The 57,464-nt window shown below is 55.2% G+C and carries 53 protein-coding genes and 2 tRNA genes (1 of these 55 cut by a window edge); 32 read left to right on the top strand and 23 right to left on the bottom strand.

Annotated elements, in window-relative coordinates; translation table 11 throughout:
* Positions 1 to 98: the beginning of an NAD(P)H-quinone oxidoreductase gene (locus GVI59_RS01260; RefSeq protein ID WP_173572728.1), read on the bottom strand. Its footprint begins 907 nt before the window's first position; 98 of the gene's 1,005 nt are visible here — the first part of the coding sequence; the start codon lies at positions 96 to 98; its stop codon lies beyond the left edge, outside the window.
* Between the two features lie 383 nt (positions 99 to 481).
* Between GVI59_RS01260 and sucC the strand changes: the two genes are divergently transcribed.
* Both sucC and sucD read left to right on the top strand, forming a co-directional pair.
* Positions 482 to 1,681 carry an ADP-forming succinate--CoA ligase subunit beta gene (gene sucC / locus GVI59_RS01255; RefSeq protein ID WP_173572482.1) on the top strand — a complete coding sequence of 400 codons (1,200 nt, stop codon included), beginning with the start codon at positions 482 to 484 and terminating at the stop codon, positions 1,679 to 1,681.
* Positions 1,681 to 2,556 carry a succinate--CoA ligase subunit alpha gene (sucD, locus tag GVI59_RS01250; RefSeq protein WP_173572481.1) on the top strand — a complete coding sequence of 292 codons (876 nt, stop codon included), beginning with the start codon at positions 1,681 to 1,683 and terminating at the stop codon, positions 2,554 to 2,556. The genes sucC and sucD overlap by 1 nt, the downstream gene beginning before the upstream one ends.
* 37 nt (positions 2,557 to 2,593) lie before the next feature.
* Here the strand turns inward: sucD and GVI59_RS01245 are convergent, their stop codons facing one another.
* Both GVI59_RS01245 and GVI59_RS01240 read right to left on the bottom strand, forming a co-directional pair.
* Complete coding sequence (locus GVI59_RS01245; RefSeq protein WP_173572480.1) at positions 2,594 to 3,181, bottom strand: polysaccharide biosynthesis/export family protein; 588 nt, start codon at positions 3,179 to 3,181, stop codon at positions 2,594 to 2,596.
* Between the two features lie 79 nt (positions 3,182 to 3,260).
* A complete protein-coding gene (locus GVI59_RS01240) occupies positions 3,261 to 4,580 on the bottom strand; it encodes an outer membrane beta-barrel protein (protein ID WP_173572479.1) in 1,320 nt (439 codons plus the stop codon).
* 572 nt (positions 4,581 to 5,152) lie between these two features.
* Here GVI59_RS01240 and GVI59_RS01235 point away from each other — a divergent pair.
* From GVI59_RS01235 to GVI59_RS18925, 7 genes are all read left to right on the top strand, one after another.
* Positions 5,153 to 5,950 (top strand): sugar transferase, encoded by a 798-nt coding sequence (locus GVI59_RS01235; RefSeq protein ID WP_242012859.1) that lies wholly within the window; start codon positions 5,153 to 5,155, stop codon positions 5,948 to 5,950.
* A gap of 244 nt (positions 5,951 to 6,194) precedes the next feature.
* A complete protein-coding gene (locus GVI59_RS01230; RefSeq protein WP_242012858.1) occupies positions 6,195 to 8,237 on the top strand; it encodes a GumC family protein in 2,043 nt (680 codons plus the stop codon).
* The gene (locus GVI59_RS01225; RefSeq protein ID WP_173572726.1) at positions 8,237 to 9,325 is read left to right on the top strand and encodes a glycosyltransferase family 4 protein; all 1,089 of its coding nucleotides are present in this window, start codon (positions 8,237 to 8,239) and stop codon (positions 9,323 to 9,325) included. The genes GVI59_RS01230 and GVI59_RS01225 overlap by 1 nt, the downstream gene beginning before the upstream one ends.
* On the top strand, positions 9,322 to 9,732 hold the full coding sequence (locus GVI59_RS01220; protein WP_173572477.1) for a hypothetical protein: 411 nt from the start codon (positions 9,322 to 9,324) through the stop codon (positions 9,730 to 9,732). Before GVI59_RS01225 ends, GVI59_RS01220 begins: the two co-directional genes overlap by 4 nt.
* Positions 9,733 to 10,090: 358 nt before the next feature.
* Positions 10,091 to 11,248, top strand: coding sequence for a glycosyltransferase (locus tag GVI59_RS01215; protein ID WP_173572476.1), 1,158 nt, complete (start codon positions 10,091 to 10,093; stop codon positions 11,246 to 11,248).
* An 85-nt stretch (positions 11,249 to 11,333) separates the two neighbouring features.
* A complete protein-coding gene (locus GVI59_RS01210; protein WP_173572475.1) occupies positions 11,334 to 12,749 on the top strand; it encodes a hypothetical protein in 1,416 nt (471 codons plus the stop codon).
* On the top strand, positions 12,746 to 13,321 hold the full coding sequence (locus GVI59_RS18925; protein ID WP_173572474.1) for a phosphatase PAP2 family protein: 576 nt from the start codon (positions 12,746 to 12,748) through the stop codon (positions 13,319 to 13,321). Before GVI59_RS01210 ends, GVI59_RS18925 begins: the two co-directional genes overlap by 4 nt.
* A gap of 6 nt (positions 13,322 to 13,327) precedes the next feature.
* Here GVI59_RS18925 and GVI59_RS01200 read toward each other — a convergent pair whose 3' ends face one another.
* The 6 genes from GVI59_RS01200 to GVI59_RS01175 form a co-directional block, all read right to left on the bottom strand.
* Positions 13,328 to 13,822, bottom strand: a complete 495-nt coding sequence (locus tag GVI59_RS01200) for an RNA pyrophosphohydrolase (protein ID WP_173572473.1) — start codon at positions 13,820 to 13,822, stop codon at positions 13,328 to 13,330.
* 16 nt (positions 13,823 to 13,838) lie between these two features.
* A complete protein-coding gene (locus tag GVI59_RS01195) occupies positions 13,839 to 15,140 on the bottom strand; it encodes a divergent polysaccharide deacetylase family protein (protein WP_173572472.1) in 1,302 nt (433 codons plus the stop codon).
* Positions 15,141 to 15,168: 28 nt separating this feature from the next.
* Positions 15,169 to 16,647, bottom strand: coding sequence for a S41 family peptidase (locus GVI59_RS01190; protein ID WP_173572471.1), 1,479 nt, complete (start codon positions 16,645 to 16,647; stop codon positions 15,169 to 15,171).
* 184 nt (positions 16,648 to 16,831) lie between these two features.
* Positions 16,832 to 18,157, bottom strand: a complete 1,326-nt coding sequence (locus GVI59_RS01185) for a murein hydrolase activator EnvC family protein (RefSeq protein ID WP_173572470.1) — start codon at positions 18,155 to 18,157, stop codon at positions 16,832 to 16,834.
* 146 nt (positions 18,158 to 18,303) lie between these two features.
* The gene (gpmI, locus tag GVI59_RS01180) at positions 18,304 to 19,842 is read right to left on the bottom strand and encodes a 2,3-bisphosphoglycerate-independent phosphoglycerate mutase (protein ID WP_173572469.1); all 1,539 of its coding nucleotides are present in this window, start codon (positions 19,840 to 19,842) and stop codon (positions 18,304 to 18,306) included.
* A 100-nt stretch (positions 19,843 to 19,942) separates the two neighbouring features.
* Positions 19,943 to 20,146 carry a hypothetical protein gene (locus GVI59_RS01175; protein WP_173572468.1) on the bottom strand — a complete coding sequence of 68 codons (204 nt, stop codon included), beginning with the start codon at positions 20,144 to 20,146 and terminating at the stop codon, positions 19,943 to 19,945.
* Positions 20,147 to 20,349: 203 nt separating this feature from the next.
* Here GVI59_RS01175 and msrB point away from each other — a divergent pair, with 203 nt between their 5' ends.
* The 4 genes from msrB to GVI59_RS01155 all read left to right on the top strand — a co-directional run bounded on the left by msrB (position 20,350) and on the right by GVI59_RS01155 (position 23,984).
* On the top strand, positions 20,350 to 20,760 hold the full coding sequence (gene msrB, locus GVI59_RS01170; RefSeq protein WP_173572467.1) for a peptide-methionine (R)-S-oxide reductase MsrB: 411 nt from the start codon (positions 20,350 to 20,352) through the stop codon (positions 20,758 to 20,760).
* Position 20,761: 1 nt separating this feature from the next.
* Positions 20,762 to 21,421 (top strand): uracil phosphoribosyltransferase, encoded by a 660-nt coding sequence (upp, locus tag GVI59_RS01165; RefSeq protein WP_173572466.1) that lies wholly within the window; start codon positions 20,762 to 20,764, stop codon positions 21,419 to 21,421.
* 30 nt (positions 21,422 to 21,451) lie between these two features.
* Positions 21,452 to 21,907 (top strand): 23S rRNA (pseudouridine(1915)-N(3))-methyltransferase RlmH, encoded by a 456-nt coding sequence (locus tag GVI59_RS01160; protein ID WP_173572465.1) that lies wholly within the window; start codon positions 21,452 to 21,454, stop codon positions 21,905 to 21,907.
* Between the two features lie 328 nt (positions 21,908 to 22,235).
* A complete protein-coding gene (locus GVI59_RS01155) occupies positions 22,236 to 23,984 on the top strand; it encodes a hypothetical protein (RefSeq protein ID WP_173572464.1) in 1,749 nt (582 codons plus the stop codon).
* A 255-nt stretch (positions 23,985 to 24,239) separates the two neighbouring features.
* On the opposite strand, the gene gltX is transcribed toward GVI59_RS01155, so the two are convergent.
* The gene (gene gltX / locus GVI59_RS01150; protein WP_173572463.1) at positions 24,240 to 25,568 is read right to left on the bottom strand and encodes a glutamate--tRNA ligase; all 1,329 of its coding nucleotides are present in this window, start codon (positions 25,566 to 25,568) and stop codon (positions 24,240 to 24,242) included.
* Between the two features lie 191 nt (positions 25,569 to 25,759).
* Here gltX and GVI59_RS01145 point away from each other — a divergent pair, with 191 nt between their 5' ends.
* Both GVI59_RS01145 and GVI59_RS01140 read left to right on the top strand, forming a co-directional pair.
* The gene (locus GVI59_RS01145; protein WP_173572462.1) at positions 25,760 to 25,945 is read left to right on the top strand and encodes a hypothetical protein; all 186 of its coding nucleotides are present in this window, start codon (positions 25,760 to 25,762) and stop codon (positions 25,943 to 25,945) included.
* Entirely contained in the window at positions 25,923 to 29,426 is a 3,504-nt protein-coding gene (locus tag GVI59_RS01140) for a glycosyltransferase (RefSeq protein WP_173572461.1), read from the top strand. The genes GVI59_RS01145 and GVI59_RS01140 overlap by 23 nt, the downstream gene beginning before the upstream one ends.
* A gap of 153 nt (positions 29,427 to 29,579) precedes the next feature.
* Here the strand turns inward: GVI59_RS01140 and GVI59_RS01135 are convergent, their stop codons facing one another.
* Genes GVI59_RS01135 through GVI59_RS01120 form a run of 4 tightly spaced genes read right to left on the bottom strand, consistent with a single transcriptional unit; the run spans position 29,580 to position 33,208 of the window.
* Positions 29,580 to 30,176 (bottom strand): PqiC family protein, encoded by a 597-nt coding sequence (locus tag GVI59_RS01135; RefSeq protein WP_173572460.1) that lies wholly within the window; start codon positions 30,174 to 30,176, stop codon positions 29,580 to 29,582.
* 35 nt (positions 30,177 to 30,211) lie between these two features.
* A complete protein-coding gene (locus GVI59_RS01130) occupies positions 30,212 to 31,195 on the bottom strand; it encodes an MlaD family protein (protein WP_173572725.1) in 984 nt (327 codons plus the stop codon).
* Positions 31,185 to 32,033 (bottom strand): ABC transporter ATP-binding protein, encoded by an 849-nt coding sequence (locus GVI59_RS01125; protein WP_173572459.1) that lies wholly within the window; start codon positions 32,031 to 32,033, stop codon positions 31,185 to 31,187. The genes GVI59_RS01130 and GVI59_RS01125 overlap by 11 nt, the downstream gene beginning before the upstream one ends.
* Positions 32,034 to 32,035: 2 nt before the next feature.
* Positions 32,036 to 33,208 carry an ABC transporter permease gene (locus GVI59_RS01120; RefSeq protein WP_173572458.1) on the bottom strand — a complete coding sequence of 391 codons (1,173 nt, stop codon included), beginning with the start codon at positions 33,206 to 33,208 and terminating at the stop codon, positions 32,036 to 32,038.
* Positions 33,209 to 33,509: 301 nt separating this feature from the next.
* Between GVI59_RS01120 and argC the strand changes: the two genes are divergently transcribed.
* From argC to GVI59_RS01095, 5 genes are all read left to right on the top strand, one after another.
* Positions 33,510 to 34,439 (top strand): N-acetyl-gamma-glutamyl-phosphate reductase, encoded by a 930-nt coding sequence (gene argC / locus GVI59_RS01115; protein ID WP_173572457.1) that lies wholly within the window; start codon positions 33,510 to 33,512, stop codon positions 34,437 to 34,439.
* An 11-nt stretch (positions 34,440 to 34,450) separates the two neighbouring features.
* Complete coding sequence (gene grxB, locus GVI59_RS01110; RefSeq protein WP_173572456.1) at positions 34,451 to 35,098, top strand: glutaredoxin 2; 648 nt, start codon at positions 34,451 to 34,453, stop codon at positions 35,096 to 35,098.
* Between the two features lie 52 nt (positions 35,099 to 35,150).
* Positions 35,151 to 35,235: transfer RNA gene (locus GVI59_RS01105), tRNA-Leu, on the top strand.
* 17 nt (positions 35,236 to 35,252) lie between these two features.
* Positions 35,253 to 36,443, top strand: a complete 1,191-nt coding sequence (locus tag GVI59_RS01100; protein ID WP_173572455.1) for a phosphoserine transaminase — start codon at positions 35,253 to 35,255, stop codon at positions 36,441 to 36,443.
* 109 nt (positions 36,444 to 36,552) lie between these two features.
* A complete protein-coding gene (locus GVI59_RS01095) occupies positions 36,553 to 37,407 on the top strand; it encodes a DUF2167 domain-containing protein (protein ID WP_173572454.1) in 855 nt (284 codons plus the stop codon).
* A gap of 52 nt (positions 37,408 to 37,459) precedes the next feature.
* Here the strand turns inward: GVI59_RS01095 and GVI59_RS01090 are convergent, their stop codons facing one another.
* On the bottom strand, positions 37,460 to 38,500 hold the full coding sequence (locus GVI59_RS01090; RefSeq protein WP_173572453.1) for a cysteine synthase A: 1,041 nt from the start codon (positions 38,498 to 38,500) through the stop codon (positions 37,460 to 37,462).
* A gap of 136 nt (positions 38,501 to 38,636) precedes the next feature.
* Here GVI59_RS01090 and GVI59_RS01085 point away from each other — a divergent pair, with 136 nt between their 5' ends.
* Positions 38,637 to 39,044 carry a rhodanese-like domain-containing protein gene (locus GVI59_RS01085; protein ID WP_173572452.1) on the top strand — a complete coding sequence of 136 codons (408 nt, stop codon included), beginning with the start codon at positions 38,637 to 38,639 and terminating at the stop codon, positions 39,042 to 39,044.
* 25 nt (positions 39,045 to 39,069) lie between these two features.
* Here the strand turns inward: GVI59_RS01085 and GVI59_RS01080 are convergent, their stop codons facing one another.
* Complete coding sequence (locus GVI59_RS01080) at positions 39,070 to 39,978, bottom strand: DUF2272 domain-containing protein (RefSeq protein ID WP_173572451.1); 909 nt, start codon at positions 39,976 to 39,978, stop codon at positions 39,070 to 39,072.
* A 242-nt stretch (positions 39,979 to 40,220) separates the two neighbouring features.
* The gene (gene mtnA / locus GVI59_RS01075) at positions 40,221 to 41,324 is read right to left on the bottom strand and encodes an S-methyl-5-thioribose-1-phosphate isomerase (protein WP_173572450.1); all 1,104 of its coding nucleotides are present in this window, start codon (positions 41,322 to 41,324) and stop codon (positions 40,221 to 40,223) included.
* A 747-nt stretch (positions 41,325 to 42,071) separates the two neighbouring features.
* On the opposite strand from mtnA, the gene GVI59_RS01070 reads away from it, so the two are divergent.
* Entirely contained in the window at positions 42,072 to 42,317 is a 246-nt protein-coding gene (locus GVI59_RS01070; protein WP_173572449.1) for a hypothetical protein, read from the top strand.
* 80 nt (positions 42,318 to 42,397) lie between these two features.
* Here GVI59_RS01070 and GVI59_RS01065 read toward each other — a convergent pair whose 3' ends face one another.
* The 3 genes from GVI59_RS01065 to GVI59_RS01055 are packed head-to-tail and all read right to left on the bottom strand — an operon-like array spanning position 42,398 to position 44,261.
* Positions 42,398 to 42,802 (bottom strand): flagellar protein FlgN, encoded by a 405-nt coding sequence (locus tag GVI59_RS01065; protein ID WP_173572448.1) that lies wholly within the window; start codon positions 42,800 to 42,802, stop codon positions 42,398 to 42,400.
* Entirely contained in the window at positions 42,799 to 43,116 is a 318-nt protein-coding gene (locus GVI59_RS01060) for a rod-binding protein (RefSeq protein WP_173572447.1), read from the bottom strand. Before GVI59_RS01060 ends, GVI59_RS01065 begins: the two co-directional genes overlap by 4 nt.
* The gene (locus GVI59_RS01055) at positions 43,113 to 44,261 is read right to left on the bottom strand and encodes a flagellar basal body P-ring protein FlgI (RefSeq protein ID WP_173572446.1); all 1,149 of its coding nucleotides are present in this window, start codon (positions 44,259 to 44,261) and stop codon (positions 43,113 to 43,115) included. Before GVI59_RS01055 ends, GVI59_RS01060 begins: the two co-directional genes overlap by 4 nt.
* Positions 44,262 to 44,410: 149 nt before the next feature.
* Here GVI59_RS01055 and GVI59_RS01050 point away from each other — a divergent pair, with 149 nt between their 5' ends.
* From GVI59_RS01050 to GVI59_RS01005, 10 genes are all read left to right on the top strand, one after another.
* Complete coding sequence (locus tag GVI59_RS01050; RefSeq protein WP_173572445.1) at positions 44,411 to 44,848, top strand: flagellar assembly protein FliX; 438 nt, start codon at positions 44,411 to 44,413, stop codon at positions 44,846 to 44,848.
* 156 nt (positions 44,849 to 45,004) lie between these two features.
* Complete coding sequence (gene dksA / locus GVI59_RS01045; protein ID WP_010666119.1) at positions 45,005 to 45,418, top strand: RNA polymerase-binding protein DksA; 414 nt, start codon at positions 45,005 to 45,007, stop codon at positions 45,416 to 45,418.
* Between the two features lie 86 nt (positions 45,419 to 45,504).
* A tRNA-Thr gene (locus GVI59_RS01040) sits at positions 45,505 to 45,579 on the top strand.
* A 193-nt stretch (positions 45,580 to 45,772) separates the two neighbouring features.
* Positions 45,773 to 47,170, top strand: coding sequence for an MATE family efflux transporter (locus GVI59_RS01035; protein ID WP_173572444.1), 1,398 nt, complete (start codon positions 45,773 to 45,775; stop codon positions 47,168 to 47,170).
* Positions 47,171 to 47,273: 103 nt separating this feature from the next.
* Positions 47,274 to 49,592 (top strand): cache domain-containing protein, encoded by a 2,319-nt coding sequence (locus GVI59_RS01030; protein WP_173572443.1) that lies wholly within the window; start codon positions 47,274 to 47,276, stop codon positions 49,590 to 49,592.
* 80 nt (positions 49,593 to 49,672) lie between these two features.
* A complete protein-coding gene (locus GVI59_RS01025; RefSeq protein WP_408736592.1) occupies positions 49,673 to 50,536 on the top strand; it encodes an MlaE family ABC transporter permease in 864 nt (287 codons plus the stop codon).
* Positions 50,537 to 50,600: 64 nt separating this feature from the next.
* Positions 50,601 to 51,299 (top strand): ABC transporter ATP-binding protein, encoded by a 699-nt coding sequence (locus tag GVI59_RS01020; RefSeq protein ID WP_173572442.1) that lies wholly within the window; start codon positions 50,601 to 50,603, stop codon positions 51,297 to 51,299.
* On the top strand, positions 51,299 to 52,249 hold the full coding sequence (locus tag GVI59_RS01015) for an MlaD family protein (protein WP_173572441.1): 951 nt from the start codon (positions 51,299 to 51,301) through the stop codon (positions 52,247 to 52,249). The genes GVI59_RS01020 and GVI59_RS01015 overlap by 1 nt, the downstream gene beginning before the upstream one ends.
* Complete coding sequence (locus GVI59_RS01010) at positions 52,246 to 53,196, top strand: outer membrane protein assembly factor BamD (protein WP_173572440.1); 951 nt, start codon at positions 52,246 to 52,248, stop codon at positions 53,194 to 53,196. Before GVI59_RS01015 ends, GVI59_RS01010 begins: the two co-directional genes overlap by 4 nt.
* Positions 53,193 to 53,384, top strand: coding sequence for a hypothetical protein (locus tag GVI59_RS01005; protein ID WP_173572439.1), 192 nt, complete (start codon positions 53,193 to 53,195; stop codon positions 53,382 to 53,384). Before GVI59_RS01010 ends, GVI59_RS01005 begins: the two co-directional genes overlap by 4 nt.
* Before the next feature lie 179 nt (positions 53,385 to 53,563).
* On the opposite strand, the gene GVI59_RS01000 is transcribed toward GVI59_RS01005, so the two are convergent.
* The 3 genes from GVI59_RS01000 to GVI59_RS00990 are packed head-to-tail and all read right to left on the bottom strand — an operon-like array spanning position 53,564 to position 57,296.
* Positions 53,564 to 55,021: a SulP family inorganic anion transporter gene (locus tag GVI59_RS01000; protein WP_173572438.1), complete on the bottom strand. Its 1,458-nt coding sequence runs from the start codon at positions 55,019 to 55,021 to the stop codon at positions 53,564 to 53,566.
* A gap of 30 nt (positions 55,022 to 55,051) precedes the next feature.
* On the bottom strand, positions 55,052 to 56,686 hold the full coding sequence (locus GVI59_RS00995; RefSeq protein ID WP_338422044.1) for a tetratricopeptide repeat protein: 1,635 nt from the start codon (positions 56,684 to 56,686) through the stop codon (positions 55,052 to 55,054).
* A gap of 19 nt (positions 56,687 to 56,705) precedes the next feature.
* Positions 56,706 to 57,296: a CarD family transcriptional regulator gene (locus GVI59_RS00990; RefSeq protein WP_173572437.1), complete on the bottom strand. Its 591-nt coding sequence runs from the start codon at positions 57,294 to 57,296 to the stop codon at positions 56,706 to 56,708.
* Between the last annotated feature and the right edge of the window lie 168 nt (positions 57,297 to 57,464).

The raw sequence follows: 57,464 nt of genomic DNA, 5'->3' as shown, positions 1-57,464 counted from the left end.
CGAACCAGAATTTCGCCCGGTTTGGGTCTGGGGGTGGGCGCTCTGCCAAGATGCAGGACTTCCGGACCGCCGGGCTCATCCAGCACGATGGCGTTCATTTCGTCAGGAAGGGTGATGGCCATCGTTCTATCCTGTTTTCTGAGTGTTATGCTGAAGATCACGGTAAGCGCACGTAGCGTCGGTGAACAGTCACACGTCTTTGAGGTGGGAAATCATTTGACAGAAGGGCGATGTGTTGCTGGTTTCGACAGGGAAAAATAATAATAAAATATTTTATTATCAGTATGATATTTTTGTTTTCTTATAAAATGGTTCCCTTCATTTCAATACTATGAAAACGGGATTATTTTGAAAAGCACCAAAGTTTGAAGCTTGCTCCGTGGTGCTGACTCACCAAGCCCGCTTATAGGTGAAGCCGTTACAAATGCTCACCATACGAGGGACAACTGCTTGCAGGCCCTCCTTACGGCGGAGAAGGCTTATGAATATCCATGAATATCAGGCCAAGGAGTTGTTGCGCTCTTATGGCGTGCCGACGCCACGAGGAGTGCTCATCCATTCACCGGAGGAAGCCCGGCAGGCAGTGCGTTCCCTCGGCACACCCATCTGTGCCGTCAAGGCGCAGATTCACGCGGGCGGTCGAGGAGCCGGACATTTCAGGGATCATCCTGAAGTCCGCGGAGTGCGGATCGTCAAAAGTCCGGAAGAAGCGAAAGAAGCCGCTTATCAGATGCTCAATCAGACGCTGATCACGCGTCAGACGGGCGCTGCTGGTCGTGTCGTGCATAAACTCTATGTGGAAGCAGGCTGTGCGATCGAGCGGGAGCTATATCTCTCGATGCTCATCGACCGCAGCGCCCGGAAAATCATGATCGTCGCGTCGCAGGCCGGGGGCATGAGCATCGAGGACGTTGCGGAAAAGACGCCGGAGAAAATTCAGAAAGTCTGGATCGATCCTGAACTGGGTCTCGGGGATTATCAGGCTCGGGTTCTTGCGACCCGTCTCGCCCTGCAGGGACAGCAGATCAACGAGTTCGCGGCCATAATCAGGAGTGTCTATTCGGCTTTCACGACTCTTGATGCGTCGATGATCGAGATGAATCCACTGGTGGTCACGAAGGAAGGCGGCCTGATGGCTCTCGACGCCAAAATGGCGTTCGATGATAACGGCCTGTTTCGCCATCCACAGATTGCTGAACTCCGCGACCCTAATGAGGAAGACCCCCGTGAGCAGGAGGCGGCCCGTTTCGGACTGTCCTATGTCAGTCTGGATGGAACCATCGGCTGCATGGTCAACGGAGCCGGTCTCGCCATGGCGACCATGGATATCATCCATGAAGAAGGAGAGTCGCCTGCCAATTTTCTGGATGTCGGCGGTGGCGCCTCGAGAGAAAAGGTGGGGGCTGCCTTCCGTATCCTTCTGGGCGACCAGAAGATTGAAGGGGTTCTGGTCAATATTTTCGGCGGAATCATGCGTTGTGATCTGATTGCCGGCGCAGTGATCGACGCCTGCAGGGAAGAGGGATTGAAGGTGCCGCTGGTCATCAGGCTGGCGGGAACGCTGGTCGAGGAAGGACTGACCATGATCAGGCAATCAGGCCTCAACATCACCATTGCAACGGATCTGGGCGATGCTGCCCGAAAGATTGTCGCCGAAGTGCGCGCACGGAGGGCTGCCTGATGTCCATTCTTGTCGATAAAGGCACAAAGGTCCTCGTGCAGGGTTTCACAGGCGCTCAGGGCACCTTTCATTCAGAGCAATCCATTGCGTATGGAACATCCATTATTGGCGGCGTGACACCAGGGCGCGGCGGTCAAATGCATCTTGGTCTGCCGGTTTTCGACACAATGGAACAGGCTGTCAGCGCAGCCAAAGCCGACGCGAGCGTGATTTATGTGCCTCCGGCTGGCGCCGCCGACGCCATTCTCGAAGCGGTTTCTGTCGAGATCCCGCTGATCGTCTGTATTACTGAGGGGATTCCCGTTCAGGATATGCTGCGTGTGCGGGCAGCGCTGGATCGTTCCAAAAGTCTTCTGATCGGACCGAACTGTCCGGGCATTATCACGCCCGACGCTTGCAAGATCGGGATCATGCCGGGGCCGATTCATTGTCGAGGATCCGTCGGAATTGTTTCCCGTTCCGGGACGCTGACGTACGAGGCTGTCGCTCAGACGACAGAGATTGGCATGGGGCAGAGCACCAGTGTCGGTATTGGCGGCGATCCGATCAAAGGCCTCGACTTCATCGATATTCTTGAGCGTTTTCTCGCTGACCCGGAAACACAGTCGATCATCATGATTGGGGAAATCGGCGGCACGTCAGAGATTGAAGCGGCCCAGTTTCTGAAAGATAACAAGGTCAAGAAACCGGTGGTCGGGCTGGTGGCGGGCATCACCGCGCCGCCGGGACGTCGTATGGGTCATGCCGGAGCCGTGGTTTCGGGTGGAAACGATACAGCTCAGGCCAAGATCGAGGCGCTTCGGGCGGCCGGAGTGCATATCGCTCCTACACCGGCCGAACTGGGCAGCACACTCAAGAGCGTGCTGGCGGGCTGAGAAGATTGCGAATTTCTGGCCTCCAAAAGTAAGGAGGTCAGAAATGCCGCTCGTAGATCTTGATGACGTCACCGGGCTTTACATAATCCTGCGGCATGATCTTGCCGACCACGCTCTGTTCGCCTTCCTGACGGATGACGTATGCCCGGCTTTCAAGCGACCGGTAGGTAAAACCGCCTGCTGAAGCCACGGCTGTCAGCATGGTCATCCCGGGCTGATAGGGATACTGGCCGGGGCGTGCGACTTCACCGAGAACCGAGACCATCCGATAGGCAGTGATTTCGACCGAGACTTTCGGATCGCGGAGCATACGCGAGTGTTCAAGGGCTCCCCTGACTTCATCGGCGAACTGCGTGGTTGTCAGACCCGCAGCCTGCAGGCCATTGGTCAGCGGGAAAGCCACCTTGCCAGTGCTGTCCACCCGGAAATCGGACGTCAGCTGATCCTGTCCATAGGTAATGACCCGGATCTGGTCATCGACGCCGAGCGTATACGCGCCGGGATCGTAAGGAGGGACAGGCTTTAGGCCGCCACCTTCTGCACAGGCCGCCAGAGAAATGGCGATGCTTCCGACGGCAACGAAAGCACACGTGCGGCGGAAGAGAGAAGAACACCCTGATGTCATGTTCTGAAAAATCCTGTCATTCAGAAAAGTGGCGCGGTGAGACGCTCCGGGACATTCGGAGCTGAAATGGTTGCTGTTGTTACAGAGCAAAATGCACCCCCGCCATAACAATGTGAACCGGGAAAAGGGGGCCCATAAAGGCGCTCTGGCTGACGAAATCGTAGTTCAGTTCAAGACTGAGGTGACGATTGAGGTAAACATGCACATTCGCTCCGCCGCCATAGCTGCTCTGGTTGTTCGCAAGCTGCCCGATTGGAGAGGAAAGCAGTTCCGGGGAACTGGCCGGATAGTGCGCCTTTCGAAGCCCGGCATGCGCTTCGAAAACGATATTCCGTGAATAGGCATGGGTAATACTGAGGTTGGCGCTTGTATTGGTGTAGCCAACCACGCCTTCAAAGGCGGCATCCTCAATGCCGTGACTGACTGTGGCCGATATGGTTGTGAGACGTGTGGGCTCCCATTTTATGGAAGCCTCCGCGATTGGAGAGCTGATGGAGCCGTAAACGGAAGAGGCAAAAATTCGCCTCTGGTAACCGATCAGCGCCCGGAACTGGAATGGGCCCGCCTCATTCCAGCTATATCCTCCAAGAACAGAGAAACCATTGGAGCTTCGGGCTGGAAGGTCCAGATTTCCGGACTGATAATCGATCTGGGTTCCCTGAAGCAGCAGCAGCAGGTGGCTGTTCTCCATCATCTGGTACCGGGCGGTAAGATTCTCGTTGATGACGATACGGTCCCGGTAATGCTGATTCTGAAACTCGGAAGCCCCCAGAAGCTGTGGTTTGCCGAACTGGTAATGCTGGATGGAGAATTCCGGCAGGAAGCTCAGCCTGCCGTGCGTATTGAGGATGTAGCTGATTCTGCCGTCATCAAGAGTATAGGGAACGGGTCCAAGAATAAGCAGAGCACCAGATTCGGTCGGCATCTGGACCAGAGAAAGATGCGTAAAGGCGACGCCAAGTTCGTCCCGCCCGAAATGCTTTGTTCCACCGATATTGGCGGTCCAGGTTGTCCGGTTCTGCAGGGAACGGGTGGGGTAGCGCAGATCGGAAACGTTGATATCCGCATGGACCTGATCATTGCGATCCAGAAGATGCACCGCTCCGATATGACCTTCCGTATTGATGACGGAGCTTTTACGGCCATGTTGAATCAGGTCCGCATTGCTGTCATAGCCCACGCGCTCATCGCCATCGAGATGAACGGTCAACGGCCCCGAGTGATAACCAAGAGGCTGATAGGAACGCGTAGCCTTCACCTGCGCCGGTTCTTCGCTCAGTTCGCCCGCTCCTGCGCCCAGGGCCGGAAAATATTGCGTCACCACCTGAGCATGTGCCGTCACGGGGAGTGACAGCCCGATGACCGTGGCAGCCCGGAGCAGATGAAAGGGTTTATTCATTGACAGGGCTGTATACCTCCGTGGTCATACCTTATTAACATTAACTTTTGTGGGATGTCGTCAGTTAAGCATGTCTCCGGGTCAAGATTTTATTTCCCAAAACTCTGGAAATTTACGTTTTTCCTGATTTTAAGTCGATCAGAATGAAATGATTGCTCGCAGGAAAAAATCCCGTTCAACTGTTTTGAAATGAGGCGGAATCAGCTCCGGATGAACGCAAAAAACCGTTACGTAATGAAATCAATGGTTTCTGTTTTTACCAGATTCGATATATCTTTTTGTAGATATGTATAATTTTTTAGATAAAATATAAATATAAATAACAAATATATATTTTTATGATTTGTTTATATAATAAATTAAAAAATAATTCTTATTAGTTTTGTAATTCTAAAAAATATGCATATATTAGGAATGTTTTTTATATTGGTGGATTGATCTTTATTGATAGATTACTATTTAAAAAAATAAACAAGCGTTTAAATTTTTAACCAAGCTTTTCTTATGGCCATCACTATAAAGTCACAAACTCTCTGTAATAGAATGTATCCGTTCATGGTTGGTGGCAGATAATGCGTGCATCAGATTCTGAAATTGAAAGAAGTGGATCTGATGCTTCTAATGAAGCCTCTAATCCTTCCGACGAAAAGACTGCTGCAGGATGTGCTAATCGCCTGAGGCTATGGCATGCCCCTGTACGCAAATATCAGGCGCGTGTGAAAAAAACTGTAGCGCCTTCGGCGAATAAAGGTAATAATTCCATATTGAAAAAAATAAAGCTGCTGTTTGATGTGGTAATAGCATCCTGTATTCTTGTGGTAATTCTTCCTGTTTTCCTGATTATCTGGGGAATTGTATCGCTGGACGGTGGTCCGGCTTTGTATGGTCATGTGAGAATAGGCAGAAATGGTGTGCCATTCAGATGTCTGAAATTCCGTTCGATGGTCACCAACTCCGATTCCGTATTGCAACAGCTTCTGGAAACGAATGCGGAATGCCGGCATGAATGGGAAACTGCCCGTAAACTGACTCATGACCCCCGCGTTACGAGGATTGGTCGTTTTTTGCGCAAAACCAGTCTTGACGAAATTCCTCAGCTCCTGAACGTCATAAAAGGAGACATGAGCCTCGTCGGCCCCCGTCCGGTGGTGGAAGCCGAACTGAAGTATTATGGTCCGGATCTGCAGCATTATGAAGCAGTGCGTCCCGGCATTACCGGGTTGTGGCAGGTGAGTGGTCGAAGTGACACAACCTACGCAGAGCGGGTTAAGCTTGACACTTATTATGTGCAGAACTGGAGTCTGGCTCTTGATCTCAGTATCCTTTATCGGACCATCCCTGCCGTTATGATGCAGAAAGGGGCGCGCTGAGCCGTAATCCTTGCCTGACACGGTCTGTTTTGACGTCATCAGCTGATTTCAACCAGCTTTTCCCTTTCGCGCAGTGGAGCGTCCCATGAGTGTCGTTCAGCCTAATTTGTTTGACAGGATCTCTGAGCCTCCGCCTGATCAATCCCAGGTTTCTCCTCTGAAGATATTTGAGATCATCAGGGAACGCTGGAAGATCATAGGACTGGTTACAGCCCTTTTGGCCGTGCCTGCGCTCGCCTTCATTATGACGTTGCCAGCGTACTATGATGCGACGTCTTCCCTCATGATCGGCACGCGACAGGCGGAATTCCGGGATCTGCAGGCGACGCAGGGGGCGTTGGATGTTGATGCCGTGGCGATCAACACGGAAGTCGGCATCGTCAAAAGTCTTTCCATCGCCAAGGCCGTCGCAGAACGGCTGAAACTCGTTGATGATTCCTATTTCCGAGCCCAGATGGAAAAAAAGCCTTTCAAGGCGCGGATTGTCGAATGGCTCAGCAAGGTCACAGGAAACGCCACTCCCGAGAAACCTCTTACACCAGATGAAAAGCTCCAGGTTGTCAGAGATCTTCTCGGTCGAAACGTCACCATTCTGAATGATGGCCGGTCCTATCTCATTACAGTCAGCGTCAGAACCGGACGCCCGGATCTCAGCGCCAGTATCGCCAATGCGTTTGCCGATGTTTATCTGGATTTCAAACGTCATATGAAGATCGCCTCGACATGGCGGTCCAATTCGCTTCTGGACGAACAGATCGTTCCTCTGAGGGAGCGGCTGCGCAAGGCTGAGCAGGCTGTAGAATATTATCGCGAGAAGAATGGACTGATCTCAGCCGAAATCACCCATTCCGGCAGTCCGAATGCACCCGCTGGCGTAACGGTGACGGATCAGCAGCTCGTTGAAACGAATCGCGCTCTTGTAGCAGCGCAGGCGGATCTGACGGCCAAAAGAGCGCGCGCCAATCAGATGACGGGAAATACGGGAAGCACGACAGACGTGCTGTCTTCCCCGATCATCCAGCAGCTTCAGGCGCAGGAAGCCATGCTGAACGCCCGTGTCGCCAGTCTGGCCAGCACGGCGGGAGACGCCAATCCGGACCTGCAGGCTGCGCGTGCTGCCGCAGCGCATGTCAGAGCCCAGATCGGGCAGGTTACGTCGCAAATCACGACAAGCACCGACAAGGATCTGCGGAGCGCCGAGCGTCGGGTTGCCGCTCTGACGGATGAAGTGATGAAGCTGCAACAGCATGTCGGTCGGGAAAACGAGGCGAATGTCACCTTGCAGCAGCTGGAAAGTGAGGCTGCCGCGGCCCGCGCTGTCTATCAGGATTTCCTTGGTCGTTATGCCCAGACCTCGAGCGCCGCCGCATTGCAGGAGCCGGAAGCCGAACTGATCAGCCGCGCTGAAGTGCCTCTTGGTGTATCGGGACCGCCTCGCACACAATTCATTGCCATCGCCATTCTCTTTTCGGCGCTGGCCGGGGTCGGGGTCGCCATCGTGCAGGAGCGGATGCAGAAGGGCGTGAAACAGGGAACGGAAATCGATTCTGTTTCAGGATTGTTTACACTCGGAATGATTCCGTCCTTTTCTCGTCCACTTTCAGAGCTTTACAGGTCTCCTCAGCCTTCGGTGTATATCGAATCCATTGAGGCCATAAGAACGATCCTCTCATTTGGTCGCAGCCGTTTTCGCGCGAAAACAATCACCGTCACGTCGGCCGGACCGGAAGAAGGCAAGACAGTGTTTGCTCTGTCTCTGGCCGCCAATACTGGTCGCGCTGGCAAGAAGGCTCTGATCCTGGACTGTGACACGCGTGGCCCTTCCGCACTGGAAACCATTCAGGGGGCGGGTAAAGGGAAGGCAGAAAAAAACCAGCAGGTTACAACCCTGAGTCAGAACGGGTTGAGTCGTGATGTGCTTCCCGGTGTGGATGTCATGACCATGGGCGGCTGGAAATCTCCCGATGATCAGATGATTGCTCCGGAGGTCATTCAGGTTGTGCTGGCGGAACTCAGTCCTCACTACGACCTGATAATTCTGGATACGCCGCCTCTTCTGGCATTTCCCGATGCGGCCGTTCTGTCCCATGAAACGGACGGAGTGGTGCTCGTGGTCAAATGGGGTGTGACCACACAAGAGAATCTGAAGGGGGCGATGCGCCAGTTGGAAGCATACGATGCCCGCACTCTCGGCGCCGTGCTCACGCAGGTTCCGGCGGGGAGCGCCTCCGGCCTGTCGGGAGCGGCCTTGCAGGTTTACCGTCACTATGGGCTGCTGGCTTCGTGATGAAAGTATCTGACAAGATCAAAATCGCCATCAACGGACGTTATCTTTCGCAGCCTCAGAGCGGAGTGCAGAGATTTGCCGGGGAATTGACGCGTGCCATTGCGAAACTTGGCTGGCAGACAGGACAGGAACCCGTTCTGCTGGCGCCACGCACGAGATTGGCGCTGCCGCCAGAGGGATTGGGCGTGCCTGTCGCGCCATGCGGTCGTCTGAAAGGGCAGGCGTGGGAGCAGTTTGATCTTCCTCGTTTTCGCGAGGGTCGCTTTCTTATCAATCCCGGCAATACCGCTCCTGTTTTCGGGCGTCATCAACTGGTGGTGCTACATGATGCGGCCGTGTTTGCTCAGCCGGAGGGATATTCCTGGAAATTTCGCGTCTGGTACAGGATTTTGCAGACAGTTCTCTGCCATACGAAAACCAGGATTGTGACTGTTTCAGACTTTTCCCGGCAGGAACTGTCAAAATACTTGAAGGTTCGTCCTGAACGTATCGAGGTCATTCCGGAAGGTTGTGAGCATATCGCGCGCGTCATTCCTGATACTTCAATCCTTCAACGTCATGATCTTGTGGGACGTCCTTTCGTTCTGGCTGTCGGCAATCTGGCCCGACATAAAAATCTCGGTGCGCTCACTGCCTTATCTCGGGATCTGCAGCGTCGTGGCGTGCCGCTTGTCATCAGTGGTGGCGTCGATAAAAGCGTTTTTTCTGGGCGGGTGGATTTGCCGCAATCGGCTCTCTATGTCGGCAGGGTGACAGACGAAGAATTACACGCACTGTATGCTGCGGCTTCCTGTTTTGTGTTTCCATCGCTTTATGAAGGTTTTGGGCTGCCGGCGATCGAGGCGATGGCCTGCCATTGCCCAGTGGTCGCCGCCGATATTCCATCCTTGAGAGAAGTCTGTGGGGACGCGGCTCTCTACGTCGATCCGCGCAATCCTCAGGACATCAGTCAGGGAGTGTGCGGTTTGCTGGACGATCCGCAGCTTACGGCCAGCCTGAGAGATAAAGGGGATGAGCGGGCAAAGTATTTCACATGGGATAAAGCTGCCCGCATGCTGATCGCCATAGCGGAAGACGATATGAAATGAAGGAAAGGTGTGCCCTGATTCTGATTGGACTGAGCTTCATCTTTCCTGCTGGCGCGCCACTCATGGCGCAGGACAGTTTTGCTTCGATGGACGCAGAAGATGACCCACTCGCACCGCAGAATCCCCAGAAAAGTACTTTTGTGTGGTGCAGCGCGGAAAATGGAGAAAGGCAGGAATTTTACATAAGCGACGTAAGACGCCTGTCAGTCGCCAATAATATGACGGTCAGTTCTCTCAGTGGGCATTTCGCGCAGACGATGAACGCCCGGTTTGGCATTCATCTCGCTATGAACGCCCAGCATTGTCATATGTTTCGAAGCTCAGCTGCTGCGCAAAATGCTCGTTCAATTGTGACGGCAGAGGTTAAGAAAAAAAATCTGACGATAAGAAATGCTGGTATTTTTTAGGATTCTACAAAATCAGGATTACGGCGTGTCGCTGGAATTCAACGGATGGAACTGAGGGTAAAAGTGATAGCAAACGTCCACGCGACAATCCCTGCTGCCGCCGCAAGAAAAATGCCCTGTGCAGGCCCCAGCTTCTCTCGCCGTTGATGTGACGGAGAGGTAAGCAAAGGAGAGACATGATCGTAAGGCGCATGGGAGGAAACAGATGTCATTTCCGGACTTCCAATAAGGCTATTCGTCAGAGAATAGTGGCAGACACTTATGATCAAACCTTTAACAAGGGAGAGACGTGACAGTTCTGGTATCAAAAAATAGTTATCGTATATTTTTTTAATCTTTATTCAAAAAAGGAAAAGATGTGACAGCCGGAATTTCTACTCTGAAAGTTGCGATTGTTCACGAATGGCTGGAGCATTACGCCGGGTCAGAACGTGTGGTGGGTGAACTTCTGGCCGTCTTTCCTCAGGCGCAGGTTTTTTCCATCGTCGATTTTCTTCCCAAAAAGGAGAGAGCTTTTCTTGGTGGGCGCAAGGTGACCACGACCTTCATCCAGAAGCTGCCTTTTGCGAGGAAACATTTCCGGAACTACCTCGGGCTGATGCCGCTTGCTGTGGAGCAGTTCGATCTTGGCGGCTTTGATCTTGTCTTTTCGAGTAATCACGCAGTCGCGAAAGGGATCATCACAGGTCCGGATCAGTACCACATCAGTTATGTCCATTCCCCGATGCGCTATGCCTGGGACATGCAGGCAGCCTATCTCAGGCAGAGTGGTCTGGAACGCGGTCTGAAAGGACTGTTTGTCCGCTGGCTTCTCCATCGTATCCGAAACTGGGATGTGCGTTCGGCTACCGGTGTGGATGTTTTTGTCGCCAACTCACGCTATATCGCCCGGCGTATCAGGAAGGTCTATCGCCGGGAGGCGGATGTCATTCATCCGCCCGTTGATACGGACGCTTTCAGCCTGCCTGCTGCACCGGCTGACCGTAAGGCATATCTGGTGGCAGGGCGACAGGTTCCTTACAAGCGTGTTGATCTGGTGGTGGAGGCGTTCCGCCGTATGCCGCAAAGGCAACTGCTTGTGGTCGGTGACGGGCCTGAGAATGAGAAAATCCGCGCCATCGCCGCGGGCGCGCCGAATATCATTCTCAAAGGCAAGGTTCCTCACCCGGAACTGCTTTCCATGATGCAGAATGCGCGGGCATTCGTGTTTGCCGCCGAAGAGGATTTCGGCATCACGCTGGTGGAGGCACAGGCCTGCGGCACACCTGTTGTCAGCTTCGGGCGCGGGGGAGCGCTGGATATTGTTCAGGATGACACGGCCTCAGAAACTCCCACAGGTCTTCTGTTCAACGAACAGACTGCGGACGCAATCGTGGAAACGATCGACCGTTTTGAGACCATACGGGACAAGATCTCGGCTGAGGGATGCAGAGAGAATGCGCTCCGCTTTTCAAAAGCCGCGTTCCGTTCCCATATCACTGAACTCACCGAGCGTATTCTGACTGAGGGTGTTTAGCCACCTTTTCTGAAGCTTGCATTATGGCTTTTCAGGATAAGGGCAAGGCCGCGATGAGCATAAAAAACACAAGGAAACTCGCCTGATGCTTCCCCTCATGGGAGCAATTCTCATCCCGCTCAGCCTTGCTTTCTGGTCCAAACCCGAACGCCTGCTGAAACTGGTTATAATTGCCGGAATCTTTCCGGCCGCCGCTGTGCTGCAACTGGGGGGCTTCTGTCTGCAGCCGACGCTCGCGCCGGGACTGACGTTCATTTCCTATATCGTTCTGCAGAAATTGCTGGGTGTCCGTTATCCCGGTGAAGCCAGCGTGCGCACCCTATCAATGGGTATGCTTTTCAACCTTATCTGGGCCGTTCTGGGCTCACAGATCATGCCGCGCCTGTTTCGAAACGAGGTTCTGGTCTGGCCCCAGAAACAGGATGCAGCCGGCACATTGTCGCTGCTTGCACCGAATTTCGGAAACATCACGCAGGATGCCTATCTCATCATCAATGTTGTTCTGATGGTGCTGACAGCCCAGTATCTGACACGAAGAAATCTTGATATCGCTGAATTCTACAAGACTTACGTTTTCACGGGCTGGCTACTGGTGGGCATCTGTGTATGGCAGTTTGCCGCGAGGACCGTGCATGTGCCTTTCCCGCGTTCATTTTTCTATTCGAATACCGGCTGGTCCGTTCTTGATGCGCAGACTGCCGGACCTGTTCCCCGTATCAATGCATCGTTTACTGAACCGGCAGCCTGCGCGTCCTATCTGGCAGGCGTCGTCTTCTCTACTATCTGGCTAACCCTCAAAGGTTATCGCGTCCGGGGGATGCGCGCGCTGATCTGGGCTTCCAGCATCGCGCTCTGTCTGACAACCTCGACAACGGGTTTCGGCGCTATCGCGATCGGACTGATACTCCTGCCCGTACTGGTGGTACTGACGGGGCACAGCCGTCTTCTGGGACGTATTGGACAGCTGGCCATGATCGGTGCGCTGATTCTGGGAGTTGCCGGCGCAACGGTCGCAACATTCTCGCCCAAGGTGATTACTGCCGCGCAGAGTGTGGCCAGCGGCACGGCGGAGAAAAAACAAAGTGCATCCTATCAGGAACGCAGTCAGGTTGATCTGGACTCCATGGCTGCATTCCGCAACACCTATGGACTTGGAACAGGGTGGGGAAGCAACCGGTCGTCGAGTTTGATACCCGGCCTTCTGGCAACCATTGGCATTATCGGAGTTATCTGTCTGCTTGTCTTTGACTGGCAGTTGGCCAAAGCAGCCGGCTGGGCGATCCGTGTCGCGCCATTGTCCATGGAAGGCATGGCGATAGAAGGATTTCTGGCAGCGATTGTGGGACGACTGATCGCGGCCATTCTCTCTTCTCCAACCATCGGCATGCCCGATTTTTATGTAATGCTGGGTATCGTCATCGCCGCCATTTCACGCATCAAACTGGAGGCATGGAGCAGAGGGACCGTTACCCGCTCTCATGCCTTGGAGCGTCACGAGTGATCGGTGCGTTTAGTGATTTCGCCGATCAGGCCGTTGTAGGTCCCGTTGAGATTTCGGTTTTTCTGATTCTTCTGCTGGCCGGGCGAAGAAAGGACGCGCTGGCATGGGCCGGCGTCATGGTGACGGCCTCCACCTTCATTCTTCTTCTGAAGCTATGGTGTGAGCGGTGCGGTGTGCCTCACCAGCGCATCCTCTACAGTCCCAGCGGTCATACGATGGGTGGAACTCTGGCTTATGGGGGGCTGCTGGCATTGTTGTGCCGCAATAGATGGATTGTTCTTGCTGGAGCCTGCGCCCTGGCGATTGGGTTTGGTGTCACGCGTGTGTGGCTACAGGTTCACACTGTCCCGGAAGTCATTGTCGGCGGCGTGATCGGAGTGGGCTCCGTGATGATCCTGCATCGCCTGCTGGGGCGGCAGCGTAGCCCCTTATCACCGCAGGCAGCCTTTTTCAGTATAGCCGCAGCCCTGATCATAGGCTCTGCCTTGCATGGCTATCGTCTCAGCGCAGAAGCGTGGATTGAAAAAATCTCTCATATCCTTGGAGGATATCTGAGCTGCACGCGGGTATAGGAACGATCAGGAAAAACGTGAGAAAGAAACAGCCAGTTTCTCGTAAATAGGCTTTTTGAACCCCACATGGAGAGTGGGAAGCTGCGCCAGCGGAATCCATTTCCATGCGTCGAATTCCTGATGCGCATCAAGATCAAGTCTGATTTCGGTCTCCGGCCCAGTGAAACGCAGCGCGTACCATTTCTGCGTTTGTCCCCGGTAGCGTCCCCTGAGAGCTTTTCCGACAAGCTCCGCGGGGAGATCATAACTCAGCCAGTCCGGGTGCTCGCCCAGAAGCATGAGAGAGGTCATGCCGGTTTCTTCACTGACCTCCCGAAAGACGGCGTGATCTGTGGCTTCGTCATCATCAATCCCACCCTGCGGGCATTGCCAGACGCCTTCATCCGGACCACCGCCCGCACCAGGCATATCGGTACGTCTCGCAACGAAGATTTCCCCGGCTTCATTAAAGATGACGGCACCGACATTACGGCGGTAGGGCAGGGACGAAGGGTCAGTCATCGCAGTTTTCAACAGTTTATGGAGATGGGGGCGAAGGAGGCTGCGTAGGCGCCGGAGCAGGGGGATCAAGGGGAGCTTCCGTAACAGAGCGTTTTCCTGATGCTGTTCCGACTCTGGCTGGAGTGACGACAGGCGCAGGCGGCTGCGGAGACGCCGATCCTGTCGGGACTGCGACATGCAGGGCTCTGCTGTCCGACACGCTTGGTGAAAGGGTTGCGTTCCGGCTCAATGCGCTGATAGGAACCAGTGTTATGCCCTGACTGGAGAGGGTACGGGTCCATTCGGCCAGTCGCTGCAGGAACACCGGGCGCATAGGTCCTGCGACGGCAATGGCGGTTCCACGAGATTTCGCCATGGCGACAAGACGGGCGAGCTGGCCATCAACTCCGGCGGCGTCAGTGTTGGTATCCATCGTGAGAGAGGCGTCACCGCCCATCACGGGACCACTACGGGGAGCACCGGGAGTTGCATTCAGATAGAGCAGACCCCTATTTTCAAGGATGCGGCTCACCATCGTGAAGTCAGGAGACTGCGCGTAAGCGTCTCCATCCAGACCAGAAAAGGCGTTTGTTACACCGACATATCCATTGAAACGGGACAGGGCCCATTCCAGATTTTCTTTGTCCGCTTCCGTCGTATGATCATAGCCAAGCGCGCGTGGCCCTTCATCATCGAGTGGCGCGGTGGAGGGCTGCATCGGAAGAGAAAGAAAGACCTCGTGCCCACGTAGTCTCGCTGTTTCTGACAGGGGCAGCCGGGCCGGTGCATAGGCAGGCACGGCAAATGACACCACTGAAGGAAGATTGCGGGCCGCGTTCAGGCTCATTTCCTCAGACAGCCCGTATCCATCCAGTAGAATGGCTACACGCGCATTTCCTGCCGGAACGGGAGGAATGGCTGCTGCGTACACGTTTCGGGGCATTTCGCCATGAGGGCCAATCTTCGGCAGACTATGGCCCGAGTCTCCCGCCACAGGCTCCAACATGTCAGGCACCGGCTGAGAAATGGGTGTAACGCCCGGTGTGATCTCAGACGAAAAATCCATCTTCTGCTGATCTGGCGGTGTATTGGCCGCTACTGCATCCGGAGATTTTTCAGTCGTATCTTTTGCCTGCTGAGGCTGCGCGACTGGTGGAGCGGCGACAGGTTTGTTCTGCTCACCCGCAGTTGTGGCGGCTGAGTGATGTCTGGAAGCCAGTTCCTGCAGACCGATACCAGCCAGAAGCGCCAGTAACGATACACCACCCCAGAAACGGACGAAAAGTCGTCCGTTCGGTGGCAGACGCTGCCAAAGACTGGCGGCAGTTGCACCTTCCATTGCTTTGGCTGCCGGATGAATATCGTCGTTAGTGATGGGAGGCCTCATTCTTTGCTGGCGTTGTCTTGTCGGAAACCGGTGCTGGCGCGGGAGGGGCCGGCAGGGCGGCGACCGGGTCAGGCGCTGAAACACCCGCCATGGTGCGCACCAGACGGAGGCCTTCCTGCAACTGGAAGTCCGTGGTTGGCTTGGTCATATCGAAAGCGGGCCAGTTGGCTGGCGGCTCTTCCGGCAGCTTGGATGCAAGAGCCGGCAAGTCGGAACGCTGCGGGGGTTTGGTCTGGTTGCCCCCCTGATTTTTCAGGATATGGGAAAGGTCGGCTTCCCGGATGCTGAAGGCGGGTTCTTCGCGGCTTTCCTTCACCGTGACGTCAGGAACGATACCCAGTCCCTGAATGGAACGACCCGATGGCGTATAATAACGGGCCGTGGTCAGACGAACGGCGCCATTTCCCGGAATGGGCATGATCGTCTGCACGGACCCCTTGCCGAAGCTCTTGGTGCCGATGAGAACTGCCCGGTGATGATCCTGAAGCGCTCCGGACACGATTTCGCTCGCGGATGCCGAGCCGCCGTTGATCAGCACGACAATCGGCAGGCCGTCCGTCATGTCATGACCCTTGGCGTCCCAGCGCTGGCTGTCCTTGGGATGTCTGGCCCGCGTAGAAACGATTTCGCCATTGCTGATGAAGGCAGAGGCGACATCAATCGCCTGTGTCAGCAGACCGCCGGGATCGTTACGCAGATCCAGCACAAGACCACCGGTCAGCTTTCCGCCAGCCTTCCTGACCAGGTCATCATACGCCTTGTGCAGTTCTTCGGACGTATCTTCCGTGAACTGTGGGATGCGGATGTAACCCGTCTTGTCATAAAGGGCCGATTTGATGGCCTCGATATGGATGATTTCACGCGTGAGGGTCACGATGACGGGCTTGGGAGTCTTTGCCCGGATCAGCGTGAGGGTGATTTTCGTGTCGGGCTTGCCACGCATCTTCTCGACAGCGTCATTCAGGGGACTGCCGTCGATATTGTGCCCGTCAATGGCGACAATGTAGTCGCCCGGCTTGATCCCGGCGCGCCATGCGGGCGTTCCGTCGATCGGGGAGACCACGCGGACGTGACCGTCCTCTCCCTGAACTTCCAGTCCAAGACCGCCGAACTTGCCAGTCGTCTGGACCTGCATGTCGGCATACTGCTTTTCCGTCATGTAGGAGCTGTGGGGATCAAGGCCACTCAGCATACCGTTGAGAGCGTTGGTGATGAGCTCCCGGTCCGAGACTGGATCGACATAGTTGGCGCGCACGAGATCGAAGATGCTGCCGAACAGGGTCAGGAGCTTATAGGTTTCGGCGTGGCTGACTTTTGGGTCAGTAGAGGAGGCAGGCGCTGGCTCGGCGTGGGCCTCTGCAATGACGCCGTAATTTCCTCCAGCAACAGGAAACTCGGGCGCGAGCGTCAGTCCGGAAAGAACTGCAGCTCCGAACAGCAGGGCGGTGCGGAACGTCATAAAGTGAAGTCTCCTGTTGCCGGACTGCGCCGTTCGGCAGTCAGCTTTCTGTCTCTCTCGGCACGAATCGCCCCAATCGGGGCGTATCATCCAACAAGGTTCTTACCAAAACGAATACCGTCTCTCATCCGGGACGCCAACCCGCGTGTCATCCGACGTGCGGACAGAGGAGCGATAACACCCATCAAAGAAGCGATTTCGGGTTGACCGAGCGCGCTCCATTGCGAAGCTGGACGAGAAGCGCACCGCCAGAAGAGGGCATGGAACCAACGGACGCCCCCTTCGCCAGAGCCTGGCCTGTTGCGACATTCATGCTGCCGAGGCCAGCCAGCACGAAGCGGTAACCGCGCCCACAATTCAGGATCAGCATCTCACCATAACTCCGGAATGGAGAGGCAAATTCCACGGTTCCCGAACACGGAGCCCGCACGCTGCTGCCGGGGGCGGCAGAATAGGTATTGCCTGATGCCGCGCCGCCTTCCATTGGCTGCCCCCACGCGGTGAGAAGATGGCCGCTCACGATGCCATCACCCCCGTGGCCTGAAATCGCCGCCGGTGGCGGTTCCGCTTCTTTCACGACATGGCGGCCAGCCGCTCTGGCCGCCGCCGCAGCGGCAACAGCCTGCGCTCTGCGGCGAGCCTCCGCGGCTTCACGGGCTTTTCTTGCACGCTCCGCTGCTTCGGCCTCTCTCTGCAACTGGGCCATGGCTGCGGTTTCCGCGGCCAGCACACTGTTGAGTTCTGCCTGCAGCGCCTTCTGTCTGGCGGCTTCCTGTGAGGCATTGCTGGACGCCAGTCTGGCGGCGGTATTCGACTGGATCTGGGCATTGCGTGCGGCAGTCGCCTGCTTCGCCAGCTCAGCTCTCTGCTGTGTCTGGATGCTCTCGATCCGGCTGAGTTCCGCGACCTGTCCCGATAACCTGCTCTCGATCGCCTTCAGATCCTTCCGTCGGCTCTGAAGGGATTCCGCCCGTGTCTCCAGAAGATTACCCAGACCGCGCATGACCAGCAGTCCGCGCACCACGTTTTCTGTTGGACCGGCTCCTGTCAGCAGGGCATCCATGGGATAGAGCGAGAGTCGCTGTGCTACAGGCAGCAGCGGCTCCAGCGCCTTGGCATCCGATCGCAGCGCATCCTGCGTTGCCTGTTGATCAACGCGAAGATCCTCGACCTGCGCCTGCACGGTCTCAGTGCGAATTTCCGTTTTCTGAAGCTGTTCCGCAGCGGCGACTGTTGCCGAGGACAGGGCAACGGAACGGGCATGATCCTGCGCTGCCTGCGCGGCTGCGGCGATGTTCTGTCGGCGGGCCTGTTCCAGTCGGGCCGCTTCAGCTTTCGCCTGCGCTCTCAGAGCTGCTTCCCGGGACTGCGCGGCTTCAAGCGCCGCGCGCGTGGATGACGATGCCGCAGTGGGAACCTGTGTTTTCTTTCCTGTATGCTGGCTCGAATGGGAAGGGGACGTATGCCGGGTCTGCTTGCCGGACGCGGCATGAGACATCTGGGGCCACATCAGGAAAATCGTGCTTCCTGTTAAGACAAGGTGACCCCATTTCTTTCGGCTTCTGACGCAGCATGTTCTTGTTGCAGCGGGAGAAAGCGCTTGTGCAGGACTCACGCCTCCTCCCTTGTCGCCGTTGTCTCAGGACAGCAGGAAATTTAAACCTCCTGCGCAGAGATCAGGGATTTCCCGGTCATGGCGGCCGGCTGTTGCAGGCCCATCAGACCGAGAAGGGTCGGGGCAATATCGGCAAGCCGCCCGTGATGAAGTCTGACATTGCATGCTCCCATGAGAACGCACGGCACTTCATTCAGTGTATGTGAAGTGTGTGGGCCGCCGCTCTCCGGGTCTTTCATGGTTTCACAGTTTCCATGATCAGCAGTCACGAGCAGAGCGCCGCCCTGCTTGCGAATGGCGTCGGCGATACGGCCCAGACCGGTATCCACCGTTTCAACAGCCTTGATGGCGGCGGACAGAACGCCTGTATGTCCCACCATGTCCGGATTGGCGTAGTTGAGAACGATCAGATCATACTGGCCGCTTTCAATGGCCGCGACAGCCTTGTCCGTCAGTTCCGGAGCCGACATTTCCGGTTGCAGATCGTAGGTGGCGACCTTGGGCGAAGGCACAAGGATCCGATCCTCACCCTCAAATTTCTCTTCGCGGCCACCATTCAGGAAGTAGGTGACATGCGGATATTTCTCGGTCTCCGCCATGCGAAGCTGCTTTTTTCCGGCGCCAGCGACAACATCACCGAGAAGATCGCGCAGATCCTGCGGGGGGAACAGAACGGTCGTCAGTTTCGCAAGTTCGTCACTGTAACGCGTCATGCAGGTTGTCGCTGCGAAATGACGCACCACTTTCCGCTGGAAGCCGTTGAACTCCGGGTCCAGAAGCGCTGTCAGCAATTCCCTGATTCGGTCTGCACGGAAATTGAAGGAAAGAATTCCGTCACCATCCTTGGCGCCCTGAAAATCACCGAGCACGGTAGGCACCACGAACTCGTCCGTGACGTTCGCCTTATAGGAAGCCTGCAGCACCTCCAGCGGCGAAGCGGCACGCGGGCCTTCGGCGCTGGTGATGACGTCATAGACCCTGGACACACGCTCCCAGCGATTGTCCCGGTCCATGGCGTAATACCGTCCGGAAATCGACGCGATCCTGACCGTTGGAGGGAGCACTTTCGTGAGGCTCTCAACATAGCCCACTCCGGACTGAGGAGCTGTGTCACGGCCATCCGTGAAGATATGGAAAGCAACTTTCACACCCGCATCGGTCAGGATATGCGCGAGCGCGACGGCATGATCCTGATGGGCATGCACGCCTCCTGATGAGACGAGGCCGAGAAGATGGCAGGTTCCGCCGGTTTCCTTCATCCTGCTGATAAAGGTCGTCAGAACTTCATTTTTAGCGAGGCTGCCGTCTCGAATCGCTTTTCCGATCCGCGGCAGTTCCTGCATGACCACACGGCCAGCGCCGATATTCAGATGTCCGACTTCGGAGTTGCCCATCTGCCCGTCCGGCAGGCCGACATCCTCGCCGCTGGTGTCCAGAAAAGTGCTGGGGCATTTATCCCACAACCCATCGAAAACAGGCGTGGACGCCAGACGTACGGCATTGTCGGATTCGTCTTCGCGCCAGCCGAAGCCATCGAGAATGACGAGCATGACGGGGCGGGGTGGGGATGATGTGGTCATTATTGCGCAGGCCTTCTTCTGTGTGTGCCTTTATACGTGCTCCAGATATGGCACTACACGCCGCAGCTTCCAAGTCATCCCCATTGAAAACAGACAGGTTTCAGGGCTGCTTGTCGGCATCCTCATCCTTCTTTTTCTCAGCTTCATCTGAATCGTCATCGACGCAGTCGTTGGCCCCCGTGATTTGTCCGGACGACGGAGCATCACTCGCGGGGAAAGAGCCTTTGCCTTCGTCATCCAGAATTTCATTCGAGGACTTGCTGGAGGTTGATGTCCCGCATACGGGAGGCTTTTTCTCACTCATCTCACGCTCTCCTGTTGTTTTCATGGAAGTGCCTACGAAGACTCAACGCGGCCTGAGTGGAGAGTTGCGGATTAAAATAATTCCTGCATCACGATTCCGTGCTGAAATTATGTTCCATCGTTTGACAGGGGCTGTGTATTTTCTGACGATGGCGTTACATCGGGCATACCGCCGAAGTGTGCGGTTTCAGGGAAGTCACGGCAATGGTTCAAAAATCCACACCCGTAGCCGTTTGTGGAACGCTCACACCGGATCAGTTGCGTATTCTGCGTGAGCACGGGACAGAACGACCGGGTTCAAGCCCGCTCAACCACGAGAAGCGGCCCGGACTCTATCGCTGTGCAGGATGCGGAAATCCTCTTTTTACGGCGAACACCAAGTATGAGAGCGGAAGCGGCTGGCCTTCCTTTTTCGATGCGCTGCCCGGCGCAATCGAAGAACGGAAAGATGTCAGTCATGGCATGACGCGTATCGAGGTTCTGTGTGCGAACTGCCAGGGCCATCTTGGGCACGTCTTTCCCGATGGACCGCCTCCTACCGGTCTGCGCTATTGCATGAATGGTCTGGTTCTGGATTTCCAGCCCGAAGATTCTGCCAATTCAGGTACTATTTGAAATGACTTCAACCGAGAATTCCAGCATGCCGACTGATATGGTCACTGTCGTCAGTCACCCTCTGGTCCGCCACAAGCTGACACATCTGCGTGCCCGCACGACATCGACAGCCGGTTTTCGACGGCTGGTGCGTGAGTTGAGCTTGCTGCTTGCTTATGAAGCCACCCGTGATCTCAAACTTGAGCCGGTGACCATCGAGACTCCTCAGGAGACGATGGAGGGCGAGGAGCTTTCGGGCAAGAAACTCTGCTTCGTATCGATCCTGCGGGCAGGAAACGGCATTCTCGACGGCATGCTCGACCTGATTCCGTCGGCACGCGTTGGACATATTGGTTTGTACAGAGACCCTGAAACTCTGGAGGCCGTTGAATATTATCTCAAACTGCCAGACGACATAGGTGACCGTATCTGCATCGCCGTTGATCCGATGCTGGCGACGGGACACAGCGCGGTCGCGGCAATCGATCGTCTCAAAAACGCGGGATGCAATTCCATCATTTTTGTCTGCCTGCTGGCTGTTCCTCAAGGGATCGCCTGCCTTCAGAAAGCTCATCCTGACGTGCGGATCATTACATGTTCGATTGACCGTGAACTGGACGATCATGGCTATATCTGTCCGGGACTGGGTGACGCGGGAGACCGGTTGTTCGGAACGAAATAATGCGGTTCGCAATCAGGAAACTCCATTAAAATGCGCCTGATTGCTGTTGGGCGGATGAAGGACAGTCATGAGCGGGCGCTTGTGGAGCGTTACGTGAAACGCCTGAATCCGTCACTGACGATTACAGAACTGCCCGACGGAAAAGGGAGCCCGACGGAAATCAAACGTCGGGAGGGAGAGGCGATTTTATCCGCCCTGCCTGACCGGGCTTTTGTCGTGGTTCTTGATCTGGCGGGAAAACTCATGTCCAGCGAGGTGTTCTCGCAAAAACTGGGTGAGTGGCTCGAGACGGGTCGTGATGTCTGTTTCATCATTGGTGGCGCTGAGGGGTTGGATGCTGCCGTGATATCTCGTGCTGATGCAGCGATTTCTCTGGGGAGTCTGACCTGGCCGCATATGCTGGTCCGCATCATGCTGGTGGAGCAGATTTACAGAGCCCGCGCCATTGCGGCCGGTCATCCCTATCACCGTTCCGGGCGACCGTGAGTTTTCGTATAAATGCTTGAAAGATAATATGAATAATTATTCTGATGATTAATAGGGGTTTCCGGAACAAGCAAGTATCCATGTAATATGTTTTATAAAGTGCTGCGGAAGTGAAAGTCATTGTTTTTGTAGAGTTTGCGCACTCCCGCTCTTATTTGCAATAATTTATATACATTTTACAATAAATGATTGAAGTATAAAAATTTATACAAATACTTTATTGACTGGGTGATGAGTTCTTCTGTATCGCTAATAAATCATTAAACATAATCCCGAATCAGTTATCGTAATAAAAAGATTTCGGTATTATATAAAGAACAGGCTGGGAATGACCGATACCTCCCTGCTGCTGTCGGGCAGCACAACTGGTGACTCAACCAATGATCAGGTTATTGCCGGTACGGTTCCTACATCATCTACAGCGGATGCTCTTGCTGCCGGTTATGCGAGTTCCTCGTCTGCGGACACAACGGTGTCAGGCAATCTTTCCTCCAGCGACTATACTCAAACAGGAAGTTTAGTCAGCAGTGCTGCGAATGTACTGTCTTCTTCTGGCACAACGTCCAGCGCAACAGGTTCAGATACATCCAGCGCGGCAGCAAATTCATCCTCAACGGGTACAATACAATTCCTCAGCGCGCAGTCAGCCCTGCTGACGACTTCATCAACTGCCACTGATGATACAATCAATGATACCAATTTTGTATGGTCAGCTTCGCTGTCTCCCACGACGCCTTTCTTTGTAACCAATGATCAAAGCGCCTTGATCAGCCAGAGCGTCTCATGGGCTTTTCAGTCAGTGCTTGGCCGTGATCCGACCGCAACAGAACTGGCCAGCTATGCTTCTCAGATAACCCTGTCGCCTCTGGGAACTCAGGGCTTCATGTACTCAAACTACTCCGGACTGGTGTCAACACTGGCTTATAGCAGTGAGGCTTACCAGACGCTGAGTTCGTATTTTGTCAATTATACAGGTGAAGAAGCTTCAAATAGTCTTATTGTACAGGGACAGGCCCTTCTGGCCAATCAGGACACTCTCGGCAGCCTTAAAAATGATATTATCACCAGCAGTCATACAGCTGACGCTATTGTTTCCATTTATTATGACAAGCTGGGGCTGACGATTAAGGATACTGATAATCAGGTCACGGCATGGGAAGGGGCCATGGAAAACGGTGACGCCACACTGGCGACAGCCACTCAGGCCATTACTCATGGTGTTGAGGCTTCCGCCATCATTTCTTCGGTTTATTCAAGCAGGCTGAATTATATGCCAAGTAATAATGAAATAAGCACATGGGAAGATGCGCTTGGAAATGGCGCAACCTATAACTCGCTTATCTCCGCCGTTTCTTCAGGGACGGAGGCTCAGTCAGTTATTACCGGTGTCTATCAGCAGAAAACCGGTGTCAGCCCCAGTAGCGATGCACTTTCGACATGGGAAAATGCGTTTGCAAATGGCTCATCTTATACGGATATGGTCAGCGCAGTATCGCATGGCGACGAAGCAAGTTCTGCCATAACGACAGTTTATGAGCAGAAAATTGGAGTAACCCCTTCAACCACCGAAATAGACTCCTGGGAGGATTATCTGGCACAGGGGGCTACTTACCGGGATCTGGTGAGTGGCGTGTCTCAGGGAGATCAGGCACGCCAGATCATCGCTGCGGTATATCAGGACAAAACCGGGATCGTCGCCGCTTCGGCACAGGTCGACGCATGGGCGTCTTATCTTGCTTCCGGTGGTAACTATAGCACCATGGTCAGTACCATCAGCCATGGCGTCGAAGCGCAAAGCATGATTACCAATGCGTATCAGAAAATTCTGGATATAACGCCCTCATCAGCCCAGATCAGCGCCTGGCAGGATACAATGGCTAATGGAACGACTTACGCCACCTTTGTGTCGACGCTGGCTCACGGGGTGGAAGCACAGTCCATCATTACGGAATTCTACATGGCCAGTTTCACGAGAGCCCCGACAGCCAGTGAACTGACAGCGGCCATGACCCTGTTCCAAAATGGAGCGACTTATACTGAAGTAAAAAACAGCATCGCCAGCAGTGCGCATAGCTAGACGCCAAGTTCAATCCGATAGTGATCGGCATTGCCTGTATATTCTTTAAGATCATGTGATCTGCAGTCACATGCAATCCAGCCTCAGATACCCCAGCATTTCTGCTGTTATCAATGAGTGGTCGAGTTTGTAATAAGATCGCATATTGGCTGATAAACTATCCTGCCCAAACTTTTATTGAGCAGGATATGAGCATGATCGCGCTTTTGAGAACGTCAGATCACCCGTGATCGCTTGCAAGCAAACCGGCCTGCCTCAGACTGCCAGAATAAGCCTGCCCAACGAACGCCTTTTGCCAATCAGCGGCAGAAGCATTTTCAATTCAGGGCCATGCTCTTCACCCGTAAGAGCCAGTCTCAGGGGGCGAAAGAGAGCCTTGCCTTTGCGACCCGTCGCTTCGGCAATCGCCTTCGTCCAGATAGACCATGTGTCTTCCGACCAGGGCTCTTCAGGGAGCAGGCTGGCAGCCTGTTTGAGATAATCCTCTTCTTCCGGCTGAGCAGGTGGATTGATCTCTCCGTGCGTTACATTCCACCAGTGATGACATTCTGCAAGCAATTCAATGTTGCCGCGAATGGCCAGCCAGAACTGCTCAGTGGCTCCTTCGGGCAAACGCCCACGAACATCCTGAAATTCAGCCGTGGCGAGGATGCGCCTGTTGAGCGTCAGCAACTGCTTCATATCGAAGCGTGCTGCGGATTTCGAGATACATGACAGGTCATAATCCTGAGCGAGAGCATCGAAGCCCATTGGTTCAGGAGATTTGGAACTCCCCAGACTGGCGAGATAGGTTGTCATGGCTTCGGCTTCGATACCGTCGCGGCGCAGTGTTTTGATGGACATGGAATCAAAGCGCTTGGAAAGCTTTCCTCCGCCTTCATCCAGCAGGAGCGGAAGATGCGCGAATGTAAAGCGATCAGGCTTCGCTCCAAGAGCTTCCGCTATATCAAGCTGAACACCGGTGTTCGTGATATGATCTTCCCCGCGGATGATATGGGTTACGTCAGTTTCCAGATCATCCACAATAGACGCCAGCGTGTAGAGGATCGTGCCATCAGCGCGAACAAGCACCGGGTCCGAAACGGCCGTCAGCTTGACGGAACAGTCGCCCATCACGAGATCTTTCCAGCCTTTGCTGGCGTCAGTCAGCTTGAAGCGCCAGTAAGGAACCTTGCCGTTCGCTTCCGCCTGAGCGCGTTGTGCAGCTGTCATCTTGAGCATCGCGCGGTCATAAAGCGGCGGCTTGCGCAACCTGATCCGCATTTCGCGCTTGGCGGCAAGCTCCTGCTCACTCTCAAAGCATGGATACAGGCGACCGGATGCTTTCAGGGCTTCAATGGCTCGCGCATAGCGATCCAGACATTCTGTCTGGCGAAAGGTTTCATCCCACGAGATTCCAAGCCATTCGAGATCGGTCTTGATGCCGGTGACATAGATTTCCTGGGACCGACCCACGTCCGTATCATCAATTCGCAGTTGAAATGTAGCATCGTGCTTGCGGGCAAAGAGTGCGTTGGCAATAGCCTGGCGTGCGTTGCCGACATGGAGCATGCCTGTCGGGCTGGGAGCAAAACGAAGTTTCATCAGTAAGGTATGCCGTATCCCATTGGGTGATCGCTAGGGGAGGGGCCTTAAATTTTATGGTCGGGCATAATACCTCGACCGGATAATCTGACCGGGCGCGTCCTCTTCTCGTGATGATATCATATTTCACTTCCGGCAGGATCACCATCCTGAATGAACGAAGCGGGCGCCAGTAACGGATCGTATCAAAAATGGCATTTTTTAAGCCATTTTATGGAATTTTTCTATTCATCCATGGAACTATGATTTCGCTCAATCGCTTGACGCTTTTTGCTCCCTCTCTTAACAAACGCCAAGATATTGCAATTGAGGCTGAAGCCTCGACCGACAGATATTCGGTGCTGAGGAACTATCATGACGTTGAAAGCCACTGGTGAACGGTTCATGCCTGATATGCGCGGAGAAACTGCGCTTGAGCACATGCACCGCTATCTTTTTGCGCGTGAGGTCATCAGCGAGGGGGCTGCGGTTCTTGATGTAGCGTCCGGAGAGGGTTACGGCAGCGCTCTTCTCAGTGCAAAGGCAGGCACGGTTGTCGGCGTAGATGTTTCCCAGAATGCTGCGGAACACGCCCAGCGCAAATACGGAAATGAGCGTGTAAGATTCCTGACGGGAGATGTCTGCGCGTTACCGCTGCCGTCTGACAGCATTGATTTCATCGTCAGCTTCGAGACGATTGAACATGTCGCCGATCATGAAAAAATGCTCGAAGAATTTGTTCGTGTCCTGAAACCATCGGGGGTGGTTATTATTTCCAGCCCTGATAAATATCGTTACTCCATGGCAACGGGGTATTCCAACGAGTTCCATGTAAAAGAGCTTTTCAGTCATGAGTTTCAGCAACTCATGCAGAAGTATTTTACCAATGTCGTTTTCGGCGGCCAGAGAAACATGTTCGGGACGGTCATAGATTTTCCCGATACTGTAAGCAGGGATGTCAGTTTTTCACTTGCTGAAGGCGATATAGCCCGATTTGAAGACGTCCCGGAGCCGATGTATCTGATCGCCATTGCGTCCAGAGCAGATCTTCCCATGGCAGTGCGGGGTGTTTGTATAGATCATGTGACAGAAAGCGATGCTTTCCAGAACATGGTAAAAAGAGAACGTAGTTCCTCAAGACTGGAAAACGAGCTCGACAGGGAAAAGGTGAAGGTCATAGATCTGGCCCGTAGCCTGTTTGAAGAACGTGAAAAAAATTCTGTGCTTACAGGCCATCTTGCTACGCAGTGTTACAACGCCAATCTTCTGGCAGATCGATGTAACGAGCGGGATCGAACAATCGCTTCACTCAATGAAGAAAAACTCGATTTAACAGAAAAGCTTGCGAGCATTGAACATCGGTATAACGCGGTTGAGAGCAGCACTGCATGGCGTGTGACGAAACCTGCGCGATATTTAATTGCAAAAATGCCTCTTGTAAAAGCCGCCGTCCGGCGCGTTCGTCACCGTAGTACCAGTGCTGGCCAGACGGTCGTTGCACAGGGACGGGATGACTCAACAGGGGAAGCAGAAGGAAGCACTCATCGAGCCGAATACGATCTAAACGAAACGGAGCGCATGATTGCAGCTGATATTGCGCCCTTTTTTGATATTCCATATTACAGCAAACAGGCAGGAATACCAATTGAAAGCTTGGATAATATTACTGCAGCTGGCCATTACCTGACCACAGGTTACGCGGCAGGCTTAAATCCCTGTGAGAGTTTTGACACTAATTACTATCGGGTCAGATACCCGGATGTCATAGAAGCTGGCATGCACCCGCTGTGGCACTGGGTTTTGCACGGCCGACATGAAGGTCGTCCGGCAGTACCGTATGAACAGCGTCTGAAATCCATACCTTACAGACCTTTGGTTAGCGCGATTATCCCCAACTACAATCACGCGGAATTTCTTCAACAACGGTTTGAGTCCATTCTCAATCAGAGCTATGAAAATATAGAAATAATCTTTCTTGATGACTATTCACAGGATGGAAGCCTTGAAATTGCAGAGAAATTCCAAGAACAATACCCGGAAAAGATAAAGATTTTTTCTAATGAATCCAATTCAGGGAATGTATTCCGGCAGTGGCGCAAAGGAGCTGATGCGGCACAAGGAGAGATCCTCTGGATTTGCGAAAGCGATGATTTCGCTGATGACAATTTTGTAGAAAAACTGGTGGGGCACTTTGTTGACCCCAGTGTCCAGATAGCATTTGGCCGCATCCAATACTGTGATCGTCAAGGACATTTTCAGGACGGTCTGGATGGTTACAGGGAGCGTGCGCAAGCAGGCATCTGGGACGCAACTCTGGTGAAACCGGCCGGATGGTGGTTTACCAATGCTTTTGCAGTGTCGAATGTGATTGCCAATGTAGGTGGATGCCTGATCCGCCGACACGATGTTCGGGATGAGGTCTGGGAAAAGGCCCAACAGTTCCATGTTCTTGGCGACTGGTATCTTTATGCTGAGTGGGCCGCAGGAGGACAGATTGTTTATTCTCCCGATGCGATCGCACATTTCAGGCAGCACGAAAAAAACACATCAGTAAACAGTTTCAAAACAGCTCGTTTCTATCAGGAACATCAGGAACTGATAGAATATCTCCGACGCAAATGGGGCGTGGATGACGAACATGTGGCGCGCTTTGCAGATGCGCTGAAATCGACTTTTACCTTTGTGGGCGCGGAAGAGTTACTGGGACCATTTGAAAGCGTTTTCAGTCTGGACCAGGTGCTCGCCTGTCAGCGTGAAGAACAGCATATTGTCTTTGCTGTGCTCGGCTTTAAATTGGGTGGAGGTGAAATACTCCCGATCCAGCTCGCCAATGCTCTTGTCAAACAGGGCATTATGGTCTCGTTTCTGGTGTACGAACATACTGGTGAAGATCCACAGATCCGTGCGCTTCTGGACAGTTCCATCCCCGTCTATTCAGCCGATACTGCGCGTAAGGTCGGGATATGGCGTTATGTACTGGACCTGCATGCAGACCTGATTCATTCGCATTTCTGCTTCTGTGAACTTCTCTTTTTTCCCGACGATACTTCATTGCCTGTGCTGCCCTATCTGGTGACGCTGCACGGTTCCTATGAATGTGTTTCTTTTTCCAGAAATATCATCAGGCGTCTGGAAAAAGTCGTGACACTGTGGATTTATCTGGCGGAAAAAAATCTCCAGCATCTGCGTGATCGAAAGGGTGAGTTACCTGTCGGAGATATCGCCTTTATTGGCAACGGTATGGCGCTGGACAACAGACCGTTTCCGATGACCCGAACACAACTTGGGCTGACTGAAAGCGACTTTGTTCTGGCTGTAGCCACCCGCTGCATTCCAGAAAAAGGCTGGAAACAGGCATGTGAAGCAGTCTGTCAGCTCAATCAGGCGAAGGGCGGACGCAAGGTACATCTACTGCTTTGCGGAACGGGAGATGCGCTGGAAGAACTTGAAGCCCAATATGGTGACGTTCCAGAGATACATTTCCTTGGCTATCAGGACTGCATCAACGGCCTGTATCGTCTGGCTGACTGCATGCTGCTGCCGACAAGATTTCCTGGTGAATCTTTCCCTCTGACACTGATTCAGGCGCTTCAGGTCGGTACACCCGCCATTGCGACAGAGGTTGGCTTCGTCCGATCCATGATGACGGATGATGATGGCAATCAGGCAGGCCTGCTGTTACCTCTGGAGGCTGATGATGAAGACTTTCAGACTGCCATCGTGAATGCGGTCAGGACGATGATGAACAGTGACGTTCGCACGGTCTTTGCAGAGGCGGCATTACGCTGTGGCGCACGATATGGCATCGAAAAAGTTGCAGAGGCCTATATTCGCACATACAGACGCTTCCGGAACGATGCGATCACTCATGACAATTGATTGGAGTAAATAAAACTGCCGGTCAGTGGCTGCCGTGATCTGTTTGAAAACTGCGATGGACAGTCAATCAGACAATCAAAAACTGCCTTGGAAGTATCAGAATGGAAAATGATACTTCCACGACATTACGGACAGGTTCTTCCGCAGCATCATTCACCGTGGAAGAGAAGATGCAATCACTTTGCTAAGCTGATTGATAAGATCATTGGTTGTCTGGACCACTTTTGCGTCAGCGCCATTGTCCGTTATGGACGAAGTGACATGAGTCCGATCCGTTCTTGTCGGAATGTGATCGTCGCCAGAGATATAAGTCCAGTTTGCCTTCAGAGAGGCTTGCCCGGATGTGGGGATATCCAGCCGGGTAATGGCAATCCGCAGGCGTGACGTAGAGGTCGAGCCCGTCGGCGCCTGTTCGGTTACAAACACATCCGGTCGCGCAGCGCCGAGACGCACCATAATCAGATCTGTAATTCCATTGGAAAGCCGTTCAGCCCAGCGTCCGTTCGGGCTGCGTTCAAGGGCGTTTCCATTGCGCGTCAGAAGATCCTGAGAGTCGAGGTAGTCCGGCAGGGAAACACGGCTGATTTCCAGGATCGGTGCTGTTTGAGCAAGAGGCCCGGACGGTGCCGGAACTGTCGTTGCCGGCCCATCAAGCGTGTAAAGACGCAGGGGAGGGCTGGAGCAGGCGGTCAGGGATACGCTTAAAACCAGACCGGCCACGAGGGACAGTTTCTTTCGTTCTCCAGACATAAGCTTCCCTTTATGCACAATCATCTCGATCGGATTTACTGACGCCGTCCCATGAGGAGCAACTGAGGATTTCGCTCGACATCGCTTGCAAAGCCACGCAGGGATGCGGCTGCGGTTGCAATGTCGCGCAGGGCTGAATCCAGATTGTCCCGGTTGACCGAGCGCGGGGAAATGATGCTTTCCACATTCTCCAGAGTTTTTCTGGCCTCATCAGCCGCTTTGGTAGCGCTCGTCAATGTCGCATGCAGGTCCGCCCCACGGTTTTGTAGCTGGGCGTTTCCTGTCTGCATCAACCGATCAATATCGAGAAGAGTGACATTCAGCTTCCCGTGCAGATCATTGATGGTTGCTGTGGCGGCTTTCAGAGTTTGCTGAGAGTCTTTCGAACTTTCCTGAAGACTGGCCACAAGCGCCGGAAACTGGGTGTTGAGCTTTTCCGCAACGTCACGAATGGACAGCACGGCATCATTGGCGTTGGTCGCAAGCTCTTTCAGAGGAAGGTCAGACAAGGTTTCCTTCATCTTCTGTATGGCCGACGCGTGCGTGGGGATTTCTATGAGGTCTGATACCTCAGGGTGAAAGGACGCCGGAGAGCCGGGAAAGAAATCAAGATTGATACTGACTGTGCCCGTGACAAAGCTCTGGACGTTCTGCTCGGCCCGCAGTCCGTGCGCGATGACCTCGTGAAGATTGATGTGGCCGGACGATCTGGCGTCATCAATGACATGAACCTGACCCGGATCGAGACTTATCTCCACTGGTATATAGGGAACACCTGTCCCCTGATCGTAGCGGAGAGTGATCTTGTCGACAGCGCCGACACGGACGCCTCTGAAGGTCACAGGCGCGCCAACGGACAGGCCGGCAACTGAATCCTGAAAAACAATGACGGCCCGGGCATTTCTTGAGAAGAAGTTTGTGTTCCCGAAAAGGATGAAGGCCAGCACACTCAGCGCGATGCCTCCCGTGACGAACAGACCGACAATCGTTTGACGGGCTGCGCCTGAATCATTGGCCATTGTGAGGTGAGCCTTTCCTGACTGGTTCAGCGGGCGCTGGATCGACGCGGGCATCGCGGTGCATGAAGGCATGCACCTGCGGGTCGGTACAATGATCTCTCAGATCACGGGGAGAACCATGGGCAATCGGTGTCTTGCTCTGGGCATCGAGAAAAATGCCGTCATCGGCAATAGCGAACAGACTGGGCAACTCATGGCTGACAATAACGATCGTCGCGCCCAGACCTTCACGCAGGCTGAGAATGAGGTCATCCAGCCGCGCCGACGTAATCGGGTCAAGGCCGGCTGAGGGCTCATCGAAAAACAGGATATCTGGATCAAGAGCGATCGCCCGGGCCAGCCCCGCCCGCTTTTTCATTCCGCCCGAGATTTCGGATGGATAGAGGTCAATGGCGTGAGAAAGCCCGACGAAACCCAGCTTGAGTTCGACAAGGTTGCGGATCATGGCCTTGTCGAGCCGGGTAAACATCTCAAGCGGCAGAGCGACGTTTTCACCGACAGTCATGGAGGACCACAGCGCACCACTCTGAAACAGCACGCCGAAACGGCGGTTCAGGGCCGTTCTGTGGGAATCAGGGCCAGCCCAGTAATCATCGCCATCGACCGTATAACGGCCTGCCTGAGGACGCAGAAGACCAATCATGCTACGGAGAATGGTACTTTTGCCGCACCCCGAACCGCCCATGACAGCAAAGATGGAGCCGCGTTTCACATCCAGCGTGATGTTTTTCTGGATGACCTTGGCGCCATAGCCAATGGTGATGTCACGCAGCGATAACAGGACATCGTCCTGATGGGACGTTGTGGCGTGCTGGGGAAGGTCGGTGTTGCTCTGCATCTTCAGATTCCGAGAGCATTGGCTATGACGGCAAAAATTGCATCCAGTGTGATGACGCCCACAATGCCGACGACCACGGCAGACGTGGCCGCCGTGCCGACATCAGCAGCGCTGCGACCGGCTTTCAGGCCGATCCGGCAGGAAACAAGACCGATCATGATTGCGAAGACAATGGATTTTACAAAACCAAACTCGAACTGGCTCATGGAGACGGCGCTGAAGGTCTGATGCATGTACCCAGCGCCGGTAATGTCAGGCAGCATGCCGACCGAAACCACGTAACCACCAAAAATGCTCATCACGCAGCCATAAAGATAGAGCAGCGGCATCATCACCATGAGGGAAACGACAGCCGGAACCAGAATATAGCTGGAGATGGGGATACCAAAAACCTGAAGGGCGTCGATCTCTTCATTGCCCTGCATGGTAGCGATGCGGGCCGCATACGCGCCACCCGTACGACCCGCCATGATGATTGCCGTCATGACGGCCGACAGTTCACGAACGCAGGCAATGCCTACAAGGTTGGCCACATAAATATCGGCGGAAAATTTCTGAAGCTGCACGGCGCCGACAAACGCAAGGATCGCACCGATCAGAAAGTTGACGACACTCACAATAAGGAGTGCAGCCGGACCCGCATCGAAAATGTTCGCCAGCAGATCGCGCAGCCGCATGCCACCGCGTCCACTCAGGGCTTTTGTCGAAACCTGCGCGGTATCCAGCCCGAGCATTGTGAGGGCGCCAACCTCATCAAGAGTGGATAGGGTAAATGCGCCGCTCAGTCTGAACGGGTTATGGATTTTATCAGCAGGAGCAGCCGGTGGCTGGGGGTTTTCTGGCAAAAGCGAGGAAAGGCTTTGCACTCCCTCGGGGAGGTCGCTGATATCGAGCTTCAGCCCTTCCTTGGCGGCAACCTGTTTTGCGCTCCAGAGAAACGAAACGAGAGAAGAATCCCACTGACCAAGCTTGCTGGCGTCGACGGCCAGAGAGCCTGATTGATCGTGGGCTGACAGGGCGTCACTCGAAAATGCCAGCGGCACATGCTCGTCGATCGTCCAGTTGCCTGAAATATGGAGTTCAGGCGTGTGTCCACTGGTTGAAATGGTCCATTCAGGCTGTGCAGGTGTGATTTTCTGCGTAGCGGAAGAACTCTCTGGTGCGTGACTGTCCATAGATCCTTGCGATGATAAGGCAGGCCACGCTTTTTGGCCAGAGGGCTTCGTTTCAGGCATCCGTGACAAACAATGAACGGCGCTCTAATCGGGTGAGGGGTGTAAGCCTCTCCGCACCATAATTCCAGATGATTGTTTCCTATGAAGCCTTTGTGAAGGAAGCCGCGCCAGAAAAGGAAGAGCTTCCCTTCCAGCCCAGACACCATTCCTTTGGAGGAGAGACTCACAGCAATCGCCACGCTGGCGTTATCACCCTCTGAGCAGTTATATCAGACGCGGAATATGATGAGGGAAGCAGAGCATGGTGTCCGAACCGGTTGTTTTTATCGATGGCGAGGCAGGCACGACCGGGCTCGAAATCCGTGAACGCCTTCTTTCCCTGCCTGTAAAAATTCATTCTGTTGATCCTGCTCGCCGCAAGGATCCGCATGCGCGGGCCGAAGCCATGCAGGCCGCTGATCTGGTCGTTCTCTGCCTCCCAGATGATGCGTCACGGGAAGCAGTGGAGATGATCGGACAGTTCAGCGCTCAGGGAAAACGGACACCGAAGATACTGGATGCCAGCACCGCGTTCAGGACCGCGCCGGGCTGGGTGTATGGCTTTCCTGAGCTGACGCCGGATCAGCCCGAAGCGATCATGCGCGCAGACCGCGTCGCCAATCCCGGCTGCTATCCCACGGGCGCGATCGCCCTGCTACGCCCGCTGATCGACGCAGGCGTGATGCTGCCGGACTTTCCTGTCACCATCAACGCCGTGAGCGGTTACACAGGTGGCGGCAGAAGCATGATCGAGGAACAGGAGCGGGCAGGGGGACCGGCCTTCCTGCTCTATGGGTTGAATCTCGCCCACAAGCATCTGCCTGAAATGCGTCAGCATGCTCTTCTGGAACACTGCCCGATTTTTGTGCCTTCGGTCGGACATTTCCCACGGGGGATGATTGTGTCGATCCCGGTGCATATGGATCTGCTGGTCAAGGGAACCACGGTCACGGATCTGCGTCGTACTCTGGAAGAGCATTATGCTGCGTCTTCCTTCGTCACTGTCGCCGGGCCGGAAAACACTCTGGTTGCGGACACTCTGGCGGGAAGCGATGGAATGGAACTGCGGGTTCATGCCGATGCCGAGGGGCGGCACGCCGTGTTGACGGCGCGACTGGATAATCTGGGAAAAGGCGCCTCGGGGGCTGCGATCCAGAATATCGCCCTCATGCTTGGCATTTCCCCGAACTGAGGAGACTGATTGTGACCCGCACTCTTTATGTTTACGAGCACTGCCCGTTCTGCGTGAAAGCGCGCATGATCTTCGGTTTCAAGAATATCCCGGTCGAAATCAAATATCTGCTGAATGATGACGAAGCCGGTCCGATCGATATGATCGGCCAGAAGATGCTGCCCATCCTTGATGAGGATGGACGGTTCATGGGCGAAAGTCTGGATATCATCGCCCATATTGACGGGATTGGTGAAAAGGTTCTGGTGGGCGAACCAAACCCGGCCATCGCGGAGTGGATTTCAAGCATCTCAAAGCCGCTGTACAAGCTGATGCTGCCGCGTGTGGCCTGTGCGCCATTGCCGGAATTTGCCACCACAGCAGCCCGCGCCTACTTCGTGCGGAAGAAAGAGCCTTCAGCCGGACAGTTTTGTCTCCTGCTGGAAGATGGAACCGATTTCCTCGCGGCGCTCAATTCCCAGTTGCATGTTCTTGCCCCGTTAATTCGCTCCGAAGCCGCTGTGAACGGCGTCCTCTCCATGGATGACATCCATCTCTTCGCGGCGCTGCACAGCCTGTCCGTGATCAAGGGCGTGATCTATCCGCCGGAAGTCGAGCACTACCGTCAGACAATGGCGCGCCTTAGCGGTGTGCCGCTGATGGACGATTACGCAGCCTGAGCAGATTGGCATCTTTTCTGAATGAGAGGATGCTGATACAGAGCAGGCAGTCGCGAGAGTGGCGGAATGGTAGACGCAGTCGACTCAAAATCGACCGCCTTTTAGGCATGGGGGTTCGAGTCCCCCCTCTCGCACCAGACATTCCGGATGATTCATGACTGTTACAGCAGCGCCCGCGTCCACCCTGCAGGGCAAGCCTCAGACACGCCCCGCCAACCCGGCATTTTCTTCAGGTCCATGCGCCAAACGGCCGGGCTGGTCACTGGAGGGGCTTTCTGGCGCTCTTCTGGGGCGCTCTCATCGTGCTCCGGAAGGTCGGGCACGGCTTGGCGAAGTCATTGATCGCTCGGCGGCCATTCTGGGCATGCCGGAAGGCTGGCGTCTCGGAATCGTGCCGGGTTCCGATACGGGTGCCGTCGAAATGGCGCTGTGGTCGCTGCTCGGCACACGGCCTGTGGACGTCCTTGCTTTCGAGAGTTTCTCCGCCACATGGGCCAATGACATCACAGCGCAGCTGGAACTCGATGCGCGCGTGTTGAAGGCCGAGTATGGCGAACTGCCTGACCTGAAGGCAGTAGACTGGTCCCGTGATGTCGTGCTGGCATGGAACGGCACCACATCAGGCGTGAAGTTCCCTGATGCAGAGGCCATTCCAGCCGACCATGACGGGCTGGTGATCTGCGACGCGACCTCGGCTGCCTTCGCCATGGAACTGCCCTGGGAGAAGCTCGATGTCGTGACCTGGTCATGGCAGAAAGTGCTGGGGGGTGAGGCTGCTCACGGCATGCTGGCGCTCTCGCCACGCGCTGTCGCCCGGCTTGAATCTGGCCCGGCTCCGCGTCCATTGCCCAAGGTTTTTCGTCTGACTTCCAAAGGCAAGCTGATCGAAGGCATCTTCCGTGGCGACACGATCAACACGCCATCCATGCTGTGTGTTGAAGATGCTCTGGATGGCCTGAAATGGGCCGAAGGGGCTGGTGGACTGAAGGGGCTGATCGCCCGGAGCCGCGCCAACCTTGCCGCTATTGAGAAATGGGAAAAGACGTCCAGCTGGGCGCAGTTCCTTGCTGTTGAGCCGGGTATCCGCTCGAACACAGCGATCTGTCTGCGAATTGTTGCCCCGTGGTTCATGGCGCTTGACGCAGAAATCCAGACGAAAGCTGCGAAAAAGATCGCTGGCCTGCTTGCCAGAGAAGGCGTCGCCTACGACATCGCCAGCTATCGTGACGCGCCGCCGGGCCTGCGCATCTGGGGTGGCGCAACGGTTGAGACCTCAGACATTGAGGCGCTTCTTCCGTGGCTGGACTGGGCTGAAGCGGAAGTACGCGCTGAATTTTCAGCCTGACTGCTCAGTTACTTCATAACGAGAGGATATATATCTTGTGATGTATATCCTTTCTTTATTCTTATGAAGAAAAGATGCCACTTCTCATGGTCTGCGAGGGTGGTGTCGTTTGCTGTTCCGTTTTTCAGCCTGTCGCTGGATAGCGCTGGTCCTGCTGATGCCGCTCTTATCTGGAGCGGCCTGCTCCCGTGAGGTAGAGAGCAGTGTGGATCGGCTGAAACGGCTTGCGACAGCCCTGAAAGAAGCCGAAGCGAGCACCCAGCCCAGTTCGTCACTTGTTCCGATAGCAGGGCAGGGTTTGCTCGAAGTGCCGGAAGGCACACGATTTGTTCCGGCTGAACAGACCAGAGCGTTTCTGGAATCTTTGGGTAGCTCTCCTGTTTCTTCCGTCATGGGAATGATTGTTCCTCAAAATTTTTATACGGACCCTGACTGGATGGTGGTCATTAATTGGGAGGAGATTGGATTTGTCGACGAAAACAGATTGAAAAACCTCTCGATCCGACACGCTACTCGTTCGATTGAAGAAATAGCAGCTGCACAGAATAAAATTCGGCAAAAGACAGGTCTTCCAGCTTTTCACCTGAAAAATCTGCTGCTTTCTCCCCGTTACGATACCGTCACTCATTCTCTGGAGTATGCAACAGACTGGACAATCGAAGGGGTGGATAGGGAAGGAGTTTTATTCAGTCACTATTTTATCGGACGCCGTGGAGTTCTATCGTTTAATTTTGTCGCGATAGCGCGTCCTCTCGACGCCATTTATCCCATTATAAACCCGATCAATCAGCGTTTCAGTTATCTGACCGGGCATAGCTATAGTGATTTTGATCCGGCGCATGATCGCCGTGCGTCCTATGCCCATGAGATTGCTTTTCCATCATGGCAGAAGACGGGATGCAGTCTGCTGACTGCGGCCGCGCTCTATTGGTTAAAACGCAGGCGAAGTAAAAAATCTTCCTGAATCAATCACTCTCCACGGAATTCATGGAAAATCCCGTGGAGAGGAGGGATTTTTATTTATCGAGCCAGAACGGTACCGGCAGGTTTTTGGCCCGCAGGAATTCCGGATTGAACAGCTTGGACTGATAGCGTGCGCCACCATCGCAGAGGATGGTCACGATACGATGCCCCGGGCCGAGACGGCGTGCGACACGGATGGCCGCAGCGACATTGATGCCGGATGAGCCGCCGACCGAAAGTCCTTCATGGATGAGCAGGCTGTAGATCTGCTCCAGCGCTTCCGGATCCGGAATGCGCTCCGCGTCATCAATCGGCGCGCCTTCCAGATTGGCGGTGACGCGTGACTGCCCGATGCCTTCAGTGATGGAGGAACCGCTGACCGAAAGGTCGTTGGACTTGACCCAACCATACAGGCCGGAGCCTTCCGGGTCTGCGAGAATGATCTGTGGACGTTTGACGCCTGCCTTCTGCGCACAGTCATCAAGACCGAACGCCGTGCCGGCAAGGGTTCCGCCCGTCCCGCAGGCGCAGGTGAAGGCATCGACACGACCGTCAAGCTGTTCCCAGATTTCGGGTGCTGTGGAATGGCGGTGACCTTCCCGGTTGGCGAGGTTGTCGAACTGGTTGGCCCAGACGAAACCATTCTCTTCGGCAATCCGGCGCGATACGTGAACGTAATTGCCTTCATCCCGATAGGGTTTGGCAGGCACGAGGCGGAGATCAGCACCGATCATGCGGAGAAAATCGATTTTCTCCTGACTTTGAGTTTCCGGCATGACGATGATGCTCTTGTAGCCACGTGCATTGGCGACAAGTGTCAGACCTATGCCTGTATTGCCGGCAGTGCCTTCGACAATGGTCCCGCCCGGAGTCAGCGCGCCGCGTTTTTCTGCGTCAGTGATGATCGCCAGAGCAGCACGATCCTTGACCGATCCACCGGGGTTCATGAACTCGGCCTTGCCGAAAATATCGCACCCGGTCGCTTCAGAAGCGCGTGTCAGTCTGATCAGCGGTGTCCCACCAATGGCGCCAGCCATATCATGGGACACTGTCGTCCAGCCGGGAAACGGCAGGGAATTTGAAGTCGGAGTCATGCTATCTGCCTTTCATCCTTTTGGCATTGGGGCTAGCGCGTGTCGGCACTGCATGCAATCAGGTTTGGACGATGAATGTCGAACCCCGAAGGATCTGTCTGATAAACAGGGGTGCGAAAGAGGAGTTTCAGGAACGATGATCAAGGATGTAAGCCCGAGAGATGTCTGGCAGGCGCTGGAGAATGACCCGGGAGCCTGTCTGATTGACGTGCGCACTCCTGAAGAATGGCAGTTTGTTGGCATCCCCGATGTTTCGGCAACGGGCCACAGCCTGTATCCCATCAGCTGGCAGGTGATGGGCGGTCAGGTAAACGGCCAGTTCGTTGAGGAATTGCGGCGGGCCGGAGTGGGCGAGACACAGAAGCTCTATTTCATTTGCCGTTCTGGAGCGCGCAGCCGCTCAGCCGCAATGGCCGCCGCCAGAGAAGGTTTTGAACAGGTTTTCAACGTAGCGGATGGCTTTGAAGGGCCGCCGGACCCAGAGATGCACCGAGGCAATGTGGCGGGCTGGAAAGCCTCCGGGCTGCCCTGGCGGCAGAACTGAAGCCCTTTAACCTGTGACGCCGGTTTTACTGACCGGCGTCGGGCTCTTCCTCTGCATCGTAAAGCACTTCCAGAACGGCGCACCACGGATAACGTGAATCGTAGCTGTGACCGTCGGCTGACGCGATAGCGCCATTTGCGTCAGTCGGAACGTGCGTGAGTGTGACGGCGTCATCAATATTACCGCCGATAATGCTCAGCTGATGACCAAACGGCTGTCCGTTCTGCCCGGTTGCGACGACAATTCCACAATGCGCGGGGAAACCATACGATGTGGGAAGGCTTGCAAAGCGAACGGATTTGCTGCCGCCACGTCCGGTGCAGACGAGATCGCCAAGCTTGGGAACATAACTGCCCGGATCATGCGCCCGCAGGCCGCTCGACTGACCAGAGGCTGCTGCATTGATATAGGTCGAGTGATTGGGCGAGTAGGGAAACCGGTCGTTGGCTCCCGCGACACGCATGACATAGGAAATGAAAGCGGCTGACCAGGCGTAGTGACCGTCATGGACAAAGTTGAACAGCCTGCCATCGGCGTCATACTTCCCGCTCCACGAGGACTCGGTTTCCTGCGGATCCTGTCCGATCCACCAGTATTCGCCGACACGCTGCCACAGTCCGGGCGCACGTTCCGGCTTTACGCTGGCAACAGTGGGTTCCGGCCGAAGCTCGGGGTCATCGTCGTCGACCGGCATCCCGAACAGTCGCCATTCCCGCATGGAAATGGCCACGACATCCTGACGGTTGAAGGGCGTGAAGTTGCGGGAGGCGAAATCGGGCACGTGCGGATTGTACGCCAGAGGACCGGCTTCGTTTCTGTACTGTGCAACAGGTGTCTGCGCTGGCACCGGATTATTGCGTGGCTGGGACGCGCAGGATGTGGCTGCAAGAGCCAGAAGAAGCACAGAGGGCTTAAAGGCCGCGGTCTTGCTCATGCATATGCCAGAATTTTGTTCCGGCTCCCCGATTGCGTGAACACCGCGTGCCCACAGAGTGACGACTTCCGAACATGTCGTTCAGACCTGCTTACCGTCAAGTCACCTGAACCGAAAGATGAATAATCATGAGGTTAGCCGGATCTGACAGCCTTTTTAATCCAGATCCGGCGAAGACCTTTCCTTGCGTTGCTGCAAAGTGGTGCCGCCGTTACCAGCGCGAAACTGACAACGGCCATTCACTATTGGCTGGCCGTGTATGGGAAGAGTGACTGCAACCCCGCTCCACTTGCATCGCAGCAGCCACGTTCCGTTATCAGTCCTGTGACAAGCCGGGCAGGGGTCACATCGAAAGCAGGATTCGCGGCGGGACTATGCTCGGGAGTGATGCGGACTGCCTCTACACGCCCTTCTTTGTTGAGGCCGGTGACTGTAGTGACCTCAAGAGGGGAGCGTTCCTCGATGGGGATCTCTGTCAGACCGTTCTGAACACGCCAGTCGATGGTCGTGGAGGGAAGAGCGACCCAGAAGGGGACATCATTGTCGCGGGCAGCAAGGGCCTTGAGGTAAGTACCAATCTTGTTGGCGACATCCCCATCTGCCGTGACGCGGTCTGTCCCGACAATGACGATATCGACCTGCCCGTGCTGCATTAAATGACCGCCGGCATTATCCACGATCACAGTGTGCGGCACGCCATGGCTTCCGAGTTCCCATGCGGTCAGGGCGGCTCCCTGATTGCGGGGACGGGTCTCATCCACCCACACATGCACATCAAGGCCTTCGTCATGCGCCATATAAATGGGCGCCAGAGCCGTTCCCCAATCCACTGTCGCAATCCATCCGGCATTGCAGTGCGTCAGAATGTTGATTCTTTCTCCTGCCTTCTTTCTGTTTTTGATGTTGCGGATCAGCTCAAGGCCATGTCTGCCAATAGCCTCGTTCTGAGCGACATCTTCATCACAGATGAGACCAGCTTCCGCGTAGGCGGCTGCCACCCGATCCTGTGAGTTTATTGGCCGAAGTTTCTGAAGCATCCGCTCAATGGCCCATCGAAGATTGATGGCTGTCGGTCGCGTTGCCGCCAGCATGGACGCTTCACGTTCCATGGCTTCGTCACTTGCATCCACGGAAAGAGCCAGAGCCAGGCCATAGGCTGCGACAGCGCCAATCAGCGGAGCGCCTCTGACCTGCATTGTAATAATCGCATGTGCAACCTGCTCAGATGAAGAAAGATGCAGGATTTCCAGCGCGAAGGGCAGGCGTGTCTGATCAAAAATGCAGACAGTTCGGTGGTCTGTCGGATCTACCCAGACGCTTCGGTAAGGCACACCGTTTATTTTCATGGTTGCGTGATCCTGCGCAAGAAAGAGAGGTGCTGGAAGCATTAGCGTAGCAAGGCGGGTCTCACAAATTACATTCTGGCAAATGGCCGAAAACGATTTTGATAAATGGCCTTCTCTGGATAACGGAATATACGGGACACGATATGAAAAACACGCATACCGAGACAGCTTTGAAATCATGAGATGAAACAGAATGGAAACGATTTAAAACGTTTATTTATATTATTGGAGTTTTTGAATTTATGTATTCATTTTTCCTGTTTTTGGCTATGAGATCCAAGAGTGTTTTATTATGAAAACCAAAATATGGATATTGCAAAAGCCAATATAAATCTATATTGCGTGGCGGATAAATGGTGGGATACTGTCGTGCTTCTGGGTTATTCATAATATCGAATATCTCGCTTCATGATGATCTTACTTTGAAAACAATGCTTATAAAATCAACAGAGTCGTGAAAATGGCCTGTTGCGATACAAACAGGGTGAGACTTGGGATATGGCTAGAAAACCGACCAAAGAAGTCAAGACAGCGTCTACGGCTACACGACAGACATCAAGGCAGAAAGCAGAACCTGCGGCAGCAACAAAAAGACGCGCCAAAGCAGTTGCTGAAGAGCCCGTAGCGAAGCCCCGTGCAAAACAGCGTGTCGCTACAGCTACGAAAACGGTGTCAAAAACCACACCCAAGGCAGCTCCCAAAAAAGTAGCGGCTTCTGTTGCTGCGAAACCAGTCAGGAAGACTGCAGTGAAGGCCGTAGCGCCGAAAGCTGTTGCAAAAACACCGCGCGCCGCAAAGAGCGTGGCGAAGCCTGCTGGTCGGAAGCAGGCCGTCGTTACCAAACTGTCGGCCGTTGAAAAGCTGCGTATCACTCAGGAGACGCGGAAGCAGAAACGTCTGGATCGTCTGGCGGCTGAAAAAGAGAGCGCTGCGGCCAAACGACCGGCTTCACGCACACGGGCAACGGCTGGCCGTAAACCCCGCCGTTCCTGATATCTGACGGTTCATGAAAAAGCCTCTTTTCCGGCATGGAAAAGAGGCTTTTTCAGTTTAAGGGCTATCAAGTTCAGAAACTAAATATTCTTGCGGTAAGCATTTCCCGTGCTGGAGCGCGGAGCATTGTATGAACCGTTTTTGCCATAATGGTTTTTGTTTCCCGGGGGGGATAGCGAGGCCGTGAGTAGTTGCACAATGTGCTTCTGTGCGATCATGGCCTGCTGAAGCAGCGCTCGATTATTTTCGATTGTACGGTTTAATTTTTCGCTGGCGAGAGGCAATTCTTCCGAGCAGCATGGTTTTTCCGGGTCTTCGGATGCTTTGCGGCAATGGATGGTAAGATCGTTCAGTTGCGCCAGAACGGCTTCCTTGCGCTTGAGAAGGGCCATTACGGCAGGAACATTGCCCTCCTGCAAAAATGAATTCTCTTCTTCCAGCAAGGCGTTTGCTTTTTCGATGACGGCAAGAGCTTGATCCGTCATTTTTTCGATCCTTTTTCCTGCATTTCAAGCATCTGGTGATACACGGCCGGAGCGAGGCCCAGACCACCATTTTTCTCTATCTGTTTCGACATCTCTGTCGTCAGCATGGGGCGGAAGCTCGACTCTCCCACACCGCCGCCAAAGAAACCCTTGGACGTATCAATCGTATCGAACATCGGCTGGAGCATTTCGCCGATCGTCATCGCCTCAAAGTCAGAGGCGGTTTTCCATATTTTGGGATCTACCGTCTTCGTTTGCGATGAACTCTGCATCCCGTAACCGGACGGCGTGACGCTGGTGATTTCGTTGCTCATCGGACCTCCAGATCAGCTTGCAGGGCTCCATCCGCCTTGATGGCCTGAAGAATCGAAATCATGTCACGGGGACCGACCCCCAGTGCGTTCAGGCCAGAGACAAGATCGCTCAGGGCTGGACCGTTACGCAGTATGCCCAGCTTGGCGTTGTTGCCGTTATTGACGTTGATATTGGTTCGCGGAGCGACTGTCGTGGTGCCATTTGACATCGGACCGGGTTGCGACACTATCGGAGTTTCCGTGACCTGAATGGTCAGGTTACCCTGAGCGATAGCGACTGTGCTGATACGGACATCGTTGCCTATCACGATGGTCCCGCTGGCATCGTCCACAACGACTTTCGCCAGCGTATCAGGCTCAACCAGCAGGTCGCCGATCCGTGACAGCGCCGGAATGCTGTCACGCAATGTCAGATCGAGCGAAATGGTGCGTGGATCCATGACGCGGGCAATATGACCCACACTGTTATTGATCGCCTGCGCGATGCGGCCTGCCGTCGTGAAATCAGGGTTACGCAGTGAAAGATGCATCTGCTTGCGATTGGCGAGATCAACCGGGACTTCCCGTTCCACAACGGCGCCGTTGGCTATATGGCCGTTGGTCGGAATGTTATGGACTATGGAGGCGGCAGCCCCTCTGGCGCTGAAGGCGTTGGTCGCAAGAGAGCCCTGCGCAACGGCATAGATTTCTCCGTCAGCCGCCATCAGCGGAGTGACAAGCAGGGTGCCTCCCGTCAGATCCGTTGCGTCGCCGGTTGCGGAAACCGTGACGTCGATTCGGCCGCCACCATGAGAGAAGGCTGGCAGGTCAGCCGTCACCATAACGGCCGCCACGTCATGCGTCTGAAGCTGAATTTCACGATCACGGATATTCACGCCCAGTCGGTTGAGCATGCTGATGAGTGTTTCGCGGGTAAACAGGACGTTGGTCAGTTTGTCTCCGGTGCCGTGCAGACCGACGACAAGGCCATAACCAATAAGCTGGTTTGTTCTGACCCCTTCAAAATCGGCAATGTCCTTGACGCGAACAAGCGCCGCATTGGCGGCAAAAGACTGTATGAAAAGGAAGCCTGCCAGAAACAGGGCAGACAGAAGAGGAATTCTCTTCAAATGCTCCGCATCAGGCCTGCGAGAAAAAAAGGTCATGCCGCTCTTTGCCGCTCGTCAATGTTTCGAGCGCACACTATCGCCGCGAAGAGCAAACAATTCCTGAACGGGCGGCGGCAAAGCGTTGTTCCGAGCTTTGAAGCTGAACTGCATGGGGCCGGATTTGGATGAGCCCAGGGAGATGCAACGTGAACAGAATTGGCACGATTGGCTACGTGAGCCGCAGAAAACCCCAGACGCAGGTCAGGCAGTCAAAAGGTCTTTCTGCGTTTTCAGTGCCTTCTGAGCAGGAAGTTGTGAATGAACAGCCTGTGACATCCGTGGCCGCGCCCTGTCTTCTGTCTCTTCAGGAAAGCGAGCCTCAGATTCAGCCCCGTTCGGAGAGGCAGATGGTTGTTGAGTGGGGAGGGGAAGCTCTGGAGGCCCTGAAGAAACTTCAGGTCGCCTTTCTGGAGGGGAATGCCGGCACGATGACACTTCTCTCCGAACTGGAAGAAATTTCCGAACGCGCTCCCATGGCTCAGATTCCCGCTTTCAGGGAACTGGCCACGTCCATAAAAGTGCGTGTCGCCATTGAAGCGGCCAAAATGAAGCGGCTTGCCATGCGCAAAAAAGAACAGGAATGAACAAAGAAAAAAGCAGCCTGTCCTGACTCGCCGAAAAATTATGTGACAGGAATGTTTCAAAGAAAAAAGCGGATTCGTGCTTGGCTGCCTCAGCCCTCGCGGTTATAAGCCGCGCATTCGTCAGGGGGCTTTGCCTCAGGGAACGGAGACAATATTATGCTTACACTTCCTCCGGATTATGTGCCTTCTGAAAAAGAAGAGTTCATGAATCCCCTGCAGGTTGAATATTTCCGCCAGAAACTTGTGAAATGGCGCAATGAGCTGCTGAAAGAAGCTGGTGGAACGCTCGCCAGCCTTTCCGAGGGCGGTATTCACGAAGCCGACGTGACGGACCGCGCCAGCGTCGAGACGGACCGCGCCCTTGAGCTTCGCACACGTGATCGCGCCCGCAAGCTGATCGGCAAGATCAATCAGGCGCTTCTGCGTATCGAGAACAATGCTTACGGGTATTGTGAAGAAACCGGTGAGCCCATCGGGCTCAAGCGTCTCGAAGCACGTCCAATCGCCACCCTGTCGATCGAAGCGCAGGAGCGTCACGAGCGGATGGAAAAGATCCACCGGGACGACTAGGACCATGCGGGGAACAAAAAAATGTTCCCCAAAGATTTTAGGGGGTTGCCGTCATCGCATTCTGACGGTAGGAACCCACCCGCAGCGCTGCTGTAGCTCAGTGGTAGAGCACTCCCTTGGTAAGGGAGAGGTCGCGAGTTCAATCCTCGCCAGCAGCACCAGTTTCCTGCAAATCTCATGTTGATCGCTTTCTGAAATGCTCTCCTGAGTGTTTTGCGGCTCTGAAAACAGCAAAAAATATAATATATTATGCGGAAGTCATTTTGCCTGATCCGGGCACTTTGAACGCAACTCAGGCCTGTCATCATTCAGGATGGTTTGTCCCGGAAGTATTAAAGCGGTGAACGACACGTAATGCCCAGGGAAGCTCTGTCCATCCAGAAATCAGAATCATGTGACAGGTCCGGTCCGACGGACGACACCGCCACACGGACGCTTCTGAAATCTTTTCTCATCTTCATGCTGCCGGTTCTGATGGACTGTGTCCTGCAATCCATCGCAAGCACGATTGGCAACGTGTATATCGGCCGTCTGCTGGGCGCTGAAGATCTTGCGGCGGCAAGCACGTTCTACCCGTTGCTGCTGATTCTCGTTTCCTGTGGAGTGGGCCTCGGATCCGGGGCCAGCGTTCTTGTCGGGCAGCTCTGGGGGGCGGGCCATCCGGAGCGGGCTCGCGCCATGGCATCCGCCGCCGTGGCGGTCTCGATCGTGCTGGGCGCGGTTGTGGCGATCGCCGGGCAGTGGGCCGTGTGGCCTATGCTCCGCCTGTTCAGCGTGCCTGCCAACATCACCGATCATGCGGCGCAATATTGCCGGGTCTTTCTTGCTGGAACGCCAGCCTTGATTCTGGTGGTCACCGTAGCAATCACGCTGCGGGGAGCGGGGGATAACATCCGGCCACTCGTCATGATGGGTTTGCAGATCGTTGTCTCGCTCGTTGTGACACCTCTTTTGCTCACCACCTCCATGGGGCTTTCCGGAGCGGCTGTTACGGCCATTCTCGGATGGGTGCTGGCGCTTCTGCTGGCTGGCATATGGTTAAGGCAGTCCGGGCATGAGCTTGCTCCCGGGCTGGGGATGCTGAGGGAGATGGTGCCGGAACGGCAGGTTCTGTGGTCTGTGATCCGCCTCGGTTTTCCGGCCATGGTCGAAGTCGCCACGCAGGGGCTTGCGGAAATCGTTCTGGTCGGTCGTATCAACGGATTCGGTTCCGAGATGACGGCGGCGTACGGACTGTTCACACAGACCCTGACCTATATCGAATATCCGGGCATGGCTGTCGGCATAACGGTTTCTGTCATGTGCGCCCATGCCATCGGAGCACGGAATCCCCAGCGAGCCCGGGATGTCCTTCGGATCGGGTTTCTGGTCGGACTGATCATGACTGGCACGCTGGCAGCAATCGTCACGTTGATCCCGGAGACAGTATCGCTGCTGTTTACCTCAAACCCACATGTCATTGCGCTTGCGTCTCACGCTTTCAGATCCGTCATGTGGAGCGCAGTTCTTCTGTCTCTGGGTGGCGTGCTGGGTTCGGCCATGCGGGCAAGCGGTGATTCTGTCGCGCCAATGGCCATCATGCTGGGCTGCATTGCATTTGTGGAACTGCCTGCAGGCTATCTGTGTGCGCATTATTACGGTTCATGGGGTGTCTGGTTTGGCTATACGACCAGCTTCTCTGCGGTCTTTCTGGCGAGTGCGGCATATTGGGCCGTGCGCTGGCGGCATCGGTCATTGCTGCCCGTGCAATGACAATCTTGTGGTGGAAACCATTTTGTTAAGAATAGGTTAATCTGCTACGCTTCTAATATGTGACACGGCATTACGCGTCTAAGCCTAGAGGAACACGAAGCTTTTGGTTGCGAATGAGATAGTCGATCCGACAGAGCAGAAAGACGTCTCCCTGCGTCAGAAGTTCATCCAGGTCGTGGTGCCTGTTGCAACAGTGTTGCTTATCCTTCTGGCGATCGGCGGCATCGGCTGGCACAACTACCGCACCACGCGTGCGGGTGTGCTGAAGCTGACGCATGAGCTGTTGCAATCGGTGCAGCGTTATGTGGTGCAGGATGTTACCGGTTATATGGGCGCCGCCACGCTGGGCGGCTCATTTGCGCAGGACTTCATCAGTCATGCGCCTGTGGCTGTAACCCGGGGCGCGTTCTATTCCTACGGCGCTACGATGCTTCGGCTCGTTCCGCAGATTCAGTCCTATTACATGGGCGACCAGAATGGGGGTTTCCTGCTGGTTGAACGGGCTCCTGACGGAAAGGGCCTCGAATATACCGACCTGCAGATAGTCGGCGGAAAGACAGTTTTTCATCACGATTTCTATGATGAAAACGGCAAGAAAATCCGGTCTGACGAAAACCCTTCAGACAACTATGACCCACGCACCCGTCCCTGGTATCAGGGGGCCGTGGAGAAAAAAGGTTTTTCCTGGACGCCACCCACAATCTACGCGTCAACAAAACAGCTGGTTGTGACCGGCTCCGTACCTCTTGTGGGACAGGATGGGGTCCAGAGAGTTTTTGCGATCAATGTCTCGTTGAACGAACTCAGTGATTTTCTCGATGCACTGAAAATCAGTCAGAACGGCACAGCGATCATTCTGGACAGTAATGGCCGCATCATTGCCGGACATGGCTTTCAGTCCGTCGTCGAGCGGTCTCAGGGTGATCCGGCCAAGATGACGCTCGACCCTGCGACACAGGGAACCTTCAAACGGGTTTACGATACCTACCGGGTCCGTGGCGTCGGTTCTCATCCGTTCCGTTATGACGGCAAGAACTATATCGGCATGGCCCAGACATTGCCTGCGTCCGATCACTGGGTTCTGCTGATTGTTGCTCCTGAAAATGATTTCGCCAGCTTTGCGCGACAGAGTGGCCGGGAAAGTTTCCAGTTTTCCGTCATCATCATTGTGCTCGCAAGCGTGCTTGCGGCGCTTCTCGCTCGTCAGGGACGTCGCACGGAGCGCGTAACGAAAGAACTCAGGCACGAAAAAGCGCTGACGAATACGCAGACTGCCGCTCTGCAGCAGATCGCCGTCACGCCTGATCTCCTGAACGTCAACGGCGAGGCGCTCGCTCTGACGGAAGAGCTCGCCCACATCACCCGGGCGCGCAAGGCGTCCCTGTGGCGTCTGCTGCATGATGGTATGGCGCTGATCTGTGAAGACAGTTTCGACGCCCGACAGGAAACCCATTCCGGTGGTTTCGACCTGTCCCGCAAGGACATGGAAGATTTCTTCAAACTCGTGGATGCCGGAGTGCCTGTTACGGTGCCCGTGGCCGCACATGACGAGCGCACGGCTCCTTATGAGCGTGTTGTCATGCGCGACAGCGGCACGTCCTCTCTGATGCTCTATCCCATCCGGGGCGCCAGTGGTGGTCATGCGGATATTGTCGGCGTCATCACGATCGAAGATGCGCCCGATCCTCTCTCTGTGAGTTATTTTCTGGAGATTGTTGCGTCGATCACGGCCATCCGTTTCGCCGGCATGGCGGAGTTGCCTGAGCCGGACAAGATGTCTGGTTCAGACGCTTCGGCAGTTCAGAAACTGCCGCCGCCCCGCTTTGATGCGGCGCTTATGCAGGCGACGACAGCCAGCGGCGAGATCGGTCAGGGGATGTTCCCCAGTGTGGCGGTGATGGTCGTCACCTTCTCCGATCCGGTTATGGAAAACGGAGATGATACGTCTTCGCTTCTGCCTCTGATTGACCGGATCGCATCCGAGGTTCAGGAAATCGCCAAGCGGTACAGCCTGTTCTCCGTCAAGGTTGCGGGCCACCGACTGATCTGCGTGGCAGGCTGCACCAAGGAGCCTGATCCCACTGCGATCTGGAGAGTGGCCGAGGCGGCACTTGTGCTGCGTGAAGCCTGCATGTTGCTGCTGTCCTCCGCCAACATTGAGCCGATCTTCAGCATCGGCATGGATTATGGTCCCGCCATGGGCGGCGAGCTTGGCACTGATCCAAGGCTCTTCAATCTGTGGGGAGAAGCCGTCACTCTTGCGGAACTGATGGCGCAGGGCGCGCCGGACGTCGGCACGATTGAAGTGACGGAACGAGTGTATCAGGCGCTGCGGGAACATTATCTGTTCCATAGCCGTGGCTCATTCTATGCGCCGAGTGCCGGGATAGGGCGGGTTTACGTACTCGCAACAAGACGGTGACCGATAAGCCGACAGGGCAGGGAGGCCCACCTGAACCCCGCAAAGCCTCAGAAGGCATTCTGCCTGATGAAGCGGGCAGTCTGGCTCATGGGCTGGGTGTGCCACCGGAAACCTTCCATCCGGATGACGAGCCGCGGGACAATGATACGATTGGCGAGCGCATCGTCTATTTCCTTGGCTGGCTTGGCGCGCTGGTTCGTAAGCAGGTCTGGTTTCTGCTCATCATGCTGGGAACCATGTGGGGCGTGCTGCGCGAAAGCGTGCGTGGCAATTCCTGGCGGCGCACTGTCCGGTACGAATTCCAGCTGACTCTCTCTGATGTCGCGGGGAAAGGTCTTCTCAGCACTCTGGTCATGGGGTCCCTGACGGGTGTTGGTGTGGTGTCTCAGGCGATTTACTGGCTCGGTTTCGCCGGAATGGCCAAGATGACCGGTTCGGTTCTGGTTAGCGTCATTGTGCGGGAACTGGCTCCCATTCTGGTGGGTATCCTGATGCTGGGACGCAGCGGCATGCTGTCCCTTGCGGAAGTCGGAATGCTGGCGACAGGGGGACAGATTCGCTCCATGCAGGCTGAAGGACTTGATCCGTTCCTGCTGTTGGTATTGCCGCGAACGCTGGCCTTCACGGTTGCGGGTTTTACGCTCGGCATCATGTTCTCCATCGCGTCTCTGACGACGGGCTACATCATCAGCCGTGCATCCGGTGCGCTCTCGAACTCGCTGTTTTCGTTCTATTATGACGTGGTCACAGCCATGACACCGGCAGATTATCTGCTGATTCCGCTCAAATTTGTGGTTGTCGGATTTCTTGTCGGTCTCGGATGCTGCGTGAGTGGTCTGACAGCATCGAACGAAGATTCCCTACGGACGATGCTGCCGCGAGGCTTCTCCCGCGGCATCCTGATCGTGATGACGGTCAGTGTTCTTTTCAGCCTCAAGGTATGAGGAGGCCGGAAAGCATGTTTTCTCAGAGCTCCATTGTGCTGGTCTTTCCAGAAGTGAGAGACGCATGAAGCACCTGACCGGTCCCATGCTCGAGCTGGCCGATGCCACGCCGGTGTTCGATGAAAGCAGCCTGCCGCCGGTGCCGCTTTCCCTGCGGGTCATGGCGGGGGAGTGCGTCGTCATCGAAACGCGCGACATGTCGAGAGCGACCATGTTCGCCGATCTGTGTTCCGGCATGGTGCATCTCCGTCATGGAAATGCGCGTTTCATGGATATGGACTGGAACGATCTGGATGACCGGCACCGCAATGCTCTGCGAGGCCGCATCGGGCGCATCACCCGCAGGCCGGTCTGGACGGATCTGTTCGGCACCCATGTGGGTATCATGTTCAAGGAACTGCATCATACAACCGTGTCGGTGCAGGATCTGACAGGGGAAACGGCCCGTCTCTGCACCCAGTTCGGGTTGCCGGGCATCCCTGTTGAAACACCGCGCCGTCTCTCAAGCGCGGATCTGGTGAGGGCGTCCTGTGTTCGGGCGTTTCTGGGTCAGCCCCAGTTACTTCTGATCGAGGATCCTCTGGAGGGTAGTCCCGTGGATATTTCAGGAGCATTCTTTGAATGTCTGACGGAAGCACGCGACAGAGGGGCATCAGTCGTCTGGTTTGTCCGCGACACAAGTGTGTGGCAGCCCTATCGCAAAGCGGTCAGCGCCCTGTGGCGGCTGGCGGATGATGGTCTCTTAACGGTACGGATACGCTGATGTTTCAGGTCAGGTTACGGCAGAAAGGCCGCCCTCTTATTCATCTGCGCTATGCTGACGAGTGGGTGGGACTGCTTGTTCTCATCGCCATGGTGCTTTTCGCAGCGGCGGTCATCGAGGCCGGTGTGCTCAGTGACTGGCTCAGTCCGCCCGCCCGCCTGCGTGTCGTGCTTCCGGAAACCGGCGTTGGTGGTCTGACCGTGGGAGGTGATGTGCAGATTCTGGGTGCGCATGCGGGGACGATCCGCGCCATCAAGCTCAACCCTACGGGCGGCATGTATGCTCTGGTGGATCTTGATCCGCAGGTGGAACCGTTTCTGCGCCGTGACAGCAAGGCTGTCATCAGAAAAGCGTTTGTCGTGGCGGGAGCGAGCTATCTGGATCTGACCCGCGGCTCCGGTGAGGCGATGGACTGGAATTACGCCGTCATCAATGCGATCACCGAGCCAAGTCCGACGGACATGATCACCCAGACCCTGAAAGACATTCAGGCCCAGATCATGCCAGCACTGTCCAGCGCCCGTCATATGATGGCCCAGCTGGATGAAGCGATCACGGACATGCATGCAGGTAAGGGCAGTGTCGGCCAGTTGATGACCAATGATGATCTGGTGCGCAAATCCGAAGCAATGATCGTTTCGCTCAACGAGGTCATCAATCGCCTGAGGCCGGAAGAAGAGCAGCTCCGCGCCATCCTCAGCAAGACCGACACCACGATGGCCAACGTGAAATCCGCCACTCATGATCTGAAGAACGCCACGCCGAGACTGCCTTCCATCACCCGAAACGTGGATGAAAGCCTGTCCGATGTTCCGGCCATGCTCACACAGGCTCAGACAACGCTTTACAGCCTGCAGAAACTGACCGACCAGCTGAAAGGGCTGTGGCTGCTTGGCGGCCATCAGCAGAAAAGCAAAAACCGGCTGCCAGCCAGAAAGGTGGCGCCATGAAGAAAGTCTCCTTCATCGCAGCACTGCTGCTGTGCACGACGCTTTCAGGCTGCGCCAGTTCGTCAAAGGACGAGACGGTTCAGGATCAGGATGTGGCCTATCAGCAGGCCATGGACGCAGGCAGTCAGGCTCTGGCTATCGAGCGCTACTCCGTTGCGGAGAAATCCTATCGTGAGGCGACGCGGCTGGCTCTGCGGCGTGATGATGTGGGCGCTATTGGCGATTCTTCCTACAACCTTGCCGTCACGCAGCTTGCAGCGGATGAACCGTCAGATGCGCTTCAGACGGTGCAGAACGCCCGTTCCGCTCTGGCCATGCGTCAGGGGAACGAAGCCCACGCCGAGACGGGCGGCCTGCCTCAGAGCACGCATGGGGCGGAAACTGTGGAATCAGGCGCCGGTGCGCTCAGTCTCGTGGCCGCAGCGTCTGCCTTCCGCCTGAACGATCTCGGCACTGCCGCCCGTGAAGCCCGGGTCGCCACACAGTCGCCGGACACGGACGTCGCCCTGCGTGGCGCTTTTGTGAGTGGGCTTGTCGCAGCCCGACAGCACGATATGACCACTCTCATGGCGGCAATCGGGACCATCCAGTCAGCCAAAGCGCCGCAGTCAGCGGTACAGAAAGGGGATCTGGCGGAGCTTCAGGCCTGTTATTCCCTGAACAGCAATCCGCAGCAGGCCATGAGCCATGCGGCGGATGCTGTTTCCCTGCGTCGCGAGACGGGAGATTACAGGGCGATGGCCCGTGCGCTGGCGCTGGAAGCGCAGGCGGCGCGTCAGGCAGGGCAGGGACAGCGCGCGAACGAGCTTCTGGCTCAGGCCGCCCAGAGTCTCGGCGCAAGAGCCGGGACTGACTCAGACACTGATCCTCTCGCCGCACAATATATGCGTGAAGCCGGGTCCATGGCCCGCATTCAGCCTTTCAAAGCCCGGGAAACGACACCATGAAAAACACTATTCTGACGTCAGGTTCTGCTGGCTGGCGACGCTGGCTGATGCTTTTTGTACTGGCCTGCACCATTTCGGCCTGTGCCGATGATGACGCCGAAGGCAAGTATGGTTTCCATTCGAAGCATCATCATGGAAAGCAGCCACCCACCTGGTACAAGATTCCTGACAAGCAGCCAGCGAACTGAATAGCAGCTGTTCAGATGTCGCTTTTCTGAAAAGAGCGGCACCTGAAATTTCATCATGATTAAAGCGGTCAGCAAGGTGGTCTTGCGAGAGCGCTTTAAACGATAAAGCCGTTACCTGTTTGTTCAGGTAACGGCTTTATCGTTTCTGACGCAACTGGTCGCCGGAAACGAACTGGCGCTCAGCCCGGAATGGACGAACAGCGCTCGAGCAGGCTGCTGCTTTTCTGATTAAGCCCCGTCAACTGAACAACATATCCCCGTTCTTTCAGACTGGTGACGATTGTTTCAATCGCTCCAGTACCCGTGCTGTCCCAGATATGGGCCTGACTCAGATCGATGGTCACAGACGTGCCATTGCCAGCTTCCGGCTCGCCATACTCGATGGAATCTTCCAGTAGTTCCGCTGAGGCGAAGAAGACTTCGCCTTTGACGGCATAGTGCACCGATCCGGTCAGAGTATCCTGAGACTTGTCGACCTTGAGCATCGACGACACGTTGGAGGCGAAGAATACACCGCTGAGCAGCACGCCAACTGCGACACCTGCCGCCAGATTGTGTGTCAGCACCACAACCACGACGGTCACGATCATGACCGTGCTGGCGAGAGGCGGGTGAGAAGTCAGTTCCTTGATGGACGACCACGAAAAGGTGCTGGCTGATACCATCACCATGATGGCGACGAGAGCGGCAACCGGCACCTGTGCGACAAGAGGGCGAAGTAGCACCATCAGAATGAGCAGAAAGACGCCCGCGAAAAGCGTCGAAAGACGTCCACGACCGCCATAGCGAATATTGCCGACCGTCTGGCCGATCATGCCGCAGCCTGCGATGCCGCCAAACAGACCGGACGCGCAGTTGGCCAGCCCCAGACCGATTGATTCCTGACGCTTGTCGGAAGGAGTGGACGTGAGGTCATCCACCACACGCGCTGTCATCAGGCTTTCCAGCAGTCCCACCATGGCCATGGCGAGCGCAGCAGGAAAGACGATTTCGAGTGTTTCGGATGTGAACGGCAGATGCGGCAGAACCGGAAGCGGCAGCCCGTCCGGAAGATGCCCAAGGTCCGAAACACGCGCGACCGGCATCGGATAAAGCGTGACAATGACGGTCAGCACCACAATGCAGACGAGCGGGGACGGTACTGCCGTGAAGAAACGTGGAACGCCATAGATAATGGCCAGTCCTATCGCCAGCAGCAACCATGTCTGCCACGACACACCAGTCAGATGCGGCAACTGGGCAGAAAAGATCAGGATGGCCAGAGCGTTCACAAAGCCGGTCCGCACCGGCCGGGACACAAACCGCATCAGCACATGCAGACGCAACAGCCCGAACACGATCTGAATGACGCCACAGAGCAGGGTGGCCAGCAGCAGATACTGAACGCCATGTGCATGGACCAGTCCTGCGGCGACGAGAGCGACCGAACCGGCGGCCGCGGAAATCATCGCCGGTCGACCACCTGTAAAAGCGATGACGATGCTGATGACAAAGGAAGCATACAGACCGACCGAAGGATCAACCCCTGCGACAAAAGCGAAGGCGATGACCTCGGGGATAAGAGCAAAGGTGGCGACCATGCCGGCAAGGCATTCGCGGACGGGATTGGCTTTCCAGCCTCCCAAAAAACCAGTCATTCAATGTTCCAGATAAATGCGTCGAAAGATTCAGGATCGCTTGTGAGCAGCAGCCATCTTTTTGAGGTGCGCGGCAACGCGTTTGACCACGTCACCCCACTTGTGGGGCTTCTTCTGGCGGATAATCGTTAAATCCGGATACCAGATCGAATCATCCCGTGCGGATAGCCAGCGCCAGCAGTTATCAAATCTGTCCATCATCAGGACAGGACGCCCCAGAGCCCCGGCCAGATGGACGAGCGATGTGTCGACCGAAACAAGCACGTCAATCCCCATCAGAAAGGAAGCCGTATCGTCCATTGTATCGGCGTAAGGCATCAGGTCCAGAATTTCCTTGCCACACGGCAGGATGGTTCCCTGTTCAGCGTGTGGCCCTTTCTGGAAGCTGATCAGATTGATGTCCGATATTTTCCCCAGGGGATCAAGCGCTGCCAGAGAGGTGGAGCGCTTGCGGTCAAGCATCAGAGCGCTGCTGAGATGAGGGCGAGGAGCCCCGCCCCAGACAAGGCCGACATTCAGCTTGCCGTTATCCGGTAGCAATTTACGCGCGGCCAGATCCTTCTGGGGATCCGTATGGAGGTAAGGCACGGGGTCGCCCATGGCGTCCTCCGTGCCGACAAAGACTCTGGGCAGGCTGATGAACGGACAGTGCCAGTCAAATTCCGGCACGTTTCCGCCAACCTGAACGATCGCAGCGCCTTCCACACGGCGACACAGTTCAGCCAGCGTTTCAGGCACCCACAGATGAACGATCGCACCACGACGGGCCAGAGCAGGGATATAGCGGAGATACATCAGGGTATCGCCCAGTCCCTCTTCCTGAGTCACGAGAATACGCTTGCCGCGAATATCCACACCATCACCCAGAGAAGGGACCAGAAGTGAGGCAGGCAGTTGGGAATGACCGGGAAGCTGAAGACGCCATTCGTGTTCCGCCCAGCCCTGCGCGTATCGTCCGGCCTTGAGAAGGGAGATTGAATGATTCAGACGGATTGTCGCGTTCTGGGGTCGTTCAATGATTGCAGAACGATAGAGCGCCAATGCGTCGTCAGAGCGGTTCAGGGCGGAGTAAATACAGGCCAGATTGGAAAGAGCGCTGGCATTGTCTGGAATCAGTTCCAGCACTTTCTTGAATATTCTGGTGGCTTCGGCGATCTCACCCAGTTCCATGAGCGCGATGGCCTTGAAATTCATGGTCAGCGGCGAGATCGGACGAACATCAAGCGAATGGTCAAGAACCCTGAGAGCTTCTTTGGCCTCGCCAAGATAGACAAGGAGTTCTCCCAGGGCGTCCAGTACGCGGGCATCATTGGGAGCAATTTTCAGAAGGGCCTGAAGCGTCTTTCTGGCCTGCTCCCTGCGGTCCAGACGACCGAAGAGAGCGACCAGATCGAGGGCCGGATGCTTGCTGCCTTCACCAAGATGAAAAGCCGAGTGAAGGCAGAGGGCTGCTTCTTCATGCCGATCAAGCCCGGTGAGAGCAAAGCCGAGCAGGGAATCGACAGCTTCCGACCCCATGCCGCCATGAGGGCTGAGGGCTGCCAGAACCTCGGAAAAATGCCCCGCCTCCAGTTCCACTCCCGCTCGCCGTAGCAGCAGATTGAGCGCTTCACTGGTGGGAAGGGATGTGTTCTCAGACAGCGGAGCGGGCGAGGGGAGCAGCACAGTCAGTTTTTTTCCTGTGTCAGGCGGCTTTCATCACGGCAGTGAGTGACTGAAGCACGTCTGCCGGCTCTTTCTTTTCCAGAACGGCGACCTCGGCCACGAAACGCTCCTGAGCTGCTTCAAACAGTTTGCGCTCACTGAAGCTGCCATCAAGGCTGTCAACGTTCCGGCGCAGATCACGAAGCACTTCCGCGATCTGGACCAGATCACCGGAGTTGATCTTTTCCTGATAGGCAACCGCGCGACGCGCCCACATGCCCTTGCTGACATGCGGCTTGCCCTTGATGATGGACATGGCCTTGTCGACGATCTCGCGGGAGACAATCTTACGCAGTCCGGCCTTACGTGCTTTCGAAAGCGGAATACGCAGTGTCATCTGGTTGCCAGGGAACGAGATCTGGATCACTTCTAGCTGCGTTCCGGCGATTTCATCAACTCCGATCCGATCAACGCGCCCGACACCGTGGGCCGCATAGACGATTGAATCGCCTTCCTGAAACGGATCTTCGTCTTTTACCTTCGTTTTCGCCTGTGCTGCGGTAGTGGCCGCTGCTGTCCGCGCCATGGCGTCTGTGACGCCGCCCTTCGGAGGAGATCTGAATGTATTCATGGATGCATGCTTTACCATAAAAACGCGACGTTGTCTTGTGGACGAAATGCTCGGCAGGAGATGCGGAGCATTCAAAGCATGGAGCGCCTGAAAGTTGCATTGTTTTTTACAATACAACCTGCTCAGACATTATCAGGCAAGATGGCGTTTTCCAGTAACCTCAACGGT

It is taken from the genome of Acetobacter sicerae, assembly GCF_011516765.1.
Lineage (GTDB): Bacteria > Pseudomonadota > Alphaproteobacteria > Acetobacterales > Acetobacteraceae > Acetobacter > Acetobacter sicerae.
Note: the sequence above shows the minus strand (reverse complement) of the source record. Positions and strands in the feature narration are given on the sequence as shown.

Bases quoted from the DNA above. Each gene is read 5' to 3' on its own strand.
- sucC (WP_173572482.1), top strand. From the start codon at position 482: ATGAATATCCATGAATATCAGGCCAAGGAGTTGTTGCGCTCTTATGGC.
- sucD (WP_173572481.1), top strand. From the start codon at position 1,681: ATGTCCATTCTTGTCGATAAAGGCACAAAGGTCCTCGTGCAGGGTTTC.
- GVI59_RS01245 (WP_173572480.1), bottom strand. From the start codon at position 3,181: ATGACATCAGGGTGTTCTTCTCTCTTCCGCCGCACGTGTGCTTTCGTT.
- GVI59_RS01240 (WP_173572479.1), bottom strand. From the start codon at position 4,580: ATGAATAAACCCTTTCATCTGCTCCGGGCTGCCACGGTCATCGGGCTG.
- GVI59_RS01235 (WP_242012859.1), top strand. From the start codon at position 5,153: ATGCGTGCATCAGATTCTGAAATTGAAAGAAGTGGATCTGATGCTTCT.
- GVI59_RS01230 (WP_242012858.1), top strand. From the start codon at position 6,195: ATGACGTTGCCAGCGTACTATGATGCGACGTCTTCCCTCATGATCGGC.
- GVI59_RS01225 (WP_173572726.1), top strand. From the start codon at position 8,237: ATGAAAGTATCTGACAAGATCAAAATCGCCATCAACGGACGTTATCTT.
- GVI59_RS01220 (WP_173572477.1), top strand. From the start codon at position 9,322: ATGAAGGAAAGGTGTGCCCTGATTCTGATTGGACTGAGCTTCATCTTT.
- GVI59_RS01210 (WP_173572475.1), top strand. From the start codon at position 11,334: ATGCTTCCCCTCATGGGAGCAATTCTCATCCCGCTCAGCCTTGCTTTC.
- GVI59_RS01200 (WP_173572473.1), bottom strand. From the start codon at position 13,822: ATGACTGACCCTTCGTCCCTGCCCTACCGCCGTAATGTCGGTGCCGTC.
- GVI59_RS01195 (WP_173572472.1), bottom strand. From the start codon at position 15,140: ATGGAAGGTGCAACTGCCGCCAGTCTTTGGCAGCGTCTGCCACCGAAC.
- GVI59_RS01190 (WP_173572471.1), bottom strand. From the start codon at position 16,647: ATGACGTTCCGCACCGCCCTGCTGTTCGGAGCTGCAGTTCTTTCCGGA.
- GVI59_RS01185 (WP_173572470.1), bottom strand. From the start codon at position 18,157: ATGTGGCCCCAGATGTCTCATGCCGCGTCCGGCAAGCAGACCCGGCAT.
- gpmI (WP_173572469.1), bottom strand. From the start codon at position 19,842: ATGACCACATCATCCCCACCCCGCCCCGTCATGCTCGTCATTCTCGAT.
- GVI59_RS01175 (WP_173572468.1), bottom strand. From the start codon at position 20,146: ATGAGTGAGAAAAAGCCTCCCGTATGCGGGACATCAACCTCCAGCAAG.
- msrB (WP_173572467.1), top strand. From the start codon at position 20,350: ATGGTTCAAAAATCCACACCCGTAGCCGTTTGTGGAACGCTCACACCG.
- upp (WP_173572466.1), top strand. From the start codon at position 20,762: ATGACTTCAACCGAGAATTCCAGCATGCCGACTGATATGGTCACTGTC.
- GVI59_RS01160 (WP_173572465.1), top strand. From the start codon at position 21,452: ATGCGCCTGATTGCTGTTGGGCGGATGAAGGACAGTCATGAGCGGGCG.
- GVI59_RS01155 (WP_173572464.1), top strand. From the start codon at position 22,236: ATGACCGATACCTCCCTGCTGCTGTCGGGCAGCACAACTGGTGACTCA.
- gltX (WP_173572463.1), bottom strand. From the start codon at position 25,568: ATGAAACTTCGTTTTGCTCCCAGCCCGACAGGCATGCTCCATGTCGGC.
- GVI59_RS01145 (WP_173572462.1), top strand. From the start codon at position 25,760: ATGGCATTTTTTAAGCCATTTTATGGAATTTTTCTATTCATCCATGGA.
- GVI59_RS01140 (WP_173572461.1), top strand. From the start codon at position 25,923: ATGACGTTGAAAGCCACTGGTGAACGGTTCATGCCTGATATGCGCGGA.
- GVI59_RS01135 (WP_173572460.1), bottom strand. From the start codon at position 30,176: ATGTCTGGAGAACGAAAGAAACTGTCCCTCGTGGCCGGTCTGGTTTTA.
- GVI59_RS01130 (WP_173572725.1), bottom strand. From the start codon at position 31,195: ATGGCCAATGATTCAGGCGCAGCCCGTCAAACGATTGTCGGTCTGTTC.
- GVI59_RS01125 (WP_173572459.1), bottom strand. From the start codon at position 32,033: ATGCAGAGCAACACCGACCTTCCCCAGCACGCCACAACGTCCCATCAG.
- GVI59_RS01120 (WP_173572458.1), bottom strand. From the start codon at position 33,208: ATGGACAGTCACGCACCAGAGAGTTCTTCCGCTACGCAGAAAATCACA.
- argC (WP_173572457.1), top strand. From the start codon at position 33,510: ATGGTGTCCGAACCGGTTGTTTTTATCGATGGCGAGGCAGGCACGACC.
- GVI59_RS01100 (WP_173572455.1), top strand. From the start codon at position 35,253: ATGACTGTTACAGCAGCGCCCGCGTCCACCCTGCAGGGCAAGCCTCAG.
- GVI59_RS01090 (WP_173572453.1), bottom strand. From the start codon at position 38,500: ATGACTCCGACTTCAAATTCCCTGCCGTTTCCCGGCTGGACGACAGTG.
- GVI59_RS01085 (WP_173572452.1), top strand. From the start codon at position 38,637: ATGATCAAGGATGTAAGCCCGAGAGATGTCTGGCAGGCGCTGGAGAAT.
- GVI59_RS01080 (WP_173572451.1), bottom strand. From the start codon at position 39,978: ATGAGCAAGACCGCGGCCTTTAAGCCCTCTGTGCTTCTTCTGGCTCTT.
- mtnA (WP_173572450.1), bottom strand. From the start codon at position 41,324: ATGAAAATAAACGGTGTGCCTTACCGAAGCGTCTGGGTAGATCCGACA.
- GVI59_RS01065 (WP_173572448.1), bottom strand. From the start codon at position 42,802: ATGACGGATCAAGCTCTTGCCGTCATCGAAAAAGCAAACGCCTTGCTG.
- GVI59_RS01060 (WP_173572447.1), bottom strand. From the start codon at position 43,116: ATGAGCAACGAAATCACCAGCGTCACGCCGTCCGGTTACGGGATGCAG.
- GVI59_RS01055 (WP_173572446.1), bottom strand. From the start codon at position 44,261: ATGACCTTTTTTTCTCGCAGGCCTGATGCGGAGCATTTGAAGAGAATT.
- dksA (WP_010666119.1), top strand. From the start codon at position 45,005: ATGCTTACACTTCCTCCGGATTATGTGCCTTCTGAAAAAGAAGAGTTC.
- GVI59_RS01035 (WP_173572444.1), top strand. From the start codon at position 45,773: ATGCCCAGGGAAGCTCTGTCCATCCAGAAATCAGAATCATGTGACAGG.
- GVI59_RS01020 (WP_173572442.1), top strand. From the start codon at position 50,601: ATGAAGCACCTGACCGGTCCCATGCTCGAGCTGGCCGATGCCACGCCG.
- GVI59_RS01015 (WP_173572441.1), top strand. From the start codon at position 51,299: ATGTTTCAGGTCAGGTTACGGCAGAAAGGCCGCCCTCTTATTCATCTG.
- GVI59_RS01010 (WP_173572440.1), top strand. From the start codon at position 52,246: ATGAAGAAAGTCTCCTTCATCGCAGCACTGCTGCTGTGCACGACGCTT.
- GVI59_RS01005 (WP_173572439.1), top strand. From the start codon at position 53,193: ATGAAAAACACTATTCTGACGTCAGGTTCTGCTGGCTGGCGACGCTGG.
- GVI59_RS01000 (WP_173572438.1), bottom strand. From the start codon at position 55,021: ATGACTGGTTTTTTGGGAGGCTGGAAAGCCAATCCCGTCCGCGAATGC.
- GVI59_RS00990 (WP_173572437.1), bottom strand. From the start codon at position 57,296: ATGAATACATTCAGATCTCCTCCGAAGGGCGGCGTCACAGACGCCATG.